Raw genomic sequence first — 55,003 nt, forward strand, 5'->3', positions numbered from 1 at the left:
AGGTGCAGGCCGTGGCCGGACGTTATGACGTCGTGCAGTTCCAGAACCGTGATCTGCGCCTGCTGCTGGCCAAGAACCCGGCCGGCTGGCTGGAGACGTTCTCCCTGATCGACCCGCCGCCCGCCCCGGTGATCCTGTCCGTGAACGCCCGCGGAGCCGACGGCACCGACACCTCCTGGCTGTGGGACGTCGACTACACCCGGCTGACCGGCCACCCGATCTTCGTCATCGGTGACCGGAAGCTGGACCTCGCTGTCCGCCTGGAGGTCGCGAACCAGCACTTCCAGGTCTGCGAGGACCTCGACCAGGCCGTGCAGATGTGCCCGCCGGGCCGTATCGAGGTCATCGCGAACTACACCGCGTTCCAGGACCTGCGCCGCCGCGTCGGCAACTGATCTTCGAAAGGCGATCACTCATGAGCGACAACCAACTGCGGCTGGTGTGGATCTACCCGGACCTGCTGAGCACCTACGGCGACCAGGGCAACGCCCTCGTCGTGGAGCGCCGGGCGCGGCAGCGCGGCCTGGACGTGGCCCGGCTCGACGTGCGCAGCGACCAGCCGGTCCCGACCTCCGGCGACATCTATCTGATCGGCGGCGGCGAGGACCGTCCGCAGCGGCTCGCGGCCGAGCGGCTGCGCCGTGACGGGCATCTGCAGCGGGCGGTGCAGAACGGCGCGATCGTCTTCTCCGTCTGCGCCGGCTACCAGATCCTCGGCCACGAGTTCGTCAACGACCTCGGCCAGCGCGAGCCCGGCCTCGGCCTGCTCGACGTGGTCTCGGTGCGCGGCGAGGGCGAGCGGTGCGTCGGTGACGTGCTCGCCGACATCGACCCGCAGCTCGGGCTGCCGCAGCTGACCGGCTTCGAGAACCACCAGGGCGTGACCCACGTCGGCCCGAGCGCCCGGCCCTTCGCCCACGTGAAGGTCGGCAACGGCAACGGCACCGGGGACGGCACGGAGGGCGCGTACAACGGGACCGTCTTCGGTACGTACATGCACGGCCCGGTCCTCGCCCGCAACCCGCAGATCGCCGATCTGCTGCTGAAGCTGGCGCTCGACGTCAACGCGCTGCCGCCGGTCGACGACCGCTGGTACGAGGCGCTCCGCAACGAGCGCATCGCGGCTGCGCAGCAGCCCGCGTGAACACTGCTGCGCAGCAGCCCGCGTAAGCGCCGCTCCAGCGGGAGTTCAGCGGGTCCCGGCAGGCTCGTGGCGGGCCCGCCTGACAGGCCGTCCGCTCACATGTGCGGGCGCGTCCAGCAGGCGGACGCCCGCTACGGCGCCACCCCCTCACGCCGGTAGGGTGGCCGGGAATCCGCCGGACAACGTGGTCCGGTTACCCGGCCCACGTTGAGAAGGTATTCGGGCTATGCGCATTGGTGTCCTCACGTCCGGCGGCGACTGCCCCGGCCTGAACGCCGTCATCCGGTCCGTCGTGCACCGTGCCGTCGCCGACCACGGCGACGAGGTCATCGGTTTCCGGGACGGCTGGAAAGGCCTCCTGGAGTGCGACTATCTCAAGCTCGACCTCGACGCCGTGGGCGGCATCCTGGCGCGCGGCGGCACCATCCTCGGCTCCTCCCGGGTGCAGCCCTCGCATCTGCGGGACGGCGTGGAGCGGGCGAAGGGCCATGTCGAGGAGCTCGGCCTGGACGCGATCATCCCGATCGGCGGCGAGGGCACGCTGAAGGCGGCCCGGCTGATGTACGACAGCGGGCTGCCGATCGTCGGCGTGCCGAAGACCATCGACAACGACATCGCTGTCACGGACGTCACCTTCGGCTTCGACACGGCCGTGGGGGTGGCGACGGAGGCGCTGGACCGGCTGAAGACGACCGCCGAGTCCCACCAGCGCGTGCTGGTCGTGGAGGTCATGGGCCGGCACACCGGCTGGATCGCGCTGCACTCCGGCATGGCGGCCGGCGCCCACGCCATCGTCGTCCCGGAACGGCCCTTCGACATCGAGGAGCTGGCGGCCAAGGTCGGCGAGCGGTTCGACGCGGGCAAGCGGTTCGCGATCGTCGTCGCGGCGGAGGGGGCCAAGCCGAAGGCCGGCACGATGGACTTCGACGAGGGTGGCAAGGACATCTACGGCCACGAGCGCTTCGCCGGGATCGCCCGGCAGCTGTCGGTCGAGCTGGAGCACCGGCTCGGCAAGGAGGCGCGGCCGGTGATCCTCGGACATGTGCAGCGGGGTGGCACGCCGACCGCCTATGACCGGGTGCTGGCGACCCGTTTCGGCTGGCACGCGGTGGAGGCCGTGCACCGCGGTGAGTTCGGCCGGATGACCGCCCTGCGCGGGACCGACATCGTCATGGTGCCGCTGGCGGAGGCCGTGGAGACGCTGAAGACGGTACCCTCCGGGCGCTACGACGAGGCGGAGTGCGTTCTCTGAGGTTCCGCTGATCTGCCGGGTGCGGGTCGTGCGTGGCTTGTCGCGCAGTTCCCCGCGCCCCTGCGGTTGTTGCAGCCGACCCCGGTCACGGACGTGGCCGGGGTCAGCCGTACCCTGAGTGCGGACAGAAACCGCACAACCCCCACGAATCAGGAGCCGCCGGATGGATCACAGCGGGCACGGCATGATGATGGATCTGCCGCCGTTCACGCTGGGGCGGGGGCTCCAATGGTCGGCGGACCCCTTCTTCCTCGTGGCCTGCCTGCTCGGGCTGGGGCTGTACGGCTGGGGTGTCGTACGGCTGCGGCGGCGCGGCGACGCGTGGCCCGTCGGCCGGACGGTGGCGTACGTCGTCGGTGTGCTCACCATCGCCCTGGTCATGTGCACCAGGCTGAACGACTACGGCATGGTGATGTTCAGCGTGCACATGGTGCAGCACATGATCATCAGCATGCTGTCGCCGATCCTGATCCTGCTCGGCGCGCCGGTCACGCTGGCCCTGCGTGCGCTGCCTACCGCCGGCCGGGGCCGCAAGGGCCCGCGCGAGCTGCTGCTGGCACTGCTGCACAGCCGCTACATGCGGATCATCACCCACCCGGCGTTCACCATCCCGCTGTTCATCGCCAGCCTCTACGCGCTCTACTTCACCCCGATGTTCGACTCCCTGATGGGCTCCAGGGCCGGGCACATCGCGATGATGGTGCACTTCCTCGCGGTCGGGGTCGTCTTCTTCTGGCCGATCATCGGTGTGGACCCCGGTCCGCACCGGCCGGGGCATCTGATGCGGATGCTGGAGCTGTTCGCCGGCATGCCGTTCCACGCGTTCTTCGGTATCGCCCTGATGATGGCGTCGACGCCGATGGTGGAGACGTTCAGGAACCCGCCGGCCTCGCTCGGCATCGACGCGCTCTCGGACCAGAACGCGGCCGGTGGTATCGCCTGGGCGTTCAGCGAGATCCCGTCCGTGCTGGTGCTGATCGCGCTGCTGTTCCAGTGGTACCGCTCCGAGCAGCGGCAGGCCAAGCGCAAGGACCGGGCCGCCGACCGGGACGGCGACAAGGAGCTGGAGGCGTACAACGCGTATCTGGCCTCGCTGAACTCCCGCGAGGGCTAGGGGGTGTTGTTTGGATCGGGCCGGCCGTGACGAGCGGTGCCGGCCGGCGGACCCGAGCGGGGTCTGGTGCGTGCAGCTGCAAGGCGGAGGAGGGAGTCGACGCGGAGCGTCGGCGAGTGACGACAACGCGGCAGATGCGCGTGCCAGGGCCCGCGACGCCGGGGTGATCCAAACGACACCCCCTAGGGGGTGTCCCCTCCGGGCGGGATCGGGGGCACCATGGTCAGGGACGGACCACGAGGAGGGTGTCGCGATGCCCGGTTCCACGAACGGTTCCACCAAGGTGATGGGGGCTCTCACGGTCGGCGGGCTCGTCGTCGTGACCGCCTACACGGTCGCCCTCGGCAGCAACGGCTGGCTGTGGTTCGGCTGGGTGGTGCTGGGTCTGCTGACGCTCGCCATGGTCGTCACCCAGTCGTGAGGTCTCCCGCCCTGCTGGTCTGACCTACAGTGCCCGCATGAACAGCAGGACACCCTCGTTCGACGACCTCGACCGCAAGATCATCACGGCGTTGATGGCGAACGCCCGGACCAGCTTCGCCGAGATCGGCGCGGACATCGGGCTGTCCGCGACGGCGGTCAAGCGGCGCGTGGACCGGCTGCGGGAGACCGGGGTGATCACCGGGTTCACGGCGACGGTGAAACCCTCGGCGCTCGGCTGGCGCACCGAGGCGTACGTCGAGGTCTACTGCGAGGGCGCGGCACCGCCCCGGCGGCTGGCGGAGGTCGTGCGCAACCATCCGGAGATCGCGGCGGCGATGACGGTCACGGGTGGCGCCGACGCGCTGCTGCATGTGCGGGCGCGGGACGTGGAGCACTTCGAGGAGGTGCTGGAGCGCATCCGCGTCGAACCGTTCATCCGGAAGACGATCAGCGTGATGGTGCTGTCCCACCTCCTCCCGGAAAGCCCGGAAGCGGGCGCCACCCATGCGGCGCCCGAATGACCGGAAGTATGCGCAGGACTGGTGCGTGAAGCAGCCGAAGAACGCAGCGATGCTGCACGTATGCGCAGGTATTTTTCCTTGTCGACCGTCTGCCTCCCTTTCTACCGTGGATCACATCCCCAAGTGACACACAGCAAAGCGGAGGAAACCCTCTGTGTCCGAAAGCCGTGTACAGCGCCCTCGGCGCTTTCTCGTCTGTGAACCCAGACATTTCGCCGTGCAGTACGCGATCAATCCGTGGATGCATCCCGACAAGCCCGTCGACGTGGACCTCGCCCAGGAGCAGTGGCAGACACTGATCCGCGCCTACCGCGCCCACGGGCACACCGTCGACTCGGTCGAGCCGGTCCCCGGACTGCCCGACATGGTCTTCGCCGCCAACGCGGCGTGCGTCGTCGGCGGCCGGGTCTTCGGATCGCTGTTCCACGCGCCGGAGCGGCGTCCGGAGTCGGTGCACTACGACACCTGGTTCAAGGCGGCGGGCTACGACGTGTACCGCCCTGAGTCGGTGACCGAGGGCGAGGGCGACCTGGTGTGGACGGGCCGGTACGTGCTCGCCGGCACCGGATTCCGCACCACACGCGAGGCGCACCGGGAGGCGCAGGAGTTCCTCGGCCACCCGGTGATCGGCCTGACCCTGGTGGACCCGTACTTCTACCACCTGGACACGGCGCTGTTCGTCCTCGACGACGACAACATCTGCTACTACCCGGAGGCGTTCTCGGCGGGCAGCCGTGAGGTGCTGCGCCGGCTGTACCCGGAGGCGGTGCTCGCCACCCGGGAGGACGCGATGGCGTTCGGTCTGAACTCCGTGTCCGACGGCCGCAACGTCTTCATCGCGCCCCGCGCCGAGGCGCTCGCCGACCGTCTGGCCGGCCACGGTTACGTCCCCGTCCCCGTCGACCTGTCGGAGTTCCACAAGGCCGGCGGTGGCATCAAGTGCTGCACCCAGGAGATCCGCTGATGAGCGCACCCGCGCGTTCGCGTACGTCCGCCGACCTGATCCGCGCGGAGGAGCCCGTCCTCGCGCACAACTACCACCCGCTGCCCGTGGTGGTGGCCCGGGCCGAGGGCACATGGGTGGAGGACGTCGAGGGCACCCGCTATCTCGACATGCTCGCCGGATACTCGGCGCTCAACTTCGGCCACCGGCACCCGGCCCTGACCGAGGCCGCGCACCGCCAGCTCGACCAGCTGACCCTCACGTCCCGCGCCTTCCACAACGACCGGCTCGCGGAGTTCGCCGAGCGGCTCGCGCAACTGACCGGCCTGGACATGGTGCTGCCGATGAACACCGGCGCCGAGGCGGTGGAGAGCGGCATCAAGGTGGCCCGCAAGTGGGCCTACGACGTCAAGGGCGTCCCGGCCGGCCGGGCGACGATCGTGGTCGCGGCGGACAACTTCCACGGCCGTACGACCACCATCGTCAGCTTCTCCACGGACGAGACGGCCCGCACGGGCTTCGGGCCGTTCACGCCCGGCTTCCGGATCGTGCCGTACAACGACCTGGCCGCGCTGGAGGAGGCCGTCGACGAGACGACGGCAGCGGTGCTCATCGAGCCGATCCAGGGCGAGGCCGGCGTCATCATCCCGGACGCCGGCTATCTGGCAGGGGTACGGGAGCTGACCCGGCGCAAGGGCTGCCTGTTCATCGCGGACGAGATCCAGTCCGGCCTGGGCCGTACGGGCCGTACCCTCGCCGTCGAACACGAGGACGTCGTCCCGGACGTGCTGCTGCTCGGCAAGGCGCTCGGCGGCGGGATCGTACCGGTGTCGGCGGTGGTGGCCCGGCGCGAGGTGCTGGGGGTGCTGCACCCGGGTGAGCACGGCTCGACCTTCGGCGGCAACCCGCTCGCCGCCGCGGTCGGCACCGCGGTGGTCGGGCTGCTGGAGACCGGCGAGTTCCAGCGGCGGGCCGCCGAGCTGGGCGTGATCCTGCGGGACGGGCTGACCGAGCTGGTCGGCAAGGGCGTCCTCGGCTTCCGGGCACGCGGCCTGTGGGCGGGCGTCGACGTCGACCCGGCGATCGGCACCGGCCGGGAGGTCAGCGAGCGGCTGATGCGGGAAGGGGTCCTGGTGAAGGACACCCATGGCTCCACGATCCGGCTGGCGCCTCCGCTGACCATCACGGCGGAGGAACTGCGCTCCGCGCTGGCGGCGCTGGAGAAGGTGCTGGGTTCCTGAGCCCGGCGGGGGGCGGCCGTACACCGCCCCCCGCCCCCCGTCCTCCACCCGATGGCCGAAGCGTGAGGATGGAGACATGGCGTGGTAGACCACTCTCAGCGACAGAGAGGTCGGCCGTGGGCACTCACGAGGAGCGGGACGTCGCCCGGCACCGGTTCGACGTGGCGGATGCCGCGCCCCTGCTGCTCGACGCGCGGGGCGTGGTGACCGGCTGGACGCCGGACGCCCAGCGACTGCTGGCCTACCGGGCCGCCGAGGTGGTGGGCACCGGGGTGGCCGGCCTGCTGTCCGCCGAGGACGCCGCGCGAGTGCCCGAACTGGCCGAGCGGTGCCGCAAGGACGGCGGCTGGGCGGGGCTCCTGACCGCGCGGCGCAAGGACGGGTGGCCGGTCCGGGTGATGGTGCGGGTCACTCCGGCGGTGGAGCCCGGCGGCGCCCCGCACTGGCTGGTGCTGCTCTCGGAGATGTCCGGGGCTCGTGGCTGGGACATGAGCCGTGCGGTGCTGGAGCAGATGGTGACCGACTCCCCCGTCGGCATCGCGATCGTGGACACCGATCTGCGGTGCGTGTGGTCGAACGCGGCCCTGGAGCGGTACGGCGGCGGCTCGGCGCGGGAGCGGCTGGGGCGCCGGCTGGCGGAGATCCAGCCGGGCATCGACTCCGCGGGCATCGAGGCGCAGATGCGGCGCGTGCTGGAGACCGGGCGGCCGGTGGTCGGGTACGAACATGTGGGCCAGGTGCGGTCCGCGCCGCACCGGGAGACGGCACACATGATGTCGTTCACCCGCCTCGACGACGACCGGGGCCACCCGATGGGCGTGTACTACACCGTCGTCGACATCACTGAGCGGTACCGCGCCCGGCAGCGGCTGGCCCTGCTCGACCGGGCCGGCGAGCAGATCGGCCGCAGCCTGGACATCGTGCGCACCGCGCAGGAACTGGCCGACGTGGCCGTGCAGGACTTCGCCGACTTCGTCAGCGTGGACCTGCTGGAATCCGTGCTGCGGGGCGCGGAGCCCGAGCCGGTGCCGCTCGGCGACACGGATCAGGTGCCGCTGCGACGGGCCGGGCACCAGTCGGTGAACCCCGGGGTGCCCGAGGCCCTCGCCCGGATCGGCGAGGTGGCCACCTACCTCGCCGGATCACCCCCGATCCGCTGTCTGACCACGGGCCGGTCCTGGCGCGAGGAGCGGCTCGACCCGCTGGCCAGGGAGTGGGCCACCGACCTTCTGGGCGGCCGAAGGGCGACCTTCCTGGAGCTGGGCCTGCACAGCGTGATGATCGTGCCGATCCGCGCGCGGGGCGTCACGATGGGCGTCACCACCTTCTTCCGGCGCCACCGTCAGGAGCCGTTCGACGAGGACGACCTGAGTCTCGCCGAGGACCTGGTCTCCCGTGCGGCGGTCTGCGTGGACAACGCCCGCCGCTACACCCGCGAGCGGGACGCGGCCCTGGTCCTGCAGCGCAGCCTGCTGCCGCACCTGCTGCCCGAGCAGGACGCGGTGGAGGTGGCCGCCTGCTACCGGCCGGCCGACGAGCTGACCGGCCTGGGCGGCGACTGGTACGACCTCATTCCGCTGTCCGGGGCGCGCGTGGCCCTGGTCGTGGGCGAGGTGCCGGGGCACGGGATCGACGCCGCCGCGGGCATGGGCGGCCTGCGGACCGCCGTACGCACCCTCGCGGCGCTCGACCTGCCGCCCGAGGAGGTCCTCGCGCACCTCGACGACCTGGTGGCCCGCACGGCCCGTGAGGAAGGCGTGCCGCCCTCGGCGGATGCCGGCATGCGGGCGGCGGGTCCCGAGTGCGTGTACGTCGTCTACGACCCCGTCGACGGGCGGTGCACGATGGCCTCCGCCGGCCATCCCGCGCCCGCGGTCGTCCTGCCCGACGGCACCGTCGGCTTCGTCGACCTCCCGCGGGGATCGCCGCTCGGGGTGGACGGTCCGCCCTTCGAGGCGGTCGAGCTGACCCTGGCCGAGGGCAGCACACTGGTTCTGCACACCGACGGGCTGCTGGTCCGCGGGGGCGACGACAGGGCCGTCGCGGCGGACCGCGACCGGCTGCGCCGTGCCCTGGAACGACCCGCCTCCTCGCTCGAACTGCACTGCCGGGCCGTGGTGGACGCCCTCCTCCCTGACCGGCCGTACGACGACGTGGCCCTGTTGATGGCCCGCACCAGGCTGCTGGGCGCCGACCGGGTCGCCGACTGGGACCTGCCCGCCGACCCGGCCGTGGTCGCAGACGCCCGCAAGGAGGCCGACCGGCAGCTGGCCGAGTGGGGTCTGGAGGAACTGGCGTTCACCACCGAACTGGTCGTGAGCGAGCTGGTCACCAACGCGATCCGGCACGCCGAGGGCCCCATCCGGCTCCGGTTGATCAGGGACCGGGCCCTGATCTGCGAGGTCTCCGACAGCGGCGCCACCGCACCCCATCTGCGGCACCCGCGCACCACGGACGAGGGCGGCCGCGGACTGCTGCTGGTCTCCCAGTTCACCCAGAGGTGGGGTACCCGCTTCGTGCCCGGCGGGAAGGTCATCTGGGCCGAGCAGTCCCTGACGGATCCGCCATGAACGATGCGGCCTCGGCACGGGCGGAGGCGTGTGCCGTCGGCACGGGCGGGGGCGCGGGCCCCCGCCCGTCGTTCGTCGGCTCCCGCTGTCCGTCAGCGCTTGCCGAGGAGCTTCTTCATCTCCTTGATCTCGGCGTTCTGCGCGGTGACGATGGCGTCCGCCATGGTCTTGGCAGGCCCGTAGGCGCCCTTGTTCTGCTCGGTGCCGGCCATCTCCACGGCGCCCTGGTGGTGCTCGACCATCAGGGACAGGAACTTCGTGTCGAAGTCCGTACCCTTCGCCTTCTTCAGCTCGCTCATGTCACCGTCGCTCATCATCCCGGGCATCCCGGCCATGCCGGACATCCCGGAGTGCCCCGAGTGGTGCATGCCGGCCATGGGTACCTGCTCACCCCAGGACTTGAGCCAGCCGGTCATGGTGCGGATCTCGGGGTCCTGTGCCTTCTCGATACGGGTGGCGAGGTCCTTCACCTGCGCCGAGGAGGCCCGGCCGGCGGCGAGCCGCGCCATCTCCAGGGCCTGCTGGTGGTGCGGGATCATGCCCTGCGCGAACGTGACGTCCTGGGCGTTGTGCGCGGTGCCGGCCGACGTGCTCGGGGAGGCCGACGGCCCGTGGGCGGCGCGGCCGTCGACGTCACCGCTGCCACCGCAGGCGGTGAGGACGAGGGCGGCGGTCACGGCCACCGCGGCCAGGGCGGCACGGCGCGTCGAAGTACGGCTGGTCATGCTGGAACTCCTGTGTTTCTCAAGGGATTCGGGAAGGCGGGAGCACGACCGCGAGCGCTCCGCCGGCAGGCGGGCGGCTGCGGCCGGCAGGGCCTTCTAGATCCGCAGGAGTTGGAGTTCGGCCAGAGAGGGCGGGGCGCGGGCGCCGTCCGGTGCGCTGCCCGCGCGGGAACGCGGGCAGCGGACCGGTGCGGGAGCCGTCACCGGGTCGGGGACGAGTGCGGGCAGCTGGGGGCCGCCGTTCACCGCGCCCGAGGCACAGGTGGGGTCCGCGTGGTGCAGATGGCTGCCGCCGCAGTGCCCGTCGCCGCCCGGACAGTCGTCCTGCGCGGAGACGACGACAGTGCCGGTGAGATGTGCGCTGCGGCCGTGCTCCGCCCGTCCCGTACCTCCGCCGGGCGCCAGGGCGTGCATGCCCAGCAGCCCGGCCAGCACCGCGAGCACGAGCAGCGCACGCCACCGCCGCTGCGGCGGGTGCGGGGCGTACGGTGCGGTGCTGGGCATCGGCCCCATCGTACGGGGACCGATCCTGGCGTCCGCGCGGGGCTCGCCACACGTCCGGCGCCGGAGGCTCGCCCGACGAGCGGGCCCGCGCGGCGGGGCCGGGGCCATCGACCCGTGTGCGCTGGTCGAGGACGGCATGAGCACGGCCTGTTGCGGTTACAGATGACCACAGGCGCACGCGGGGTGGCCTGGAGGAGTGAGGGGCGAGCCGTGTTCTATTACCTGCTCAAGTATGTGCTGCTGGGGCCCCTGCTGAGACTCGTCTTCCGGCCCCGGATCGAGGGCCTGGAGAATGTGCCGGCGTCCGGCCCCGCGATCGTCGCCGGGAACCACCTGTCGTTCTCCGACCACTTCCTGATGCCGGCGATGCTGAAGCGACGCATCACCTTCCTCGCCAAGGCGGAGTACTTCACCGGCCCGGGGCTCAGGGGCCGGCTCACCGCGTTCTTCTTCCGCAGTGCCGGGCAGATCCCGGTGGACCGCTCGGGCAAGGAGGCGGGTCAGGCCGCGATCCGCGAGGGCCTCGGCGTGCTGGGCAGGGGCGAGTTGCTCGGGATCTATCCGGAGGGCACCCGTTCGCACGACGGCAGGCTCTACAAGGGCAAGGTCGGCGTCGCCGTGATGGCGCTGAAGGCCGGGGTGCCGGTGGTGCCGTGCGCGATGATCGGCACGTTCGAGGCCCAGCCGCCCGGGAAGGTCATCCCGAACATCCACCCCGTCACCATCCGCTTCGGCAAGCCCCTGGACTTCTCCCGCTACGCCGACATGGAGCGGGAGAAGGCCGTTCTGCGGGCCGTCACCGACGAGATCATGTACGCGATCCTGACGCTGTCCCAGCAGGAGTACGTCGACGAGTACGCGGCGGTCGTCAAGGCGGCACAGGCGGCGCAGGCGGCCGAGAAGAAGGAACGCAGGTTCCCGCGGGCACCGCTGAGCTGACCTCTGCCGTCGGCAGAAGGAAGGTGCCCGGGGCTGCCCGGCTGCCTAGGCTCGCCGTATGAAGAGGGCTGTGGTGACAGGGGCGAGCGGGCAGATCGGCCGCCCGACGGTGGCCGCGCTGGCGCGGGACGGATGGGACGTGACGGCCGCCTCGCGCGGCGGCGGGCGGGACACGGCGTGGGACGCCGGGGTACGGACGGTGCGGCTGGACCGGGCCGACGACACGGCCCTGGCCGCGGTGGTCGGCGACGGCTGCGACCTGCTGGTCGACATGGTCGCCTATGACGCCTCGCACGCCCGGCAGTTGACGTCCCTTGCGGGCCGGATCGGCTCGGCGGTCGTGATCTCGAGCGTGTCGGTGTACGACGACGGCTCCGGCCGGAACTTCGACACACTGCACAAGCCGGGCGGCTTTCCCGCCTACCCGGTACCGGTCCCCGAGACACAGCCGACGGTGGCACCGGGCGAGGCGTCGTACAGCACCCGGAAAGTCGCGCTGGAGCGTGAACTCCTCGCTGCCGGTGGCGAGTTTCCGGTCACGGTGCTGCGGCCGGCCGCGGTGCACGGGCCGTACAGCCCGCTCCCCCGCGAGCTGTACTTCGTGAAGCGCAACCTGGACGGCCGGCGCAGCCGGGTGCTCTCCTACCGGGGCGAGAGCCGGTTCCATCCGTCGAGCGCGCGGAACATCGCCGAGCTGGTGCGACTGGCGGCGGCCCGGCCCGGCACCCGGGTGCTCAACGCCTGTGACGGCGAGACGCCGACGGTCGCCGGGATCGGCGCGGCGGTCGACGCGGTGATGGGCGTGGAGACGCGGACGACACTGCTCGACGGGCCTCCCAGGGGCTCGGTCGGCGGGACACCGTGGTCCGTGCCGCACCCGGTCGTCTTCGACATGTCCCTCGCCGAGCGGGAGTTGGGCTACCGGCCGGTGGTGTCGTACGCCGACAGCCTGCCGGAGACGGTCGAGTGGCTGACCGGTGTGCTGGCCGGGCGCGACTGGCGGGAGTGCTTCCCGCTGCTCGCCCGGACGTATCCGGACCTGTTCGACTACGCGGCGGAGGACGCCCGGCTCGCGGCATGAGCTTCGCGGCACGAGCTCGGTGGCATGAGCTTCGCGGCATGCGCGAGGGGCGGCCGGTGGATCCGGCCGCCCCTCGTCACCGTGGGACTGTTACGGCTTGGGCGTGGCGTGCGGGGTGCAGGTCACGTCCGCGGTGTCCAGCTTGCCGTCGATCAGGTAGGCGTCGACGCGCTGGTTGATGCAGGGGTTGACCAGGCCGGTCACACCGTGGGAGCCCGCGTCCTTCTCGGTGATCAGGCGGGAACCGGCGAAGCGCTTGTGCAGTTCGACGGCGCCCTCGTAGGGAGTGGCGGCGTCCCGGGTGGACTGCACGATCAGCACCTGCGGCAGGCCCTTGTGGGTCTTCACCTGGACCGGGGTCTGCTGCTTGGCCTGCCAGGTGGCGCACGGCAGGTTCATCCAGGCGTTGGCCCAGGTCATGAACGGGTAGTCCTTGTTGAGCCGGGTGTTGTCCCGGTCCCACTTCTTCCAGCTGGTGGGCCACTTGGCGTCGGTGCACTCGACGGCCGTGTAGACCGCGTTGCTGTTCTCGGCGGTGATGTTGCCGGCCGTGTTCGACAGGTCGGGGGCGGCGGCGTCGACCAGCGCCTTGGTGTCACCGGCGACGTACTTGCTGAACACCGTGGCGACCGGCACCCACGAGGAGTCGTAGTACGGCGCGCTCTGGAAGAAGGAGATCAGCTCGGCCGGGCCGACGACCCCGCCGATGGGGTTCTTCTTGGCGGTGGCGCGCAGCTGGAGCCACTTGGCCTGGACGGCGGCGCGGGTGGTGCCGAGGTGGAAGGCGGCGTCGTTCGCGGCGACCCAGTCCTCCCAGTCCTTCCAGCGGCCCTCGAAGGCGATGTCCTGGCCCAGGTTGGCCTGGTACCAGATGTTCTCCCGGGAGGGGTTGACCACGCTGTCGACGATCATGCGGCGCAGGTGGCCCGGGAAGAGCGTGCCGTACACGGCGCCGAGGTAGGTGCCGTAGGAGACGCCGAGGTAGTTGAGCTTCTTCTCGCCCAGCGCGGCGCGGATGACGTCCAGGTCGCGGGCGGTGTTCGGCGTGGTCATGTGCGGCAGCATCGCGCCGCTGCGCTCGGCGCAGCCATCGGCGTACTCGCGCGCCAGCTTGCGCTGCGCGGTCTTGTCCGCCTCGGTGTCGGGCACCGGGTCCATCTTCGGCGCCTTGACGAACTCCTGCGGGTCGATGCAGGAGATGGGGGCGGAGTGCCCGACGCCGCGCGGGTCGAAGCCGACGAAGTCGTAGGCCTTGGCGACGTTCGCCCAGACGGGGTTCTTGTTCGTGACCCGGGTCGGGAAGCGCAGCCCGGAACCGCCGGGACCGCCCGGGTTGTAGACGAGCGAGCCCTGGCGCTCGCTCTTGGTGCCCGTGTTGCCGATGCGGTCGACGGCGAGCTTGATCTGCTTGCCGTACGGGTGGGCGTAGTCGACGGGCACGGTGACCCAGCCGCACTGGATGGGCTTGGCGAACCCCCAGTCGGCCGGGCAGTCCTGCCAGTCGATGCCGGCCTTGGCGGCGCGGGCGGCGGCTATCGCGGCGCCCTTGGCCTCACGGTCCGGGCTCGGCCGTCCGGCGGCGCCGGCCGCGGGTGCCGAGACGACGCCGGCGATCAGCGTGGCGGTGACGAGTGCTCCGGCCGAACCGAGCGCCAGCAGGCGGCTCTGCGGTCTGTTCTCCCTCAAGTGGGGCCCCTCCCCCTACATCTGCATCTCTGCGAATGGTCAGGCGGGGATCCTTTCGGCTGTGAGCTGCCTGAGACCAGGGGTGGCCCCGTATCTTTACCAATCCGATAACCGGACGATCATGTTCGGGCCGCGCTGTGCGGAGCGCGCCTCAGCCGAGGTCGCCCAGTGCCTCGTCCAGGACTCGTCGTAGCCGCAACGCGTCGGGCGCGACGGCGCTGACCAGGGCTGCCGGTCCCGTCAGCGGTATCAGGGCGGCGCACTCGCCCAGCATCCGGCCCTCGACCGGCCGATCCGCGAAGTCGGGCCGTACGACGACCAGTTGGCCCACCGCGCGGTGTCCCGCCAGGACGGCCGGGCCGTCCCAGCCGCCCGGGGCGCCGGGGCCGTAGGACAGTTCCTGGTCCAGTACCGTCCGGCCCGCGACCCGGACGGTCAGCCGGCTGGTGAGGCGCCCGGGTTCCTCTCCCGTCCGGCCGAGCACCTGCTCCTCGCGCAGGACGAGCCGGGCGCCGGCGGCGAGTTCGGCCCGCGTGGTGACATACAGGTCGCTGCCGCGGGCCGAGATCAACTGTTCGGGCAGCCAGTGCAGTTCGGCGCCGTCGGCCACGTCGAGCCGTACGTCGTAGCGGGCTTCGCCCTTGGCCTGACCCGGCAGGGCGAGGGTGGCGGCGGCCGAGCCGACGTGCAGCCGGGCGCCCTCCTCCAGCCGGGCGGTGAGCGTGAAGCGGTCCCCGCCGAGCGGTCCGCTCATCGCACCAACCACCATGACCCTCGCCCCGGTGCCGCCGGCCCGGGTGCGGCGCAGGGCCAGCGGGCCCTCGCCGTCCAGCACGGGCAGCGCGGTGCCGCCGCGGCCGTCGGCCCGGGCGACGATCCGCGCGTCCGCCCGGACTCCGGTGCCGGTCATGCCGTCCACGCGGCGAGCCGCTCCCGTACCCACGCGGCCACATCGGCCACACCGGCCGTGCCGCGCAGCGACTGGAAGACCACCGGGAGTCCGGCGCGCTGGGCCTTGGCGTCGGCAGCCATCCGGGTGAGGTCGGAGCCGACGTGCGGGGCGAGGTCGGTCTTGTTGACGACGAGCAGGTCGGCCGTGGTGACGCCGGGGCCGCCCTTGCGCGGGATGTCGTCGCCGCCGGCCACGTCGATCACGAAGATCTGCGCGTCCACCAGGCCTTTGGAGAAGGTCGCGGTGAGGTTGTCACCGCCGGACTCGACGAGGATCAGGTCGAGCGGGCCGACCGCGTCCTCCAGGTCCTCCACGGCTTCAAGGTTGGCGGAGATGTCGTCGCGGATCGCGGTGTGCGGACAGGCGCCCGTCTCCACGGCCGTGATCCGCTCGGGCGGCAGCACGGCCTCCCGGAGCAGGAACTCGGCGTCCTCACGGGTGTAGATGTCGTTGGTGACGACGGCGAGCGACAGCTCGTCGCGCAGGGCCCGGCAGAGCGCGGCGACGGTCGCGGTCTTCCCGGAGCCGACGGGCCCGCCGAGCCCGATGCGCAGGGCGCGCCGGGCTCCGTCGGGGCGGTGGGCGTCCGCACTGACGGCGGCGGGGCCGGAGTGGGTGTGGTCGAGGTGCATGACAACGGCTCCATTTTCAGCCAGGTCCGGCATCAATCAGCCCGTCCGGGGTCCCCTCTGGGGGAGTCCGAGGACGAGGCCGTTCAGGCCGATCGGGGGTCCAGGGGGCGAAGCCCCCTGGCGGGGTCGAAGGGGCAGAGCCCCTGGGGTGGGACGGGCAGGGGCGGCGGGGGCGGCCTCTACGACGCGAACAGTCGTACCGGCCAGGCCGCGTGCCACTCCGCACCGACCTCCAGCAAGGGCCCCGACGCGGCCGGCAGCGCGTCGACACCCTCGTCGAGCACCCTCCGCGCCGCCTCCACCGCGGCGTCCGCGACGCGGTCCAGCTCCGGCGCCAGCCGGGCCAGCACACCGGTGGCGTCGAACGGATCGAGGCTCAGCAGTCGTACGGTCGCCGTCGTCGGCCCGCTGACGCTCTCGTACACCGCGCAGTACGCCGCGTCGTCCGGTCCCAGCCCGGCCGCCCGGGCGGCCAGGCCGAGGACCACCGGCTGGTGCGCCCCTTTGGGGAACTGCCGGGCCAGGGCGTCGAGTTCGGCGCAGGGCCAGGTGGCTCTGGCCGCGCGCAGCAACTGCCGCCCGAGCCGGCGCGCAGCGGTCCGCAGCGCGGGAGACGGCGTACGGGCGTCCGCCGCCGCGTCCAGGTCCCGCGGGTCCACTCCGCGTACGGCGGCCGCCGCGAGCGCGCCCGCGACCAGCCCGGCGGTGTGCAGCCGGCCCCGGCAGAAGTCCTCCAGGGTCGCGGCGGAGGTGATCCGGCCCGCTTTGACGGCGGCCTCGGCACCGCCGGAGTGCGCGTGCCCTCCGGCGGGGAAGCGGCCGTCGGCCAGGACGAGAAGTGCTGCGCGTGACATCGCGAAACCCCGTCAGAACAGGAAGTAACGCTGGGCCATGGGCAGTTCGGCGGCCGCGGTCGCCTCGACCAGCTCGCCGTCGATGTGCACGGCGAAGCTGTCGGGGTCGATCCGGACGTCGGGCCGGGCGTCGTTCTCGCGCATGTCGGCCTTGGTGACCGCACGCGTGGACTCGATGGCCACGAACCGTTTGCCGAGCCCCAGCCGCTGCGGCAGCCCGTCCTCGATCGCCAACTCGGCCACGAAGTTGACCGAGTTGGCGGCGGGGGCGCGGCCGATCGCGCCGTACATCGGGCGGGGCAGGATGGGCTGCGGGGTGGGGATGGAGGCGTTGGCGTCGCCCATCTGCGCGTAGGCGATCTGCCCGCCCTTGATCACGAGCAGCGGCTTGACCCCGAAGAACGCGGGCTCCCACAGCACCAGGTCGGCGAGCTTGCCGCTCTCGACGGAGCCGATCTCGGCGGCGAGCCCCTGGGCGAGCGCCGGGTTGATCGTGTACTTGGCGACATAGCGCCGTACCCGGTGGTTGTCCGCCCGGCCGTCACCCGGCAGCGCACCGCGCCTGCGCTTCATCACATGCGCCGTCTGCCAGGTGCGCAGGACCACCTCGCCGACGCGGCCCATGGCCTGGGAGTCGGAGGAGATGATGGAGATCGCGCCGAGGTCGTGGAGGACGTCCTCCGCGCCGATGGTGGAGGGCCGGATCCGGGACTCGGCGAAGGCGAGGTCCTCGGGGACCGCCGGGTTGAGGTGGTGGCACACCATCAGCATGTCGAGGTGTTCCTCGGCGGTGTTGACGGTGTACGGCCGGGTCGGGTTGGTGGAGCTGGGCAGCACGTTGGGCTGCGAGACCACGGTCATGATGTCCGGCGCGTGCCCGCCGCCGGCGCCCTCGGTGTGGTACGAGTGGATGCCGCGGCCCGCGATCGCGGCGAGGGTGTCGCCGACGAAGCCCGCCTCGTTGAGCGTGTCCGTGTGGATGGCGACCTGGATGCCGGTGCGGTCGGCGACGGTGAGCGCGGCGTCGATGACGGCCGGGGTCGAGCCCCAGTCCTCGTGCAGCTTCAGGCCGACGGCGCCGCCGCGGATCTGGGAGAGCATCGCCTCGTGCGAGACGGTGTTGCCCTTGCCGAGGAAGCCGATGTTGACCGGGTAGGCCTCCATCGCCTCCAGCATCCGGGCCAGGTGCCAGGGACCGGGCGTGACGGTGGTGGCCTTGGAGCCCTCGGCGGGGCCGGTGCCGCCGCCGACCAGGGTGGTGATGCCCGAGGCCAGCGCCTCGTCGGCGACCTGGGGACAGATGAAGTGGACATGCGCGTCGATGGCGCCGGCGGTGAGGATCCGCCCGTTGCCCGCGATGATCTCGGTTTCGGGACCGATGACCAGGTCGGGGTGGACCCCGTCCATGGTGTCGGGGTTGCCGGCCTTGCCGATCGCGGTGATCCGGCCGTCGCGGATGCCGACGTCGGCCTTGACGATGCCCCAGTGGTCGACGATGACGACGCCGGTGATCACGGTGTCGGGGGTGCCCTCGGCGCGGGTGGCGCGGGACTGGCCCATGGACTCGCGGATGACCTTGCCGCCACCGAAGACGGCCTCGTCGCCGGACGCGCCGGGCCCTCCGGAGCGGTCCTCCTCGATCTCGATCAGCAGGTCGGTGTCGGCGAGCCGGATGCGGTCACCGGTGGTGGGGCCGAACAGGTCGGCATAGGCGCCGCGGGAGATCTCAGGCATCGAGGGCACCTCCGGTCTCCCCGCGCAGCCCCGGCACGATCCGGGCGCCGGCCAGGGGCACGAGTTCGACGTCGACGGGGATGCCGGGCTCGAAGCGCACGGCGGTGCCGGCCGCGACGTTCAGCCGCTTGCCGCGGGCCGCGGCACGGTCGAACTCCAGGCCGGGGTTGGCCTCGGCGAAGTGGTAGTGGGAGCCGACCTGGACCGGCCGGTCGGCGGCGTTGAGGACGGTGAGGCGGGTGACCTCACGGCCCGCGTTGACGAGGACGGGGGCGTCCGCGAACAGAATCTCTCCGGGAATCATCGCGGCCCTCTTCAGATGATCGGCTCGTGGACGGTGACGAGCTTGGTGCCGTCCGGGAAGGTCGCCTCGACCTGGACGTCGTGGATCATCTCGGGGACCCCGTCCATGACGTCGTCCCTGCTGAGGAGCTTGCGGCCGGAGGACATGAGTTCGGCGACGGTACGGCCGTCACGCGCGCCCTCAAGGATGTGCGACGTGATGAGGGCGACCGCTTCCGGGTGGTTGAGCCGTAGTCCGCGGGCCCGGCGCTTCTCGGCCACGTCGGCCGCCACGTGGATGAGCAGCCTCTCTTGCTCGTGCGGGGTCAGTTGCACGTCCCACCTCACAGTCCTTGCTCCGGCCCGTGCGGGGTCCGGTTGCCGCAGCCATCACGACGGGATAGGTGTAACACACAGACAAATCCCCGGATCGTCGTCAATCCGGGCAGAAAAACCCCTGATGGCGTGGATCGGCAGGCTAGAACGCCGGAGTTTCAGCGACGTTAACCAGACCTTGATCCGTCGATGACCGCGCGATGGGACCCCTGATACCCGCGCCGTTCACGACACGCCAGGACCGCGATGCTCGGCGGCGATCCCGAAGCGCTGCTGTTCGCGCGGGACGGAACCGGCCTCGCGGACACCCGAGACCGAGCTGATGACCTGCTCCTCGGCCGGCTCGTCGAGCGCGTCCAGCCGCTCCAGGTCGGCGGCCGAGACCAGCGCGACCAGCGGCTTGCCGTGCCGTGTCACCACGACGCGCTCTCCGCCGTACACCACGCGGTTGATCAGGTCGGCGAGCTCAGCCCTGGCTTGCGTCACCGGAATCTCGTAGGCCATACCGTCATCGTACGTCAGGTACGTCCTGTACATTTTTTACAGAAGCCGAGCCCACCGGAGGCCGTGCGATGAGGAGGGGTATGCCCATGTCCCGAGCGTTCGCCCGCTATGTCCTGCCCGAGTTCACTGAGCGCACCAGCAGCGGCGTGCGCACGCTCGACCCCTACGGCAAGCTCTTCGAGGACCGGATGGTCTTCCTCGGCACCCCGCTCGACGAGGCCGCCACGAACGACGTCATCGCCCAGCTGATGTACCTCGAACACGCGTCCCCCGACCGGGACATCACGCTGTACGTCAACTCACCGGGCGGCTCGTTCAGTGCACTGACGGCCGTCTACGACACGATGCGCTACGTCAGTTGCGACGTGGCCACCTACTGCCTGGGCCAGGCCGCGTCCCATGCAGCGCTGCTCGTCGCGGCCGGCGCACCCGGCAAGCGGTTCGCGCTGCCCGGCGCACGCATGGTGATCGAGCAGCCCCGGCTTCCCGAGCCGATGCAGGGCCAGCCCAGTGACCTGCTCATCCGGGCCGAGGAATTGGCAAGGATGCGCGCACTGACGGAGGAGATGCTCGTACGGCACACCGGGCGCACGGCACAGGAGGTACACCACGACCTGGAACGGGACGTGATCCTGGACGCCCCCGGGGCGCTGGCCTACGGTCTGGTGGACGGCATCGTGCCCGGCCGGCGGAGCACGCCCGGCGCACCGGACGCGAGGTGAGCCGCCGATGCTGCCGGAACTGCCGCCCCTGCCCGCACTGACCCGCGCCGAGGGAGATCTGATCGACCGTTACCTGGAGGCGGTCGACCTGCTGGGCAGGATCAATCCGGGGCGGGACGGAGACACCTATCACGGGCTGCGCGCGGCCCAGGCCCTGGTGCGCAAGGCCGCAGAGCTGCGCGACGCCCTCGCGTTGATGCACCAGCGGGGTGAGACGGAGCTGCACGGGAACACGCTGGCACGGGCCCTGCGGGTGCTGGACGGTGCACGCCGCACCGCTCGCGTCACGCTCCCGACCGACGGCGTCGGCTGATCCGGACGCCCGCCCGGCAGGACGGACCCGGATGTCGACACGCGCCGTCCGGGGCGGGCTCGAAACGCCCCGAACGGCGTACCCCCGACCGACGTATATCCAGATCGTTCTACGGACCTCCCGACTTGCGCACCGCGCGGGTCGGCAGCGTGGAGGACGAGGCTCCGTCCCAGGTCGGCGGCTACGGCCGGGATGTGACGGTGCCTCGAACGCAGCCCTGTCCACTCGAACGGGTGAGTGGTGAGTAACGCCACAAATCCCCGGATCCATTGGGATTTTCAGACAGCTGTGAGTGAAGATCCCTGTCTGACGACAAGCCCCCGCCACAACGGCGGGGCGGTCCGGGCGGACGCCGAGTCCTGCCGCCGCACGGATGACCGGTCGACGGAGTGGATCGGCAGGAGTGGAGGACCCGAGCAAGACGGGTCGCCGGAACGGAAGTTCGTCTGTGCGTCACAGACGGCCGGACGTTCCGAGCAGCCCTTGGGGTGAAGCCGCGACGCGGCCGGGCAACTTCGCCAGCCCGAATCCGACAGGTCATCCTTCACAGGCGGCTGACGAAGGGTTGCGCATGACTGCGCTGAATCGTGTCCCGTCGCTCATGGCCCGGGCCGGCACGGCCTCGGCTCTCACCCTCGCCGCCGTCGGCGGCTCGATCGCGGTCCCTGGTCTCGCCACCGACGCCTCGGCCGCCACCCTCGCGACCAAAGCACTGCAGGTCGCGGCCTCCAAAAAGGGTTCCCCATACCAATGGGGGGCCACCGGTCCGCACAGGTTCGACTGCTCGGGGCTGACGCTCTACTCGTTCAAGAAGGCGGGCAAGAGCCTGCCGCGCACCGCAGCCCAGCAGTACAACAAGACGCACCACATCTCGGCCCTCAGCCGTAAGGCCGGTGACCTGGTGTTCTTCCACTCGGGTTCCAACGTGTACCACGTCGGCATCTACGCCGGACACGGGAAGATCTGGCACGCGCCCAGGACCGGGGACGTGGTGAGGCTCCAGAAGATCTGGACCAGGAGCGTCTGGTACGGCCGGGTGAACTGACCCGCCGTCAGGGCAGGAGCGGCTCCAGCAACAGGGCCGCTCCCGCACCGTCAGCGCCACCCCGGTGCCCGCCTGGAGCCCACGGGCGGCCCGGGGCCGACGCAGCCACCCCCGGGGTGCCTCCCACGCCTTCGAGGCAGGGGAGGGTGCTCGACGAGCTTCAGCAGGCCCGGCACGAGCCGGCGCAGCCGACCGGACTGACCGGACGTGCCGCTGTCGGCCGCCGGCCAGGGCCACAGCGGTGGCGCCCGACGAGGCCGACCCGGCGCTGCCCCACACCTACCACCCGGCCGAGACCGTTCCCGTGCCGTCGCCGGGCCGTTGGCACCCGGCCCGTCGCGGTTCCCGGCCCCGCCCGGAGAACACCGCAGGGACTGTCCGGCCGGTCACGACGCCCGCCGGCTCGACGCCGACCAGCCGGTAGCCACCGAGACCACCGCCCCGGGCCCGCCCCACCCTGCCCGTCACCCAACCAGCTCAGCGCCCCGACTCCCCGCCCCCCACACGACCAACCCGACCGTCCGAAGCCGCCGCCACCCTGTCCGTCATCCACCAGCCCCGCTCCGCCCAGCCCGCCTTCTCCCCGCCCAACGCCGTCGCACCCGTCCTCCCAAGCCCTCACCAGCCGCCCCTCGTCCCCGCGCCCGTCCCCGAGCCCGTCGCCCCGGACTCGCCGCCCGTCCCCTCGTCCCCGAGCCCGCCGTCCCTGGGACCGTCGCCGGCCGGACTCGCCGCCCGGGCGTCGCCGCCCGGCCCCATCGCCAAAGGCCTGTCGTCCGGCGGAGCCGCCTCAAAGGCCCCGGGTGAAACAGCCCAGCACCTCCGCCCAAAGGGCTACGGTTCCTGTGGGCCCCCTGCCGGAACCGCCTCGGCCGGGATGGTCCAGGGGAGTTCGATGGAGACTGTCTTGCCGCCCTCGCGGGTGGGGCGGACGCGGAGTTTGCCGCCGCACTCGGCGGTGAGCCAGCGGATGATCACCATGCCGCGGCCGTTGTCCTGCTGGACCGCCGCGGGCAGTCTCTTCGGGAAGCGGGGGTGACTGTCCGTGACGCCGATGCGCAAGTGTTCGTCACGGTCCAGCGCGATGTCGACCGTGAAGGTGGGTGACTGGCCCAAGGTGTGCTGTACGGCGTTCGTGGCGAGTTCGGAGACGATGAGCCGCACGCTGTCGGCCACGTCGGTGTCCGACGGCAGGCCCCACTCCTCAAGCGTGTCCACGACGTAGGAGCGGGCGGCGGACACCGAGGCGGGATCGCTCGGCAGAGTGACGGATGCTTCCAGATGGTCTGCCATGGCGACGTCGTCCCTTTCCCACGGGACCGCAGTCCGACATGGAGCGGATGGTTCGAGTACGGTCCCGGACTGGTGCTTGCTCGCCAGACTGCCATCACCGGGCCGGTCACGGGGAGCGATCCACCAAGATATGCATATATCTGTCGCCCAAAGCGGTGAACTCTACGACGCGAGACCGTATTTGGACGGCTCGGAAGGAGTAAGGAGGAGCCCATGCAGAACGGGCCGGCAGTGCGCCGCCGCAAATTGGGCGCCGAACTGCGCACGCTGCGTACCGGCGCTGGGCTCACGAGCGGTGAGGCAGCCCGGCTGGTCGGCTGGCACCAGTCGAAGGTGAGCCGTATCGAGACGGGTGCCAGCGGCGTGAAACCAGCCGATGTCCGGTTACTCCTGGACGCCTACGGAGTGGAAGACGGGCAGCTGCGCGAGTTGCTGCTGATGCTGGCGGGTTCCGAGGGCACGGGCGACCGGCACGGCTGGTGGCACGCCTACCGCGGGGTGCTGCCGCCCACCTACCGGGATTTCATCAGCCTGGAGTCGCAGGCGAGAGCGATGCGCACCCTGGAGACCACGGTCGTGCCCGGACTGCTGCAGACGCCCGAGTACGCCCGCGCGGTGACCCGGGCCGCCGTGAAGGGCCTGGACGACGAACGCCTGGACGCGCTGGTGGAGGTGCGGCTGGCCAGGCAGGACGTGCTCCGCGCCGACCCGCCGCTCAAGCTGTGCGCGGTGCTGGACGAGGCGGTGCTCCGACGCCAGGTCGGCGGCCCGGAGGTGATGAACCGGCAGCTGGCGCGGCTGATGGAGGCCGCCCGCCTGCCCCAAGTACGGCTTCAGGTGCTGCCGTTCGGGGCGGGAGCGCATGTCGGCCTCACCGGGCCTTTCGTTATTTTCTCATTTCCGAGCACTTCTGATCTGGACGTGGTTGTTCTCGACCAGTTGACGAGTAGCCTCTACCTGGAGCGGAAAGAAGACCTCATGGCCTACTCGGAGGCCTTCGACACCCTTCGGATGCACGCCCTTTCACCCGAGGACACGTTGGAATACATCGCCGGAATAGGTGACGGCGCGTAAGGAGGCACCATGTCAGCACTGCCTCGGAACGTCCCTGCCAGTACCGACCTGCACGACGTGCGCTGGCTGCGCAGCAGCTACAGCACGGGAGCCAACAACTGCGTGGAGACGGCCCGGCCGTGCTCCGGTCCCTGGGCCGGACTGCTCGCCGTGCGCGACTCCAAGAGCCCGGCCGGACCCGCGCTGCTCTTCTCCGCCGGGAGCTGGACCGGTTTCCTCACCGCCCTCTGACCGAGGACGGCCACCGACCCACAACACGACCACGCGCGAAGCACGGCCGTGTCACGCCGACTCATGGTCGCGTTTCGCCGATCACACGTACAGCGCGTTCGATCTCGGCCCCGGACAGGTCCGCGCGGGCGGTCAGCCGCAGCCGTGAGATGCCGTCGGGCACGGAAGGAGGACGGAAGCAGCCCACGGCCAGCCCCGCCGTACGGCAGTCGGCCGCCCAGCGCACGGCCTGGTCCGGGGACGGCGCCCGCACGGAGACCACCGCGGCGTCCGGACGCACCGCCTCCAGACCTGCGGCGGTCAGCCGTGCGTGCAGTTCGGCGGCCACCTCGCGGGCGCGCGCCGCGCGCTGCGGTTCGCGGACGAGCAGCCGCAGCGCCGCGAGCGCGGCCCCTGCCGCCGCCGGAGCCAGGCCCGTGTCGAAGATGAAGGTCCGGGCCGCGTTGACCAGGTGGTCGATCACCGGCGCCGGGCCGAGCACCACGCCGCCCTGACTGCCGAGCGACTTGGACAGGGTGGCCGTGACCACCACGTCCGGGGCGCCGGCCAGCCCGGCCGCGTACGGCGCGCCCCGGCCGCCGTCGCCCAGCACCCCGAGCCCGTGCGCGTCGTCCAGGACCAGCCCCGCGCCGTACTCCCGGCACGCCTCCGCGAGCTCGGCCAGCGGCGCCCGGTCGCCGTCGACCGAGAAGACCGTGTCGGAGACGACGATCGCCGCTCCCTGGTGGCCGGCCAGGGCCTTGCGCACCGCCTCGGGGTCGGCGTGCCCGACGACCTGCCTGCCGCCCCGGGCGAGCCGGCAGCCGTCGATGAGGGAGGCGTGGTTGCCGGCGTCGGAGACGATCAGCGAGCCGTGCGGGCCGAGCGCGGTGACCGCGGCCAGGTTGGCGGCGTAGCCGGAGGAGAACACCAGCGCCGCCTCGAAGCCGCAGAACGCGGCAAGCTCGCGCTCCAGCTCGGTGTGCAGCTCGGTGGTGCCGGTGACCAGCCGGGAGCCGGTCGAGCCGCCGCCCCAGACCCGGGCCGCCCGCGCGGCCCCTTCGGTGACCTCGGGGTGGTGGGCGAGGCCCAGGTAGTCGTTGCTCGCCAGATCCAGCAGCGGCGACTCGGCCGGGCGCGGGCGCAGGGTCCGTACGAGTCCGGCGCGACGACGCGCCTCCGCCTGCTCCGCGATCCAGCCGAACGCCATGGCTCCTCCGATGTTTTGTAGGTAGCGGACAGACACTAGCGGCAGGACCAGCCCCCCAGGGTGTGGCAATACCCACACGGTGAACCGTCTCCGTTGTGCAAACTCTCCTTGGCCCGGGGCGGTCCCGTAGGACAAGATCGGGCCTCATGGACCTGCTGAACACGCTGGTGGACAAGGGGCTTCGGCGCGAGCTGCCGACCCGCGAGGAAGCACTCGCCGTACTGGCCACCTCCGACGACGATGTGCTCGATGTGGTGGCCGCGGCCGGCAAGGTGCGCCGGCACTGGTTCGGCCGCCGCGTGAAACTGAATTACCTGGTCAACCTCAAGTCCGGCTTGTGCCCGGAGGACTGCTCCTACTGCTCCCAGCGCCTCGGCTCCAAGGCCGACATCCTGAAGTACACCTGGCTCAAGCCCGACGAGGCCTCCCAGGCGGCCGCCGCGGGCCTGGCCGGAGGCGCCAAGCGGGTGTGTCTGGTGGCCAGCGGACGCGGCCCGACGGACCGGGACGTGGAGCGCGTCTCGGAGACCATCAAGGCGATCAAGGAGCAGAACGAGGCCGTCGAGGTCTGCGCCTGCCTCGGTCTGCTCTCCGACGGCCAGGCCGAGCGGCTGCGCGACGCGGGCGCGGACGCCTACAACCACAACCTCAACACCTCGGAGTCCACCTACGGGGACATCACCACCACCCACACCTACGCCGACCGGGTGGACACGGTGAACAAGGCGCACGCGGCCGGCCTGTCCGCCTGCTCCGGTCTGATCGCGGGCATGGGCGAGAGCGACGAGGACCTGGTGGACGTGGTCTTCTCGCTGCGTGAACTGGACCCGGACTCCGTTCCGGTGAACTTCCTCATCCCGTTCGAGGGCACCCCGCTGGCCAAGGAGTGGAACCTCACCCCGCAGCGCTGCCTGCGGATCCTCGCGATGGTCCGGTTCGTCTGCCCGGACGTGGAGGTCCGTATCGCGGGCGGCCGTGAGGTCCATCTGCGCACGATGCAGCCGCTCGCGCTGCACCTGGCCAACTCGATCTTCCTCGGCGACTACCTGACCAGCGAGGGCCAGGCCGGCAAGGCCGACCTGGAGATGATCGCGGACGCCGGTTTCGAGGTGGAGGGCGCCGGCGAGGTGACGCTGCCGGAGCACCGGGTGGAGGCCGCGGGCGGCTGCGGCTCGCACGGGAGCGCCGGCTGCGGCTCCGTCTGCGGCTCGCACGAGGGCGCGGAGGCGTGCGGGAGCGGGGGCGCGGAGGCGTGCGGTACGGCGACCGCGCCGGCCTCCCAGGAGGCGCGCACCGACCTCGTGGCCGTCCGCCGCCGGGGCGCCGGAACGGACCTCGCGCCCAATGCCTGACCTGGCCGCCCTGAGCGTGCCCGAGCTGCTGGAGCTCGACCGACGGCATGTGTGGCACCCGTACGGCCCGATGCCCGGACGTGCCGAACCGCTGGTGGTGGAGTCGGCGAGCGGGGTCCGTCTGAGACTGCGGCTCGCCGACGGGGCCCAGGACGACCTCGTGGACGGCATGTCCTCCTGGTGGTCGGCGATCCACGGCTACAACCACCCGGTCCTCAACGAGGCGGCGCACGAGCAGCTCGGGCGGATGAGCCACGTGATGTTCGGCGGGCTCACGCACGAGCCCGCCGTACGGCTCGCGAAGCACCTTGTCGACATGTCGCCACAAGGCCTGGAGCATGTCTTCCTGGCCGACTCCGGCTCGGTGTCGGTCGAGGTCGCGGTGAAGATGTGCCTGCAGTACTGGCGCTCGGTCGGCAGGCCCGGCAAGCAGCGGCTGCTGACCTGGCGGGGCGGCTACCACGGAGACACCTGGAACCCGATGTCCGTGTGCGACCCCGAGGGCGGGATGCACGCGCTGTGGTCGGGCGTGCTGCCGCGCCAGCTGTTCGCCGACGCCCCGCCGGCTGAGTACGAGGAGTCGTACGCCGACCACCTGCGCGAACTGGTCGCCCGGCACGCGGACGAGCTGGCCGCGGTGATCGTGGAGCCGGTCGTGCAGGGGGCGGGCGGGATGCGCTTCCACTCCCCCGCGTATCTGCGGGTGCTGCGCGAGGCGTGCGACGCGCACGGCGTACTGCTGGTGTTCGACGAGATCGCCACCGGCTTCGGCCGCACCGGTGCGCTGTTCGCGGCGGAGCACGCGGGCGTCACCCCGGATGTGATGTGCGTGGGCAAGGCGCTGACCGGCGGTTATCTGACGCTGGCGGCGACGCTGTGCACCGCACGGGTCGCGGACGGGATCTCCAGGGGCGAGGTGCCGGTGCTCGCGCACGGGCCGACCTTCATGGGCAACCCGCTGGCGGCGGCCGTGGCCTGCGCCTCCATCGAACTGCTCCTGGGCCAGGACTGGCGGGCGGAGGTCAAGCGGATCGAGGCGGGTCTGTGGGAGGGCCTGGCGCCGGCCCGTGAGCTGCCCGGCGTCCGGGACGTCCGCGTCCTCGGCGCGATCGGCGTCGTCCAGCTCGACCACGAGGTGGACATGGCCGCGGCCACCGCGGCCGCCGTACGGGAGGGCGTGTGGCTGCGCCCGTTCCGCGACCTGATCTACACGATGCCGCCGTACATCACCTCGGACGAGGACGTGACAAGGATCGCGCGCGCGGTGTGCGCCGCGGCGCGGGAGGGATGACATGCCGGTACTGGTGATCACGGGGACGGGTACGGAGATCGGCAAGACCGTCACCACCGCCGCCGTCGCCGCGGCGGCGCTCGCGGCCGGACGCTCGGTGGCCGTGCTGAAGGCCGCCCAGACGGGGGTGGGGCCGGACGAGCGCGGGGACGCCGACGAGGTCGCGTGGCTCGCGGGTCCGGTGACGGCCGCGGAACTGGCCCGCTATCCGGAGCCGCTGGCGCCCGGTACGGCGGCCCGGCGGGCGGGCATGGCGCCCGTACACCCGCACGAGGTGGCCGACCGGGCGGGGAAGCTGGCCGCCGACCACGATCTGGTGCTGGTCGAGGGGGCGGGCGGGCTGCTCGTCCGGTTCGACGCGGCCGGCGGCACCCTGGCCGACGCGGCGCGGCTGCTGGACGCCCCGGTGCTGGTCGTCACCCAGGCCGGTCTGGGCACGCTCAACACGACGGAACTGACGGCGCTCGAACTACGGCGCCGGGGGCTGGAGTTGGCGGGCATCGTGATCGGCAGCTGGCCCGGCTCGCCCGACCTCGCCACCCGCTGCAACGTCACCGAGCTGCCGGAGGTCGCAGCGGCCCCCCTCCTCGGCGCGATCCCCTCCGGGGCGGGGGCGCTGGCACCTGCCGACTTCCGCACAGCGGCACCGACCTGGCTGGCCCCCCGCCTGGGCGGAACCTGGGACGCGGAAGCATTCCAGGTCCGCGAGGCACCGTAACGGCAGCGCCGCCCCGAGCACGGCCCTCCGGGCCGGAGCCACCCAGCAGGCCCACCCTCCAGCCGCCCGAGCCGCGTAGTGGGCCCGTCCTCCAGCCGACCGAGTCGGATGGTGGGCGGGCGAGGCGGAGTCCGGGGCGGGTGGCGGGGATGTGGAGGCGTTGTGCGGGGGACACTCCCCCTAGGCCCTGTCGTCCTAGGCCCTGTCGTCCGTCGGGGAGGTTCGCCATGCGGCTGCTGTCCGGTTCCGGCAAGGTCGCGCGCAGTCCCGTGCACCATCCGCTGTCCGCCCGCTGCTACGCCCGGTACAGCGTGAGCGCCGAGACCCGGCTGGGCATGGCCGGGGTGCGCGAGCGGCTGCTCGCCGGGCTGTCCGGACGGGTGATCGAGATAGGCGCCGGCAACGGGCTGAACTTCTCGCACTATCCGGGCACCGTCGCGGAGGTCGTGGCGATCGAACCGGAGCCGCTGCTCAGGAAGTTGGCGCTGGAGTCGGCCCTGCGCGCCCAGGTCCCGGTCGACGTGGTGCCGGGCGCCGCAGAGGCGCTGCCGGTCAAGAGCGAGGCCTTCGACGCGGTGGTGCTGTCCCTGGTGCTGTGCAGCGTGCGGGACGTACCGCGGGCGCTGGGCGAGGTGCGGCGGGTGCTCAGGCCGGGCGGCCAGGTGCGGTTCTTCGAACACGGCCGGGGCGGTGGCCCGCTGATGACACTGACCCAGCGCACGCTGGACCGGACCGTGTGGCCCCTGCTGACCGGCGGATGTCACGTGGCCCGCCGGCCGGTGGCCGCGCTGCGCGAGGCCGGGTTCGCCCTCGGCCCCCACCGGTGCGTGATGATGCCGCAGAGGGGTCCGGCGCTGCCGGCGTCGTACTGCACGCTCGGCGTCGCCTGGCGCCCGGACGAGCCGTTCACGCGCTGATCACAGGCTCCAGCGCCGCAGCTCCCGCGCGATGTCGTCCACGTCGGCCGCGCCCTCCTTCACCAGCCGGGCGAGGTCGCGCACCTGCTCGGGCGTGGTGACCACCTTCACGCCGCTGGCGACCAGGTAGGCGTAGGCGACCGCCGAGGCGAACAGCGCGTTGGAGCGCTCCAGCGCCGGCAGATGGACCAGCAGCTGGAGCAGGGAGGCGGCGCGGGCGTGCGGGTTGTCGTAGACCGGCACGCCGAATATCTCGGCGCGGTGCCGGGCGACGGCGGCGACCAGTGCGCCCCAGTCGGTGACCTGCGGGTCCCCGGGCGTCTTCTGCTCGGCGAGCATGAGGAGCCAGGCGAGGTCGATGCTGAGCTCGTTCAAGGGATCAGCGGCCGTCCCCGGTGCCGGCACCGCGGGGGGTCTCGGTGAACTCCTCGGCGAACACGGACTCGTACTGCTTCATGAAGTCGGCGGCGGCCTCGACGAACGTACGGCCGGCCTCACCGGTGTCCTGTCTGACCAGCTCCTCGATATAGCGGTTGACGCTGATGCCACGGGCCAGGGCGCGTTCGCGGGCCGCGCGGGCGGTGCCCTCGTCCACGCGCACGTTCAGCTGGGTCTTCGCCATGCTTCGACGCTAGCGCCGAGGTGCTAGCAAGACAAGGGCGCGCGTACGCGCTGCGCCGGGTCGGCCTGTCCCTTACGCTCGCCCGGGAACGGGCGGTTCGAACGACCGGGAGGCTGTCTTGTCCACACCAGCTGCGCAGCACGCCCCGGGCCGCACGCCGAACGGCGGAATCGCGGCCCGCGCCCGCGGACTGACCAAGGCCTACGGCTCCGGCGAGACGGCCGTGATCGCCCTGGACTCGGTGGACGTGGACATCGCGCGCGGCCGCTTCACCGCCGTGATGGGCCCCTCGGGGTCGGGGAAGTCCACGCTCATGCACTGTCTGGCGGGCCTCGACACGGTGTCGGCCGGTCAGGTGTGGCTGGGCGACACCGAGATCACCGGTTTGAAGGAACGGGAGCTGACCCGGCTCAGGCGGGACCGGGTCGGGTTCATGTTCCAGTCGTTCAACCTGATCCCGACCCTGACGGCCGCCGAGAACATCACCCTGCCGATGGACATCGCGGGCCGGAAGCCCGACGAGCAGTGGCTGGACCAGGTCATCGACACGCTGGGGCTGCGCGCGCGGCTGACGCACCGGCCCGCCCAGCTCTCCGGCGGTCAGCAGCAGCGGGTCGCCTGCGCGCGGGCGCTGGCCTCCCGGCCGGAGCTGATCTTCGCGGACGAGCCGACCGGGAACCTCGACTCGCGGGCCGGTCTGGAGGTGCTGGGCTTCCTGCGCGACGCGGTGGACGATCTCGGGCAGACGGTCGTCATGGTCACGCACGACCCGGGCGCCGCCGCCCACTCCGACCTCGTCCTCTTCCTGGCCGACGGGCGGATCGTGGACGAGATGGCACAGCCGACGGCGGACGCCGTACTGGAACGGATGAAGCAGTTCGACGTGGTCCGGGGCCGGCTCGGCGACGGTACCGTCCAGGAGGGCTGACCCGGTGCTGAAAGCGACCCTGAGGAGCTTCCTCGCGCACAAGGGGCGGCTCGCCCTGTCCGCACTGGCCGTGATCCTGTCCGTGGCGTTCGTCGCGGGCAGTCTGATCTTCTCCGACACCGTGACGCGTACCTTCGACCGGCTGTTCGCCTCCACCGCCGCCGATGTGACGGTCCAGCCGAAGCAGGATCTGCGGTCGGCCCGGCTGAGCGGTGCGGTGCAGACCCTGCCCGCCGCGCTGCGGGACCGCGTGGCGAAGGTCGACGGCGTCGCGGCGGCCCGCGCCGAGGTGTCGGTGGAGAACGCCGTGGTGGTCGACGCCCGCAACAAGCCCGTCGGCCCGACCACGGGCGCACCGACGCTCACGATGGCCTGGTACGTCACGCATCGCAGCCCGGTGCAGCTCACCTCCGGCCATGCGCCGCGGGGTGCGGGTGAGGCGCTGCTGGACGCCGACACGGCCGGCAAGCGGCACGTACGGATCGGCGACACGCTGACCGTGCAGGCACAGCCGGGCACGTTCCGGGTGCGGGTGGTCGGCATCGCCACGTTCACCACCACCAACCCCGGCGCCGCCCTGGTCTTCCTGGACCCGGCGGTCGCGGGCCGGGAACTCCTCGGGTCGGCCGCACAGGCGACCAGCATCACGGCGGACGCGGCGCCGGGAGTGACCGACGCGCAGCTCAAGCAGCGTGTCGGCCAGGCGATCGGCACCGGCACCTACGACCTGAAAACCGCCGGCGAACAGGCCAAGTCGGCGGCGGCCGGCCTCGGCACCTTCCTCGACGTGATCAAGTACGTGATGCTGGGCTTCGCCGGTGTCGCGCTGCTCGTGGGCGTGTTCCTCATCGTCAACACCTTCTCCATGCTGATCGCGCAGCGCACGCGCGAGCTGGGACTGCTGCGGGCGCTGGGCGCGGACCGCAGGCAGGTGCGGCGCTCGGTGCTGACGGAGGCGCTGCTGCTCGGGCTGGTCGGTTCGACACTCGGCCTGCTGGCCGGTATCGGGCTCGCGCTGGGGCTGATCCGGCTGATGAGCGCGTTCGGGATGAACCTGAAGGCCACGGAGATGGTCATCGGCTGGGGCACGCCCGTCGCGGCGTACGTCGTCGGTCTCGGCGTCACCTTCGTGGCCGCCTATCTGCCCGCGCGGCGCGCGGCGGCCGTCTCGCCGATGGCGGCGCTCGCCGACGCCGAGGTCGCCGGTGTGGGCAAGCCGTTGACGGTGCGGGCGGTCGTCGGGGCGGTGGTCGGGGCGGCCGGGGTGGCGGCGCTGGCCGGGTGTGCGGCGGCCACGAAGATCGCGCAGGCGGCCTCGCTGCTGGGTCTCGGCGTGGTCCTGACGCTGATCGCGACCGTGGTCGCCGGCCCGCTGCTGGTGCGGCCGGTGATCCGGGTCCTGGGCGGTGCGTTTCCCGCGCTGTTCGGCCCGGTCGGCCGGATGAGCCAGCGCAACGCCCTGCGCAATCCGCGTCGTACGGGTGCCACGGCCGCCGCCCTCATGGTGGGCCTGGCCCTGGTCGGCGGGATGTCGGTGGCGAGCGCCTCGATGTCGGCGTCGTTCGACCAGCAGATCGACAGGAACCTCGGCGCCGACTTCATCGTCCAGAACACCAACTTCGCTCCGTTCACCAAGGAGGTGCGGGACGGCGTGGCGCGCACGCGTGGCGTCGGGCTCGTCGTTCCGCAGCGGCTCACCCCGGTCGCCGTACGGCTGCCGAAGGGAGACCCGGTCCGGACGACCGCCGCCGCCTACGGACCCGGGCTCGACGACGTCCTGCACATGACCTACGCGCAGGGCGGTTCGCGGGCCGCGCTCGCGGCCGGGCACCTCGCCATGGACGCGGACTTCGCCCGGGACCACGGTGTGCGCGTCGGCAGCGTCGTGCCGGTCGAGTTCCCGGGCGGACGGCACACCGAGCTGACCGTCTCGGCACTCACCGACCAGGCCACGACGGAGGGCTTCGGCACCGAGGGCGGCATCTACTTCGGCCTGGCGACCCTCGCGAAGTTCGCGCCCGGCGCCCAGGACTCCGCGCTCTACGTCAACGCGGCCACCGGAACGAAACCGCAGGACCTGCGGCCCCGCCTGGAAGGGGCGCTCACGCCGTTCCCGCAGGTGCAGGTGCGCGATCAGACCGACTACAAGGACCTGGTCCACAACCAGATCGCCGTCCTGCTGTACCTGGTGTACGCGCTGCTCGGCCTGGCGATCGTCATCGCCGTGCTCGGTGTGGTCAACACCCTCGCCCTGTCGGTGGTGGAGCGCACCCGCGAGATCGGGCTGCTGCGCGCCATCGGGCTGGGGCGGCGGCAGCTGCGCCGGATGATCCGGCTGGAATCGGTGGTGATCGCGGTGTTCGGTGCGGTGCTCGGGCTGGCGCTGGGGCTCGTGTGGGGCGTGTGCATGCAGCAGGTGCTGGCCCTGCGCGGGTTGACGGCGCTGGCGTTCCCCTGGACGACGATCGTCGCCGTCGTCATCGGTGCGGCGGTGGTGGGCGTGGTGGCGGCTCTGCTGCCGGCGCTGCGGGCGTCACGGATGAACGTGCTGGCGGCGATCGCCCACGAGTGAGGCGCCCTGCTGAGCGTGCGGCGGACGTGATGGAATCCCAGGGCCAGGATCAAGTCACCTGCCCACGAGGAGAGTTCATGCCGCGTCCGTTCCGCTTCGGGGTCAATCTGCTCACGCCCGCGCCCGCCGCCGAGTGGCGCGCGAAGTGCCGGCGCGCCGAGGAGCTGGGGTACGACGTGATCCTCGTCCCGGATCACCTCGGCATGGTCGCCCCGTTCCCGGCGCTGGTCGCGGCGGCCGAGGCGACCGAGCGCCCCCGGCTGGGCACGTTCGTGCTCAACGCGGGATTCTGGAACCCGGCGCTGCTGGCCCGCGAGGTGGCGACCACGGACGCGCTGACCGGCGGGCGCCTCGAACTCGGCCTCGGCACCGGGTACGTTCCGGCCGAGCACGAGGCGGCCGGGCTGCCGTACGGCTCGCCGGGCGAGCGGGTGGACCACCTCCGCCGTACGGTGGCGGAGCTCGACCGGCTGCTCGCTTCCCCGGATCACGAGCCTGGCTGCGCCCAGTCCCGGGTGCCGCTGCTGATCGGCGCCAACGGCGACCGGATGCTGCGGCTGACCGCCGAGCACGCGGACATCGCGGCCTTCACCGGAGCCCGGCCGGGGAGGACACCGGGCGGGCTGGAGCCGCTCACCGCCGAGGAGCTGGACGAGCGGGTGGCGCGCTACCGGAGCCTCGCGGCGGGCCGGGCGGAAGAGGCGGAACTGAACCTGCTCGTCCAGCTCGTGGCGGTCACGGACGACCCCGGACCGGTGCTGAAGCCGCTCCTGGAGCGGCAGTCGCAGCTGACCCTGGACGACGCACTGGCTCTGCCCATCGTGCTGGCCGGCCCGCTGGACGACGTCGTCGCGCGGGTGCGGGCGCAGCGCGAGCGGTTCGGCTTCTCGTACCTGACCGTCCTGGAGCCGTACATGGAGGCCTTCGCGCCGGTGATGGGGCGGCTGCGCGAGGAGTCCGCATGATGGAAATCCACACCCGGGCCACCCCCTCCGTGATCCGATGATCACATGACTGACCTGTGTATACGCCCGGCGGCGCAGGCCGACCTCGACACCGTCCTCGCCTTCTGGAAGACGGCCGCCGAGGGCACCAGCATCAGCGACGACCGGGACGGGGTGGAGCGGCTGGTCGCCCGCGACCCGGAGGCCCTGATCCTCGCCGAGCAGGACGGCGAGCTGGTGGGCACGGTGATCGCGGGCTTCGACGGCTGGCGCTGCCATCTGTACCGGCTCGCGGTACATCCGCGGCGGCGCCGGCAGGGCATCGGCTCGGCGCTGCTGGCCGCCGCCGAGGAGCGGTTCGTACGGCTCGGCGGGCGGCGTGCGGACGCGATGGTGCTGGTCCGCAACGAGCGGGCGCAGCACGCTTGGAGCGCCGCCGGTTACGGCCCGGAGGAGCACTGGCGGCGCTGGGTGAAGCCGCTCACCGACTGAGCCGCCGACCTTCTTTTGCTCATCCTTTACCATTGAGGGAGCACTCGGCCCTCCATGAAAGGTTGTGAGCGTCCGCCCATGGGCGACCCTCCCAGTACGCGCCACCGCGCGTCCCGTCCTGCCCTGTCCGAGCATGGGACGGGGGTGACCCGATGACCGAAGTGCTCCTGCTTCTGGTGGCGATCCTGCTGGCGCTCGCCTGTGGCGCCTTCGTCGCCGCGGAGTTCTCGCTGACCACGGTGGAGCGCGGTGAGCTGGAGCGAGCCGCCCAGCGTGGCGAACGCGGCGCCCCCGGCGCCCTGAAGGCCGTACGGAACCTGACCTTCCAGCTCTCCGGCGCGCAGCTCGGCATCACCGTGACCAATCTGGTGGTCGGCATGCTCGCCGAGCCGTCCATCGCCAAGCTGCTCGCCGGCCCGTTCCGGGCGATGGGTCTGTCGGGCGGCACGGCGAGTTCGGCCGCCCTCGTGCTCGGTACGGCCCTGTCGACGGTCTTCCTGATGGTCGTCGGCGAGCTGGTGCCGAAGAACTGGGCGATCTCCTCACCGCTGGCCGTGGCCAGGCGGGTGGGCAATCCGCAGCGCTGGTTCAGCGCCGCCTTCCGGCCCTTCATCACGCATCTGAACAACACGGCCAACCGTTTCGTGCGCCGGCTCGGCATCGAGCCCGCCGAAGAGCTGGCCTCCGCGCGCGGACCGCAGGAGCTGGCGGCACTCGCCCGGCACTCCGCCAGGGAGGGCGCACTGGAGCCGGACACCGCCGAACTGTTCGTGCGCACGCTGAACCTGGCCGACCTGACGGCGGAGAATGTGATGACCCCCCGCGTCCAGGTCGTCGCCCTCGACACCCAGGCCACCTGCGAGGACGTGGCGAACGCGACCCGGGCCACCGGGCTGAGCCGGTTCCCGGTCTACCGGGGCACCCTGGACTCGGTCGTCGGGACCGCCCACATCAAGGACGTGCTGGCCGTCCCCGCCGACCAGCGGCGCCACCGCACGGTCGCCCAGGTGATGCGCGAGCCGCTGCTCGTGCCCGAGTCCCTGACCGTCGACCGGCTGCTGGACCGGCTGGGCGGCAGGCGCACCATGGCCGTCGTCATCGACGAGTACGGCGGCACGGCCGGCGTGGCGACGCTGGAGGACATCGTCGAGGAAGTCGTCGGCGAGGTGCGCGACGAGCACGACCCGCACGAGACGCCGGACCTCGCCCCCGCCGGGGCGGACGAGGACGGGCGGGCCCTGTACTCGGCCGACGGCGCCGCCCGCACCGACCAGCTCGCGCGCGTGGGCCTGCGGGTGCCCGAGGGTCCTTACGAGACCCTGGCCGGGCTGGTCGCGACCCTGCTGGGCCGGATACCGCGGACCGGTGACACGGTCGAGGTCGCGGGCTGGCGGCTGGACGTGGTGGACGCCTCGGGCCGCCGTGCGGCGCGCGTGCTGCTGCACGCGCCGCTGGACGACGAACAGGCCCACGAGACCCCGGAGGAGGCACGATGACCGCCGTTCAGCTGCTGATCGGGCTGACGACCCTGGTCGTCAACGCCTTCTTCGTCGGCGCCGAGTTCGCGCTGATCTCCGTACGCCGCTCACAGGTCGAGCCGCTGGCCCAGGAGGGCGACCGGCGCGCGAGGGCAGTGCTGTGGGGCCTGGAGCACGTGTCGGCGCTGCTGGCCGCCGCCCAGCTCGGCATCACGCTGTGCACGCTGGTCCTGGGTGTGGTCGCCGAACCGGCGATCGCGCATCTGCTGGAGCCGGTGTTCCACGCCGTCGGTGTCCCCGTGAGCGCCGGCCACGCCGTGTCCTTCGTGATCGCGCTGACCCTCGCGACCTATCTGCACATGCTGCTGGGCGAGATGGTGCCCAAGAACATCGCGCTCGCGGAACCGGTGCGCAGCGCGCTGCTGCTGGGCCCGCCGCTCGTCGCCCTGTCCCAGGCCCTGCGCCCGGTGATCTTTGCGGTCAACGCCTTCGCGAACGGACTGCTGAAGCTGCTCAGGGTGGAAGCCAAGGGCGAGGTCGCGGCGACCTTCACGGACACCGAACTCGCCGAGATCGTCAAGGACGCCAGCGAGGCGGGCCTGATCGACAACCGGGCGCAGGAGCGGCTGCACGACGCCCTGGAGCTGGGCAGCCGGCCCGTGCGGGACGTCGTGGTGCCGCTGGAACGGGTGGTGTACGCGCGCGTGGGCGTCACCCCCGAGCAGCTGGAGCGGCTGTCGGCCGAGTCGGGCTTCTCCCGGTTCCCCGTGGTCGACGCGAGCCGGCGGATCGTCGGCTATCTGCACGTCAAGGACGCGCTGGACGCCGCGCCGCGGGACGTGGCGTTCCGGCTGCGGGACATGCGGCCCATCGCGCGAGTGCGCGAGGGCACCCCGCTGGACGACGTGCTCACCGCGATGCGCGGCAGCCGTACGCATCTGGCGGCGGTGCTCGGCGACGACGGCCGGCTGGCCGGCCTGGTGACCATGGAGGACGTGCTGCGGCAGCTGTTCGGGCAGCCCGCTCCGGGATGACGCAGGGTCCTGCCGGGCGTTCCGGGGCCGACCGACCGGCGGGTATGGAGCCGGGGATACCATCGCTCACGCCATGCAGACGAATCCCACACCTCCCCCTTACGGCAGCCTGGTCGCGGTCGGCGACTCCTTCACCGAGGGCATGTCGGACCTGCTGCCCGACGGCTCCTACCGGGGCTGGGCCGACCTGCTCGCCGCACGGATGGCCGCCCGGACACCGGGCTTCCGGTACGCCAACCTGGCCGTGCGCGGCAAGCTGATCGGGCAGATCGTCGACGAGCAGGTGGACACGGCGGCGGCCATGAACGCCGACGTGGTCACCCTGGTCGGCGGGCTCAACGACACCCTGCGGCCGAAATGCGACATGGGCCGCGTGAAGGGTCTGCTGACCGAGGCGGTGGAGCGGCTGGCGCCGTCCTGCAAGCAGCTGGTGCTGATGCGCAGCCCCGGCCGCCGGGGCCCCGTGCTGGAGCGGTTCCGGCCGCGCATGGAGGAGCTGTTCGCGTGCGTGGACGAGCTGGCCGCCAAGCACGGCGCGGTCGTCGTCGACCTGTACGGAGCGCGCTCGCTCGCCGACCCCCGACTGTGGGACGTGGACCGGTTGCACCTGACGGCGGAGGGACACCGCAGGGTCGCCGAGGCGGTGTGGCAGGCGCTCGGGTACGAGCCGGAGGACACCGAGTGGCATGTGCCGATGCCGGCCACGCTCCCGCCGGGCTGGGTGTCGCGCCGGGCGGCGGACGCGCGCTTCGCGCGGCAGCACCTGCTGCCGTGGATAGGCCGGCGCCTGACCGGCCGCTCCTCCGGGGACGGCCGCCCGCCGAAGCGTCCGGAACTGCTGCCGTACGAGGCCCAGGCATAGCCTCACCCGTGGGGCCGTCGTGCGGGCAGGTGTCCGTGACGGACGTCTCGTAGCTTCCGCCGAACCGAGGTGTGGCGCTGGCCTGCACAAACCGCCAGTAGAATCTGGACACGTGACTTCTGCGCCCGCCAAGCCCCGCATCCCGAACGTCCTCGCCGGACGTTACGCCTCCGCCGAGCTCGCCACGCTCTGGTCCCCCGAGCAGAAGGTGAAGCTGGAGCGGCAGCTCTGGCTCGCCGTGCTGCGCGCCCAGAAGGACCTGGGCATCGAGGTGCCGGACGAGGCGATCGCCGACTACGAGCGTGTCCTCGACACCGTCGACCTGGCCTCGATCGCCGAGCGCGAGAAGGTCACCCGGCACGATGTGAAGGCGCGGATCGAGGAGTTCAACGACCTCGCCGGGCACGAGCACGTGCACAAGGGCATGACCTCCCGTGACCTCACGGAGAACGTCGAGCAGCTGCAGATCCGGCTCTCGCTGGAGCTGATGCGCGACCGTACGGTCGCCGTGCTGGCGCGCCTCGGCAAGCTGGCCGGCGAGTACGCCGAGCTGGTCATGGCCGGCCGCTCGCACAACGTGGCCGCGCAGGCCACCACCCTCGGCAAGCGCTTCGCGACCGCCGCCGACGAGCTGCTCGTCGCCTACGGCCGGGTCGAGGAGCTGCTGGGCCGCTACCCGCTGCGCGGCATCAAGGGCCCGGTCGGCACCGCGCAGGACATGCTGGACCTGCTGGGCGGGGACGCCGCCAAGCTCGCCGAGCTGGAGAACCGGATCGCCCGGCACCTGGGCTTCTCGCAGGCGTTCACCTCGGTCGGCCAGGTCTACCCGCGCTCCCTGGACTACGAGGTCGTCACCGCGCTGGTGCAGCTGGCGGCCGCGCCGTCCTCGCTGGCCAGGACGATCCGGCTGATGGCCGGGCACGAACTGGTCACCGAGGGCTTCAAGCCGGGCCAGGTCGGCTCGTCCGCGATGCCGCACAAGATGAACACCCGCTCGTGCGAGCGGGTCAACGGCCTCATGGTCATCCTGCGCGGTTACGCCTCGATGACCGGCGAGCTGGCCGGCGACCAGTGGAACGAGGGCGACGTGTCCTGCTCGGTGGTGCGCCGCGTCGCACTCCCGGACGCCTTCTTCGCGCTGGACGGCCTGCTGGAGACCTTCCTGACCGTCCTCGACGAGTTCGGCGCCTTCCCGGCCGTCGTCGCCCGCGAGCTCGACCGCTACCTGCCGTTCCTCGCCACCACCAAGGTGCTCATGGGCGCGGTGCGGGCCGGGGTCGGCCGCGAGGTCGCGCACGAGGCGATCAAGGAGAACGCCGTGGCCACCGCGCTCGCGATGCGCGAGCAGGGCGCCGAGCGCAACGACCTGCTCGACAAGCTCGCCGCCGACGAGCGGCTCCCCCTCGAACGCGAGCAGCTCGCCGCGCTGATGGCCGACAAGCTGTCCTTCACCGGCGCCGCCGCCGACCAGGTCGGTGTGGTCGCCGGCCGGATCGAGGAGATCGTCAAGCAGCACCCGGAGGCCGCCGGTTACACCCCCGGAGCGATCCTCTGACCCGCCTGACGAAGGCGGATCTGGAGGCCGCCCGCGACCGTCTGGTACCGGACGTCGTCGCGGACGGCCTCCGTGTGCTGTTCTGCGGGATCAACCCGGGACTGATGACGGCCGCGACCGGTCACCACTTCGCCCGTCCCGGCAACCGCTTCTGGCCGGTGCTGCACCTGTCGGGCTTCACGCCGAGGCTGCTGAAGCCGGCCGAGCAGCGGGAACTGCTGTCGTACGGGCTGGGGATCACGAACGTCGTGGCACGGGCGACCGCGCGGGCCGACGAGCTGACCGCCGAGGAGTACGCCGAGGGCGGGCTGGTGCTGACCGAGAAGGTGACCCGGCTGCGCCCAGGGTGGCTGGCCGTGGTCGGGGTGACCGCCTACCGGGCCGCCTTCGGCGACCGTACCGCGCAGGTCGGACCACAGGAGCGGACCATCGGGGACAGCCGGATCTGGGTGCTGCCCAACCCCAGCGGGCTGAACGCGCACTGGACGACGGCGACCATGGCGGAGGAGTTCGCCCGGCTGCGGGACGCGGCGCCGGCCTAGGGGGTGTCGTTTGGATCATCCCGGCGTCGCGGGCCTGGCGGTCACGGCGGGTCGATGGACGTGACCACCGCCAGCAGCTGGAACGGCAGCTCGTCGTCCCACTGGGACACGCCCAGGGCGACCCAGCGGCCCGTCGGCGCCTTCCACAGGTGCACATCGGGTACGTGCGAGGCGAGCGTGGCCCATGGCTCGTCGACGTCCTCCCCTTCCATGGCCCGCTCGAAGGTGCTGGACAGGCTGAACGCGTCGACCGGTCCCCATCGCTCGGCGAGCCGCTCCCCGAGGGCGTCCCGGTCCGCCTCGTACTGCTCCTGCGTCTCCTCCCGCTCGGTGCCGTCGTCCTCGTGGAAGTCACCGCTCGTCTCTAACTCGGCTATCAGGTACCCGGGCCCGCCCGTGCCGACGTCCGTCCTGCCGTGCTCCGCCGGAAACTCCCGGCCGCACAGCTGGTCGATCACAGCAAGGTGGTTCGCGATGTCCATGCGATCCAGTAAAGCGGGCACCACTGACAATTGGCGTGCCGTCAGGCGTCCCTGCGGTGCAGGGACCACGCGCCGGCCAGCAGGGCGGCCGCCGACCACAGCGCGGTCACCGCGAGCCCGCTCCACGGGCCGAGGGCGCCGTCCCAGGTGCTGTGCAGGGCGACTTGGCCGGCCCGGTCGGGGAGGAAGTCGGCGACGCTTCCGGACAGGTCGCCGATGACGAAGGACACGATCAGCAGGAACGGGATCAGCATGGACAGGGTCGCGACACCGCTGCGCAGCACCGCCGCGAGCCCGGCCGCGAACAGCGCCATCAGGGTCAGGTGCAGTGCGCAGCCGACCGCGCCGCGCAGCCCCTCACCCCAGACCGGCCCCGAGGTACCGAGGACGGCCTTCCCGACCAGCAGGGTGACCAGCCCGGTGAGGAGACCGACGGCCAGCACCGGCAGGGCGATCGCGGTGGCCTTGGCGGCGAACCACCGCAGGCGGTCGGGCACCGCCGACAGCGTCAGCCGTAGTGCGCCGCCCCGGAACTCGGCCGAGACGGCTGTCGTACCGAAGGCGATCGCGGCGATCTGACCGAGGCCGACGCCGAAGAACACCGAGTACAGCGGATCCGAGCCGGCGGCGCCGGCGGCGGCGAGCGCCGAGAACCCGGTGGTGACGAGGAGGACGGCGGCCAGGCTGCCGACGAGCGGGCGCAGCGTACGGATCTTGATCCACTCGGCGTGCAGAACGGGTGCGAACTCCATGCTCAGGCCTCCTGGGGCAGTGCGGTGAACTCGGCCTCGGCAGCGGTCAGATCGAGATAGGCCTCCTCCAAGGTGGCCTCGTGTGCGGCGAGTTCCAGGACGGGCAGACCCGCCTCGGACATCAGCCGGCCGATGTCGTCCACGCTCGCGTGCCGCACGGTCCTGGACCCGTCCGGGTCCGGGGTGGCGTCGAGGCCGTGGCGGGCGAGCAGGTCGTCCAGGGCGGCGGGCTCGCTGGTGCGGATGCGGACGTGCGGCCGTACGCGTGCGTGGATGAACTCCCGGACCGGCGTGTCGGCCAGCAGCCGCCCTCGTCCGAGGATCACGAGGTGGTCCGCGAAGGCGGCGGTCTCGCTCATCAGATGGCTGGAGACCAGGACCGTACGGCCCTCACCGGCGAGCCGGCGCAACAGCGTGCGGATCCAGACGATGCCCTCGGGGTCGAGGCCGTTGGCGGGTTCGTCGAGCAGGACGACCTCGGGGTCCCCGAGAAGGGCGGCGGCGATGCCGAGCCGCTGGCGCATGCCGAGGGAGTAGGTGCGAACCCGGCGCCGGGCCACCTGGGCGAGTCCGGTCTCCTCCAGCACCGTGTCGACCCGGCGGTCCGGGATGCGGTTGCTCGCAGCGAGGGCGCGCAGATGATCACGGGCGCTGCGGGAACCGTGCGCGGCCCGCGCGTCGAGCAACGCGCCCACCCGGCGCAGCGGTTCGCGCAGGGCCGCGTAGGCGTGGCCGCCGATGGTGGCGGTGCCCGAGGTGGGCCGGTCGAGGCCGAGGACGAGGCGCATGGTGGTGGACTTGCCGGCGCCGTTGGGGCCGAGGAAGCCGGTGACGCGGCCGGGGCGCACGCTGAAGGTGAGCTGGTCCACGGCCCGCCGTCCGCCGTACTCCTTGCTGAGGTCGCGTACGTCGATGCTGGTCATGGCAACAGCCTTGCCGTTCACGGGTGTCGGGGCCTCCCCCGCCGGTGGGGAGCGTCTCCCCCGTGCGGGGGAGGCCCGTTGTCGGTGCCGCCTGCGACGATGGCGTCATGGCCCGCATGCTCCGCTTCCTGCGCCCGCTGCTGCGCGGGACGACGTACACGCGCCTGCTGCATCTGTGGGTGCCGATGCTGGCGGTCAGCATCTGGCTCTTCATCGACATGTCGACGCCCTGGATACCCGCGCTGATGCTCGTCCCGCTCGGTCTCGTGCCGGCGGTGCGCAGGGGCGAGGGCGTGCAGGCACGGCTGCTGCTCACGCCCGGTGAGGCGGATCCGGGAATCTCCGAGGCACCGTCGGCAACCTGGCGGGACCGGGGGCGCACGGTGCTCTGGCTGGAGCTGCGGATGCTCCTCGGCGCGGCGGCGATGTTCAGCATGGTGTGGCTGCTCGCCACCGGTTTCGAACTGGCGCGGTGCGCCTGGGGGCGGGCACCGTCCCGGGTGCCGCTGCTGGCGGGGCTGCCGCCGCACCGCGCCTGGGCCCTGCTGACGCCGCTTCCGCTGCTCGCCCTGTACGGCGTGGTGGTCGGGCTCGGCGAGCTGGTCACCGTCTGCGCGCGCCGGCTTCTGGGCCCTTCCGCGGCCGAGCGGCTGGCCGCGCTGGAGGAGCGCACCGAGCAACTGCTGGAGCGCACCCGCATCGCGCGCGAGCTGCACGACTCGATCGGGCACGCCCTGACGGTGGCGGTGGTGCAGGCCGGCGCGGCGCGGGCGGCGGGCGATCCGGAGTTCACCGACCGCGCGCTGGACGCGATCGAGGAGACCGGGCGGGCGGCCCTGGAGGACCTGGAGCGGGTGCTGGGTGTGCTGCGGGAGGCCGAGCGGCCGGTGAGCGCCCGGCCCACGCTGGCCGACGCCGACCGGCTCCTGGAGTCGGCGCGGGCCTCCGGCGCGAAGGTCGACGCCGAGGTGACGGGCCCGGTGGCGGCCGTACCCGGGCCGGTGTCCCGTGAGGGCTACCGGATCCTGCAGGAGGCGCTCACCAATGTGCTGCGGCACGCGGGCGCCGTGCCCGTGCGGGTCCGCGTCGCGGTCACCGGCGGCCGGCTCTCGCTGGAGGTGCGCAATCCACTGCCGGGCGCCGTACCCGGCCCCGGGCGGGGCAGCGGCCTGCGCGGCATACGGGAGCGGGCCGCCCTGCTCGGAGGCAGCGCACGGACCGGCCCGGACGAGGGCGACTGGCAGGTGCGCGCGGAGCTGCCGATCAGCTGATCTAGTCTGGCCGGATGCCGGTCACCGTACTGCTTGTCGACGACGAACCCCTGGTCCGTGCGGGTCTGCGGGCCGTCCTGGAGGCGCAGCCCGACATCGAGGTGGTGGGCGAGGCCGCCGACGGGGCCGCGGTCGTCCCGCTGGTGCGGCGCCTGCGCCCGGACGTCGTCGCCATGGACGTCCGCATGCCGTTGCTGGACGGCATCGAGGCCACGCGCGTGGTGCTGCGCACGGTGGCCGAGCCGCCGAAGATCCTCGTGGTGACGACCTTCGAGGACGACGAGTACGTGTACGAGGCCCTGCGCGCGGGCGCCGACGGGTTTCTGCTGAAGCGGGCCCGCCCGGCCGAGATCGTGCACGCGGTGCGGCTGGTCGCGGAGGGTGAGTCGCTGCTGTTCCCGGCCTCCGTACGACGTCTCGCCGCTCGGTACGGCGACGGCGACCGGCCGGCGCGTGCCGTGCTGGAGCGGGCCCGGCTGACCGAGCGGGAGGCGGAGGTGCTGCGGCTGATGGCGCGGGGGCTGTCGAACGCGGAGATCGCCGCGCGGCTGGTCGTGGGCACGGAGACGGTGAAGTCGCATGTGAGCGCCGTGCTCGCCAAGCTCGGCGCGCGCGACCGCACCCAGGCGGTGATCGTGGCGTACGAGTCGGGGTTCGTCGAGCCGAGGTGAGCCGCTGCTGCTGCGGAACCCGGCACTCGCCGGGGTGCGCCGGGCCGAGTACGATCCGGCCAACACGCCCGCGAGCTGGAAGGACGGACGGTGGCGCAGCTGACCGGCGGCGATCCCTCGCTGCTGCGAAGGATCAATTCCGCGGTGGTGCTGCACGCGCTGCGTGCCGCGGACTGCGCGACGCTCACCGAGATCACCCGGGTCACCGGGCTGTCCCGGCCGACGGTGGAGGGGGTCGTCGAAGGGCTCATCGAGGGCGGGCTGGTCGTGGAGACGGCCGCCGACGAGAGCACGGCGCGCCGTCAGGGGCGGCCCGCGCGCCGGTTCCGGTTCCGGGCCGAGGCGGGGCATCTGCTGGGCCTGGAGATCGGGCCGCACCGGGTCGCCGCGCTGCTGTCCGACCTGGACGGCCGGGTACTGGGCTCGCAGGCCAAGGAGGTCGACGAGACGGCCACGGCGGACGAGCGGCTGGAGAGACTGCGCGGCGCGGTCGCCGAGCTGCTGCGGCGGGCCGGGGTCGCACGCGGCTCGCTGCGGGCCGTGGGTGTGGGCACGCCGGGCATCGTGGAGGCCGACGGCACGGTACGGCTGGGCACGGCGCTGCCGCAGTGGACGGGGCTGAGGCTGGGTGAGCGGCTCAGCCGTTCCTTCAAGTGCCCGGTGCTGGTGGAGAACGACGCCAACGCGGCGGCCGTCGCCGAGCACTGGAAGGGCGCGGCGGCCGGGTCGGACGACGTGGTGTTCGTGCTGGCCGGGCTGAGCCCGGGGGCGGGTGCGCTGATCGGCGGCCGGCTGCACCGCGGCTACGGCGGGGCGGCCGGGGAGATCGGCGCACTGCATCTGCTGGGCCGGGAGGCGACTCCCGAGACGCTGCTGTCCACCACCGACGAGCCGCTGCACCCGCTGGACGAGCAGGCGGTCGCCGAGGTGTTCACGCTGGCCCGTCAGGGCGACCAGCGGGCGCGGGCGGCCGTGGAGCGGTTCATCCAGCGGCTCGTGCACGACGTGGCCGCGCTGGTGCTGGCGCTCGATCCGGAGCTGGTCGTGATCGGCGGCTGGGCGGCCGGGCTCGACGGCGTCCTGGAGCCGTTGCGCCGCGAACTGGCCCGCTATTGCCTGCGGCCGCCTCGGGTGGGGTTGTCCCTGTTGGGTGAGGCGGCCGTGGCCACGGGGGCGCTGCGCCTGGCTTTGGACCATGTGGAGGAGCAGCTCTTCGCCGTTGACGGCACGGTGACGCGGCGCTGAGCGTGACGCGGCGCTGAGCGTGACGCGGCGCTGAGCGTGACGCGGCGATCTGCCGGGTGCGGTGGTCGTGCCGCTGCGGCGCCGTCGGGGCGGGGCGCGCAGTTCCCCGCGCCCCTCGGCTTGGTGTCGCACCCGGCGTTACGGGGCTACCGGGGGGATCAGGAAGCCTGGCGTTCCGGGCCGTGGTGTATTTCCACGTCCGGTGAGTCGCCGAAGGTCAGCCGGCAGGTGTCGGCGCGGTACGTCGCCACGGACAGGGCGGCGGTGCGACCCGCGGCGAAGAAGCGGGTGGTGACGACCAGGACGGGCGAGCCGGGGAGACGGTCGAGCTCCTTGGCGTCGTCCGCGCGGGCGGAGCCCAGCTCGACGGCGCGGTCCTGGCCCTCCAGCGTCAGGTGCTGCAGTTCGCGCAGCACCGCACGCGCGCGTGCCGGGGTGGACGGGGCGTCGATCGCGGTGAGGTCGGGCACCGAGGCCGCCGGGATGTAGAGCAGTTCGGTGGCGACCGGCTGGCCGTGGGACATCCGGGAGCGGCGCACGATGTGGACGGGCTCGTCCGCGCCGGTCTGCAGGGCCGTGGCGACGGCCGGGGGCGGCACCGCCCGGTCGCAGTCGAGGGGCTGCCAGGCGTCCGAGGCGGCACCCGGCCAGGCGTGCTGCTCGGTGCCGACGGCCACGCCCACGCGCGGGGGTGCGACGGTCGTACCGACGCCGCGGCGGCGCTGCAGCCTGCCTTCCAGCTCCAGCTGTTCGAGGGCCTGGCGGAGCGTGGCGCGGGCCACGCCGAAGCGGGCGGCGAGGTCGCGCTCGTTGGGCAGGATCTCGCCGACCGAGAACTCCGAGTCCAGTGCCTCGGTGAGCACGGTCTTGAGATGCCAGTACTTCGGTTCCGGCACCGATTCCAGCTGCGTGGTCCCCACCCTGTCCTCCGCAAGAGCCGTGGTCCGGCGGTTTTTAGCGCCCTTGTTTATTAAAGGTTGTTGCACTTCTCTGCGACCATAGGGCGGCCTTCACCCTTGGTCAAGACCAATCCTCGATCCCTTGGGCGGCGTTCGGGCGGCCTGCCGCGGAGCGTTCATGAGGCGTTCGTACGCGGCGGTGTGTGTGACATCGCGGCGAAGCCCCCGTCGCGGGACGGGGGCTCCGGGGCGCGTGGGGTTCAGCGGTCGGCGAGGTGCCGCAGCTTGTCCGGGTTGCGGACCACGTACACGGTCGTGACGCGGCCGTCGGCGACGTCCACCTGGACCAGGCTGTCGGGCTTGCCGTCGGACAGGGTCAGCAGCGCCGGCCCGCCGTTGGTTTCCAGGAAGCGGTACGACGGCTCCGCCTGGAGCTGCTGCCGTGCGACGGCGATGAGGAAGCGGCCGACCTTGTCGGCGCTGTGCAGGATGCGCACCGGCGCCTTGGCCTTGCCGCCGCTGTCGCCGACCAGGCGGACGTCCGGGGCGAGCAGGGACATGAGCCCGTCCAGGTCACCGCCGCCCGCGGCGGCGAGGAAGCGTTCGGTCAGCTCACGCCGCTGGGCCGGATCGACCTCGTAGCGCGGCCGCCGTTCCTCCACGTGTCGGCGCGCCCGCCCGGCGAGTTGCCGTACCGCCGTCTCGGCGCGGTCGAGCAGGGCGGCGATCTCGGCGTACGGGTAGCCGAACGCCTCCCTGAGCACGAAGACGGCCCGCTCCAGCGGCGACAGCGACTCCATGACGACCAGGACGGCGAGGGAGACGCTGTCGGTGAGCAGGGCATGGTCCGCCGCGTCCGGGGCGGCGTCGCCGAACTCCGTGAGGTACGGCTCCGGCAGCCACGGCCCGACGTACGCCTCACCGCGCGCCTGCACCTGGCGCAGCCGGTCGATGGCCAGGCGGGTGGTGATGCGCACCAGGTAGGCGCGTGGTTCGCGGACCTCCGCACGGTCGGCGCGGGACCAGCGCAGCCAGGCGTCCTGGACCACGTCCTCGGCGTCGGCCACCCGGCCGAGCATGCGGTAGGCGACCCCCATGAGCAGGGGGCGGTGCGTTTCGAAGAGGTCGGTCGCGGCGTCGGCGGTCACCGGTCCATCCCATCCGACACGCGCCGGGTGTGTCCACCCGGAATCGGACCGTCCGGCGCCGGTCCGGATCACAATGACCGCGGACCGCCGGGGGTCGGCGGCCGGTGACCTGGAGGTGGCCGATGCGATACGCGGTGCTGGGCACGGGCGAGGTGGGCCGCACGCTGGGCGGCAGGCTGGTGGAGCTGGGGCACGAGGTGACCCTCGGGTCCCGCGTCAAGGACAACCCGGTGGCGCTGGAGTGGGCCACGGCAGCGGCGGAGCGCGCCCGCGCGGGCACGTTCGCGGAGGCGGCCGCCGCGGGCGAGGTGGTCGTCAATGCGGTGGGCGGCCGGGTGGCGCTCGACGCGCTGCGGGCGGCCGGTGCGGAGCACCTCGACGGCAAGGTCGTGGTGGACGTCTCCAATCCCCTTGCCTTCGAGGACGGCCAGCCGCGTCTGGACCCGGTGGAGTCGGACAGCGTCGGCGAGCAGATCCAGCGGGCCTTTCCGCACGCGCGCGTGGTGAAGGCGCTGAACACGGTCAACTGTCAGGTGATGGTGGATCCGGGGCGGGTACCGGGGGCGCACCACCTGTTCGTGTGCGGCGACGATGCCAGGGCCAAACAGCAGGTGACGGACCTGCTCGGGGAGTTCGGATGGCCGGCGGACCGGGTGCTGGACCTGGGCGGGATCCGCGCGGCGCGGGCGGTGGAGATGTATCTGCCGCTGTGGCTCACCATGATGCGGCAGTTCGGGACCGCGGACTTCAACATCGAGGTGCGCCGGGCGGGTTGACGGACCCGGCGGCCAGACGTACGCCGATCAGGGCCTACCGGTCGGTAGCAATTGCTGACAAGCTGTCTACGGCGTCCGTCAGCACCCAGACGAGGAGCACCCCATGTCCGCCACCGTCTCCTTCAAGGTCCCCACTCCCCATGGCCCGAAGGACGTGGCCGTGTCCTACGCGCGCGTGGGACACGGTGAACCGCTGGTCCTGCTGCACGGGATCGGCCATCACCGGCAGGCCTGGGACCCGGTCGTGGACATCCTCGCCACCGAGCGCGACGTGATCGCCGTCGACCTGCCGGGCTTCGGCGCGTCCCCGGGGCTGCCGGACGGCCTCGCCTACGACCTGCCGACCACCAACTCCGTCCTCGGCGCCCTGTTCGAGGCGCTGGAGCTGGACCGCCCGCACATCGCGGGCAACTCACTGGGCGGCCTGCTCGCCCTGGAGCTGGGCCGGGAGAAGCTCGTGCGCTCCGTCACGGCGCTCTCCCCCGCCGGGTTCTGGACACAGGCCGAGCGCCGGTACGCCTTCGCGGTGCTGCTCGCGATGCGGGGCATCGCCCAGCGGCTTCCGCTGCCACTCGTGGAGCGCCTGTCGCGCACCGCGGCCGGCCGTACCGCGCTGACCAGCACCATCTACGCCCGTCCCGCGCGCCGCGACCCTCAGGCCGTGGTCGCCGAGACACTCGCGCTGGTGGACGCCACCGGATTCGAGGCGACGCTGCGGGCGGGCGCCTCGGTGCAGTTCACCGACGCTCTGCCGGGCCTGCCGGTCACGGTGGCCTGGGGCAGCCGGGACCGGCTCCTCGTCCGCCGTCAGGGCGTACGGGCCAAGCAGCTGATCCCGCACGCGCGACTGGTGCGGCTGCCCGGCTGCGGACACTGCCCGATGAACGACGACCCGGCGCTGGTCGCCCGGGTCATCCTGGACGGCAGCCGCTGAACACGGTGTGCCGGTCACAGCGCCGCCGGAGTGCGGGTCCACGGTCGTCTGCGGGTCCGTCGTGGCCGGTCGCGCAGTTCCCCGCGCCCCCGGGGAGTCGCACCACCGTCGGTGGCAGAGCTGCCGCGGTCCGGCCGGACAGGGCATGACCCCCGCTCGCCCCGCACCGCTCCGCGCCAAGTCCCGTTGTTCACCCCGTGTTTCCTCGCGCGCCGCAACGCCCCCGTAGGTGTGGCTCCGCACACTGGCCGGATCCCGTCTCTGGAGGCGCAGCCATGTCAGACCGTCCGTCCCCCGGCCGCCGCAGTGTTCTGCGCGGCTCCCTGGCCGCGTCGGCGGCACTCACCCTGCCCGTCGGCCTCGGCGCGGCCCCGGCGTTCGCCCGCTCCGGGCGCCCCCGGGCGGGCTGGGGCGTGCAGGCGGGCGATGTGACCACCGACTCCGGCCTGGTGTGGGTGCGTTCGGACCGGCCGGCCCGGATGATCGTGGAGACCTCGGCCACCGAGTCGTTCCGCAAGGTGCGCCGATGGCACGGCCCGCTGCTGGGCTCCGGCACGGACTTCACCGGCACCACCCGGCTGCACGGCCTGCCGTCGGGCGAGCAGATCCATTACCGGGTGCTGCTCGCCGACCCGGACGACCCGCGCGCCACCGGCGAGCCGGTGACCGGGACCTTCCGTACCGCGCCCGCCAAGCGGCGTCAGGGAGTGCGGTTCGTGTGGTCCGGTGATCTGGCCGGGCAGGGCTGGGGCATCAACGAGTCGATCGGCGGTTACCGCATCTTCGACGCCATGGCGAAGGCCGACCCGGACTTCTTCCTGTGCAGCGGCGACAACATCTACGCCGACGGTCCGATCGCGCAGGCCGCGACCCTGCCCGACGGCAGCGTGTACCGGAACGTCACCACCGAGGAGAAGTCGCACGTCGCGACCACTCTGGACGACTACCGGGGCAACTTCCGCTACAACCTGCTGGACGCGGCGCTGCGCCGGTTCAACTCCCAGGTGCCGAACATCATCCAGTGGGACGACCACGAGGTCCGCAACAACTGGTACCCGGGCGAGGTCATCGGCACCGGCACCCCGTACCCGGCCGGCACCAGGCTCGACGACCTGGCGCTGCGCTCCCGGCAGGCGTTCTCCGAGTACTTCCCGGTCTCGACCCTCGGCGAGCGCCCGGACGGCCGGATCTACCGGGTCGTCCACCACGGTCCGCTGCTCGACGTGTTCGTGCTCGACATGCGCACCTACCGCAACGCGAACTCCCCCGACGACCAGACCGCGGACCCGGTGGGCATCCTCGGGCGTGAGCAGCTGGAGTGGCTCAAGCGGGAGCTCGCGAAGTCCCGTGCGGTGTGGAAGGTGATCGCCAACGACATGCCGCTCGGTCTCGTCGTGCCCGACCCGGTGGAGGGCAAGCCGGACTTCGAGGCCGTCGCGCAGGGCGACCCGGGCGCTCCGCTCGGCCGCGAGCTGCAGATCGCCGAGCTGCTGCGCTTCATCAAGCACCGGCGGATCACCGGCACGGTGTGGCTGACGGCCGACGTGCACCACACCTCCGCCCAGCACTACGACCCGTCGCGGGCCGCGTTCAAGGACTTCGAGCCGTTCTGGGAGTTCGTCTCGGGACCGCTCAACGCGGGTGCCTTCCCGGCCAACGCGCTGGACGGCACGTTCGGCCCGGACCGGGTGTTCGTCAAGGCGCCCACCGCCTCCAACGTGTCTCCGGCCGAGGGTTACCAGTTCTTCGGACAGGTCGACATCGACGGCGACAGCGGCGAGCTGACGGTCCGGCTGCGGGAGTACGACGGCACCGTGCTGTTCACGCAGACGCTCCAGCCGGGCCGGGTCGGCCAGTAGCGCGCCGGGCGGATCCGGGGCGGCCCGGCCGTAGAAAATCCAACAAAAGGGACGGAGCATGCTTTACTCATCGGTCACAAGCCGTTCGTGATCACGCAACACGCTTCCTTCACAGTGGCTGCATGACTGCAGAGATGTCGAATGTGACCCGAGTGAAGCACGGACGCCCCGTGCACCACTGGCGGCGGGACCTCGTGGAGCTCGCCGCCCTGTTCACGGCCGTCGCGGTCGCCGACGGCGTGGCGAACCTGATCGGGCACGGCCCCGACGGTCCCGCGCTGCTGGTGGTCTCGGCGCTCGCGCTGGCCGCGACGGCCGGCTTCCACACCTGGTGGGCACGGCACCACGGACACGCACCTCCGGCCGGTGATACCGGTGCCCGGCCGGCCGCCGAGACGCGGTCGGCCGGGCCCTCGGCGCAGCCGGACGACACCGCGGACGACGTGGCCGGCACCAGCGCGCTGTGGCGGATGCGGACGACGGTGAAGGACGAGCCGGGCTCACTGGCGGCCCTGTGCACGGCGCTGGCCGAGCGGCGCGTCGACATCCTGAGCCTCCAGACGCACCCCCTGGCCGACGGCACCGTGGACGAGTTCCTGCTCCGGGCGCCCGGCGCGCTGACGGCGGCCGAGATCTCCCGGGCGGTCGCGCTGGCCGGCGGCGCGTCCACCTGGATCGAGCGGGCCGACGCCCATGACCTGGTCGACGCCCCCACCCGGGTGCTCGGTCTGGCCGCGCGCACCGCGCTGGACGCCGCCGAACTGCCGCTCGCGCTGCGCCAGTTGCTGGGCCGGTGCACGATCCGCTCACTGCCCGGGGCACCGGTCGGCGGTGGCCGCGGGCCGGAGCCGGTGCCGGGCGAGGGCGTGCTGGAGGACACCGTGATGCGGCTGCCGGCACCGGAGGGCGGTGTACTCACGGTGGAGCGGCCGTATCTGCCGTTCACGCCCACCGAGTTCGCGCGGGCCCGGGCGCTGGTGGAGCTGGACAACCGGCTCGGTCCGCGGATCCCGCGCGGCAAGGACGTGCTGACGCTGCCGGAGGGCAACGACATCACCCTCCGCCGGGTCGACACCGGAGATCTGGCCGCCGCCAAGGCGATGCACGAGCGGTGCTCGCCGCGCACCCTCGGGCTGCGCTACCACGGCCCGGTCGGCGACGCGGACCGTTATCTGAACCACCTGCTCAGCCCCCGTTTCGGCCGGACGCTGGCCGCGCAGACCACCTCCGGACGCATCGTCGGCCTCGGGCATCTGCTCTGGGACGGCGACGAGACCGAGGTCGCGCTGCTGATCGAGGACGACTGGCAGCAGCGCGGCATCGGCGGTGAGCTGCTCGACCGGCTGGTCGCGATGGCCGTGGAGGCCGGCTGCGAGAGCGTGTACGCCGTGACGCAGGCGTCCAACACCGGCATGGTCGCCGCGATGCGTGGCCTCGGGCTGCCCCTGGACTACCAGATCGAGGAGGGCACGCTGGTCATCACGGCCCGCCTGAACGCCACACCGGCCGCGCAGCACCTGCCGTACGAGACCGGCCTGCGCCACGCCGGCGACCCGGCCCGCCGCGACTGACCCGGCCGCCGCGGCCGCCCCGGGCCGGGCCGGCAGCCCCGGGGCGGGGCCGTTGGTCCCCGGGTGCTCCACCAGGGCGGCCGCACCATGAATCCACCGCAACGGCGCTCAGCCACGACGGCGGTGTCCGGCGGTGCCGAACTCCGCGCAGCCCATGCTCGGCCGGTACCGCTCAGCGCACCGCTTCCCGCAGCGGTACCGGCGTCCGGGCGGGCTCCCCCAGCGCCTGGTCGAGGTCCGCCCACAGGTCGTCCACGTCCTCCAGCCCCACCGACAGCCGCAGCAACCGATCGCTCACCCCGGCGCCCCTGCGATCCTCCGCGTCGACGATGCGGTGGCTGATGGAGGCGGGGTGCTGGATGAGCGTGTCGACGCTGCCGAGGCTCACCGCCGGGGTGACGAGCCGGACCCGGGAGATGACCTCGTGCGGGTCCCCGTGCACCTCGAAGGCGATCATCGCGCCGCCGATGCGCGGATAGTGGACGCGGGCCACGCGCGGGTCGGCGGCGAGCCGGCGGACCAGTTCGGCGGCGTTCGCGGAAGCGGCCCGCACCCGGACCGGGAGCGTGGACAGTCCCCTCAGCAGCAGATAGCCGGCCAGCGGATGCAGGACGCCACCGGTGGCGAACCGTATCTGCCGCAGCCTGCCCGCGAACTCCTCGTCGCAGGCGACGACTCCGGCCAGCACATCGCCGTGCCCGCCGAGGTACTTCGTGGCACTGTGCAGCACCATGCGGGCGCCGTGCTCGGCCGGGCGCTGCAGCACCGGCGTGGCGAAGGTGTTGTCGGCGAGCAACGGCACCGAACCGCAGGCGTGCGCGACGGCCCGCAGGTCGAGTTCGGCGAGGGTCGGGTTGGCCGGGGACTCGACCATCACGAGCCCCGTGTCCGGGCGCAGCGCGTCGGTGATGCCGGCCGGGTCGGTCCAGGTGACCTCGGTGCCGAGCAGCCCTGCGGTGAGCAGGTGGTCGCTGCAGCCGTACAGGGGCCGTACCGCGACCACATGGCGCAGTCCCAGGGCGGACCGGGCGAGCAGGACCGCGCTGAGCGCCGCCATGCCGCTGGCGAAGGCGACCGCGGACTCGGTGCCCTCCAGCCGGGCCAGTGCGGTCTCGAAGCGGGCGACGGTCGGGTTGCCGAGCCGGCCGTAGATCGGCGGACCGGCCGGGTCGGCGCCGTCGGTGGCGAAGGAATCGATGCGGGCGGCCTCACCACGGCTGTCATGGGAGGGGTAGGTGGTGGACAGGTCGATCGGCGGGGCGTGCAGGCCCTGGCGGGCGAGATCGTCGCGGCCGGCGTGCACGGCTTCTGTGGCCAGGGCTCTCGATGCGGTGCGTACGTCGTCGTAGGCACCGATGCTCGCTGTGTCCATGGGCGGAAGGGTGAACATCGAACGGTTCACTGAATTCGAACACCGTGCTACGTTCGGCCAATGGCCGAATCTGTCGTACTGGATCCGGTGGATCTCCATCTGCTGCGGCTGCTGCAGAACGACGCCCGGACCACCTACCGCGATCTCGCCGTGCAGGTGGGCGTGGCGCCGTCGACCTGCCTGGACCGGGTGACGCGGCTGCGCCGCTCGGGCGTGATCCTCGGCCATCAGCTGCGGCTCGATCCGGCCAAACTCGGGCGCGGGCTCCAGGCGCTGCTGTCGGTACAGGTGCGGCCGCACCGGCGGGAGCTCGTGGGGCCGTTCGTGGAGCGGATCCGGGCCCTGCCGGAGGCACGGTCGGTGTTCCATCTGACCGGCCCGGACGACTATCTGGTGCATGTGGCCGTCGCGGACATGGCGGATCTGCAGCGACTGGTGCTCGACGAGTTCACGGCACGGCGCGAGGTGGCCCGGGTGGAGACCCGGTTG

Annotated in this window: 57 protein-coding genes and 1 riboswitch (2 of these 58 cut by a window edge); of the genes, 37 read left to right on the plus strand and 20 right to left on the minus strand. The window is 72.3% G+C overall.

Translation table 11 applies throughout. The features are described 5' to 3' along the window. From ACIGXP_RS02800 to ACIGXP_RS02840, 9 genes are all read left to right on the plus strand, one after another. Nucleotides 1-395: the end of a MurT ligase domain-containing protein gene (locus ACIGXP_RS02800; protein ID WP_363218991.1), read on the plus strand. It extends 844 nt beyond the left edge of the window; the window shows 395 of its 1,239 coding nt (coding positions 845-1,239); the start codon falls outside the window, past its left edge; it ends in the stop codon at nt 393-395. A gap of 20 nt (nt 396-415) precedes the next feature. Next, a complete protein-coding gene (locus ACIGXP_RS02805; protein ID WP_363218990.1) occupies nt 416-1,144 on the plus strand; it encodes a glutamine amidotransferase in 729 nt (242 codons plus the stop codon). A 226-nt stretch (nt 1,145-1,370) separates the two neighbouring features. Beyond that, the gene (locus tag ACIGXP_RS02810) at nt 1,371-2,396 is read left to right on the plus strand and encodes a 6-phosphofructokinase (RefSeq protein ID WP_363218989.1); all 1,026 of its coding nucleotides are present in this window, start codon (nt 1,371-1,373) and stop codon (nt 2,394-2,396) included. A 163-nt stretch (nt 2,397-2,559) separates the two neighbouring features. Further along, on the plus strand, nt 2,560-3,510 hold the full coding sequence (locus ACIGXP_RS02815; RefSeq protein WP_399763183.1) for a cytochrome c oxidase assembly protein: 951 nt from the start codon (nt 2,560-2,562) through the stop codon (nt 3,508-3,510). Between the two features lie 253 nt (nt 3,511-3,763). Continuing rightward, on the plus strand, nt 3,764-3,931 hold the full coding sequence (locus ACIGXP_RS02820; RefSeq protein WP_399763186.1) for a hypothetical protein: 168 nt from the start codon (nt 3,764-3,766) through the stop codon (nt 3,929-3,931). Between the two features lie 37 nt (nt 3,932-3,968). Next, nucleotides 3,969-4,454 (plus strand): Lrp/AsnC family transcriptional regulator, encoded by a 486-nt coding sequence (locus ACIGXP_RS02825; RefSeq protein ID WP_363220966.1) that lies wholly within the window; start codon nt 3,969-3,971, stop codon nt 4,452-4,454. Between the two features lie 154 nt (nt 4,455-4,608). Next, the gene (gene ddaH / locus ACIGXP_RS02830) at nt 4,609-5,418 is read left to right on the plus strand and encodes a dimethylargininase (protein ID WP_363220967.1); all 810 of its coding nucleotides are present in this window, start codon (nt 4,609-4,611) and stop codon (nt 5,416-5,418) included. Then, nucleotides 5,418-6,638, plus strand: a complete 1,221-nt coding sequence (gene rocD / locus ACIGXP_RS02835) for an ornithine--oxo-acid transaminase (RefSeq protein ID WP_363220968.1) — start codon at nt 5,418-5,420, stop codon at nt 6,636-6,638. The genes ddaH and rocD overlap by 1 nt, the downstream gene beginning before the upstream one ends. Before the next feature lie 116 nt (nt 6,639-6,754). Then, a complete protein-coding gene (locus tag ACIGXP_RS02840; RefSeq protein ID WP_399763191.1) occupies nt 6,755-9,208 on the plus strand; it encodes a SpoIIE family protein phosphatase in 2,454 nt (817 codons plus the stop codon). A 92-nt stretch (nt 9,209-9,300) separates the two neighbouring features. Here ACIGXP_RS02840 and ACIGXP_RS02845 read toward each other — a convergent pair whose 3' ends face one another. Beyond that, the gene (locus tag ACIGXP_RS02845; RefSeq protein WP_399763193.1) at nt 9,301-9,933 is read right to left on the minus strand and encodes a DUF305 domain-containing protein; all 633 of its coding nucleotides are present in this window, start codon (nt 9,931-9,933) and stop codon (nt 9,301-9,303) included. A gap of 96 nt (nt 9,934-10,029) precedes the next feature. Further along, nucleotides 10,030-10,437: a DUF6153 family protein gene (locus tag ACIGXP_RS02850; protein ID WP_363220061.1), complete on the minus strand. Its 408-nt coding sequence runs from the start codon at nt 10,435-10,437 to the stop codon at nt 10,030-10,032. Nucleotides 10,438-10,647: 210 nt separating this feature from the next. Between ACIGXP_RS02850 and ACIGXP_RS02855 the strand changes: the two genes are divergently transcribed. Further along, nucleotides 10,648-11,376 carry a lysophospholipid acyltransferase family protein gene (locus tag ACIGXP_RS02855; RefSeq protein WP_399763195.1) on the plus strand — a complete coding sequence of 243 codons (729 nt, stop codon included), beginning with the start codon at nt 10,648-10,650 and terminating at the stop codon, nt 11,374-11,376. A gap of 58 nt (nt 11,377-11,434) precedes the next feature. Further along, a complete protein-coding gene (locus ACIGXP_RS02860; RefSeq protein ID WP_399763198.1) occupies nt 11,435-12,457 on the plus strand; it encodes an NAD-dependent epimerase/dehydratase family protein in 1,023 nt (340 codons plus the stop codon). A gap of 90 nt (nt 12,458-12,547) precedes the next feature. Here ACIGXP_RS02860 and ACIGXP_RS02865 read toward each other — a convergent pair whose 3' ends face one another. The 8 genes from ACIGXP_RS02865 to ACIGXP_RS02900 form a co-directional block, all read right to left on the minus strand. Further along, nucleotides 12,548-14,143, minus strand: coding sequence for an alpha/beta hydrolase (locus ACIGXP_RS02865; protein WP_363220058.1), 1,596 nt, complete (start codon nt 14,141-14,143; stop codon nt 12,548-12,550). A 151-nt stretch (nt 14,144-14,294) separates the two neighbouring features. Next, nucleotides 14,295-15,053 (minus strand): urease accessory protein UreD, encoded by a 759-nt coding sequence (locus tag ACIGXP_RS02870; protein WP_399763560.1) that lies wholly within the window; start codon nt 15,051-15,053, stop codon nt 14,295-14,297. Next, on the minus strand, nt 15,050-15,727 hold the full coding sequence (ureG, locus tag ACIGXP_RS02875) for an urease accessory protein UreG (RefSeq protein ID WP_399763201.1): 678 nt from the start codon (nt 15,725-15,727) through the stop codon (nt 15,050-15,052). The genes ACIGXP_RS02870 and ureG overlap by 4 nt, the downstream gene beginning before the upstream one ends. 179 nt (nt 15,728-15,906) lie before the next feature. Then, on the minus strand, nt 15,907-16,581 hold the full coding sequence (locus ACIGXP_RS02880; RefSeq protein ID WP_399763204.1) for an urease accessory protein UreF: 675 nt from the start codon (nt 16,579-16,581) through the stop codon (nt 15,907-15,909). A 12-nt stretch (nt 16,582-16,593) separates the two neighbouring features. Next, complete coding sequence (locus ACIGXP_RS02885) at nt 16,594-18,315, minus strand: urease subunit alpha (RefSeq protein WP_399763206.1); 1,722 nt, start codon at nt 18,313-18,315, stop codon at nt 16,594-16,596. Then, on the minus strand, nt 18,308-18,619 hold the full coding sequence (locus tag ACIGXP_RS02890) for an urease subunit beta (protein WP_363220380.1): 312 nt from the start codon (nt 18,617-18,619) through the stop codon (nt 18,308-18,310). Before ACIGXP_RS02890 ends, ACIGXP_RS02885 begins: the two co-directional genes overlap by 8 nt. 11 nt (nt 18,620-18,630) lie before the next feature. Next, nucleotides 18,631-18,933: an urease subunit gamma gene (locus ACIGXP_RS02895; RefSeq protein WP_031160134.1), complete on the minus strand. Its 303-nt coding sequence runs from the start codon at nt 18,931-18,933 to the stop codon at nt 18,631-18,633. 225 nt (nt 18,934-19,158) lie between these two features. After that, nucleotides 19,159-19,437: a type II toxin-antitoxin system Phd/YefM family antitoxin gene (locus ACIGXP_RS02900; protein WP_363220381.1), complete on the minus strand. Its 279-nt coding sequence runs from the start codon at nt 19,435-19,437 to the stop codon at nt 19,159-19,161. 86 nt (nt 19,438-19,523) lie between these two features. On the opposite strand from ACIGXP_RS02900, the gene ACIGXP_RS02905 reads away from it, so the two are divergent. The 3 genes from ACIGXP_RS02905 to ACIGXP_RS02915 all read left to right on the plus strand — a co-directional run bounded on the left by ACIGXP_RS02905 (nt 19,524) and on the right by ACIGXP_RS02915 (nt 21,517). Next, on the plus strand, nt 19,524-20,159 hold the full coding sequence (locus ACIGXP_RS02905; RefSeq protein ID WP_399763212.1) for an ATP-dependent Clp protease proteolytic subunit: 636 nt from the start codon (nt 19,524-19,526) through the stop codon (nt 20,157-20,159). A gap of 7 nt (nt 20,160-20,166) precedes the next feature. Next, nucleotides 20,167-20,472, plus strand: coding sequence for a hypothetical protein (locus tag ACIGXP_RS02910; RefSeq protein ID WP_363220383.1), 306 nt, complete (start codon nt 20,167-20,169; stop codon nt 20,470-20,472). Nucleotides 20,473-20,812: 340 nt separating this feature from the next. Then, nucleotides 20,813-21,040: riboswitch (cyclic di-AMP (ydaO/yuaA leader) on the plus strand. Nucleotides 21,041-21,043: 3 nt separating this feature from the next. Beyond that, complete coding sequence (locus tag ACIGXP_RS02915; protein WP_399763214.1) at nt 21,044-21,517, plus strand: C40 family peptidase; 474 nt, start codon at nt 21,044-21,046, stop codon at nt 21,515-21,517. An 834-nt stretch (nt 21,518-22,351) separates the two neighbouring features. On the opposite strand, the gene ACIGXP_RS02920 is transcribed toward ACIGXP_RS02915, so the two are convergent. Further along, nucleotides 22,352-22,810, minus strand: a complete 459-nt coding sequence (locus tag ACIGXP_RS02920; RefSeq protein WP_363220385.1) for an ATP-binding protein — start codon at nt 22,808-22,810, stop codon at nt 22,352-22,354. Nucleotides 22,811-23,023: 213 nt separating this feature from the next. On the opposite strand from ACIGXP_RS02920, the gene ACIGXP_RS02925 reads away from it, so the two are divergent. Both ACIGXP_RS02925 and ACIGXP_RS02930 read left to right on the plus strand, forming a co-directional pair. Continuing rightward, nucleotides 23,024-23,884, plus strand: a complete 861-nt coding sequence (locus tag ACIGXP_RS02925; protein ID WP_399763218.1) for a helix-turn-helix domain-containing protein — start codon at nt 23,024-23,026, stop codon at nt 23,882-23,884. A gap of 9 nt (nt 23,885-23,893) precedes the next feature. Further along, complete coding sequence (locus ACIGXP_RS02930) at nt 23,894-24,115, plus strand: DUF397 domain-containing protein (protein WP_399763221.1); 222 nt, start codon at nt 23,894-23,896, stop codon at nt 24,113-24,115. 61 nt (nt 24,116-24,176) lie between these two features. Here the strand turns inward: ACIGXP_RS02930 and ACIGXP_RS02935 are convergent, their stop codons facing one another. After that, nucleotides 24,177-25,304, minus strand: a complete 1,128-nt coding sequence (locus ACIGXP_RS02935) for an 8-amino-7-oxononanoate synthase (protein ID WP_399763222.1) — start codon at nt 25,302-25,304, stop codon at nt 24,177-24,179. Between the two features lie 146 nt (nt 25,305-25,450). On the opposite strand from ACIGXP_RS02935, the gene bioB reads away from it, so the two are divergent. From bioB to ACIGXP_RS02955, 4 genes are all read left to right on the plus strand, one after another. Next, nucleotides 25,451-26,656: a biotin synthase BioB gene (gene bioB, locus ACIGXP_RS02940; protein WP_399763224.1), complete on the plus strand. Its 1,206-nt coding sequence runs from the start codon at nt 25,451-25,453 to the stop codon at nt 26,654-26,656. Further along, nucleotides 26,649-27,947: an adenosylmethionine--8-amino-7-oxononanoate transaminase gene (locus ACIGXP_RS02945; protein ID WP_399763227.1), complete on the plus strand. Its 1,299-nt coding sequence runs from the start codon at nt 26,649-26,651 to the stop codon at nt 27,945-27,947. Before bioB ends, ACIGXP_RS02945 begins: the two co-directional genes overlap by 8 nt. A gap of 1 nt (nt 27,948) precedes the next feature. Further along, complete coding sequence (gene bioD / locus ACIGXP_RS02950; protein WP_363218370.1) at nt 27,949-28,665, plus strand: dethiobiotin synthase; 717 nt, start codon at nt 27,949-27,951, stop codon at nt 28,663-28,665. 227 nt (nt 28,666-28,892) lie between these two features. After that, the gene (locus ACIGXP_RS02955; RefSeq protein WP_399763231.1) at nt 28,893-29,582 is read left to right on the plus strand and encodes a class I SAM-dependent methyltransferase; all 690 of its coding nucleotides are present in this window, start codon (nt 28,893-28,895) and stop codon (nt 29,580-29,582) included. Here ACIGXP_RS02955 and ACIGXP_RS02960 read toward each other — a convergent pair whose 3' ends face one another. Both ACIGXP_RS02960 and ACIGXP_RS02965 read right to left on the minus strand, forming a co-directional pair. Further along, nucleotides 29,583-29,957 (minus strand): fic family toxin-antitoxin system, toxin component, encoded by a 375-nt coding sequence (locus tag ACIGXP_RS02960; RefSeq protein ID WP_363218372.1) that lies wholly within the window; start codon nt 29,955-29,957, stop codon nt 29,583-29,585. Between the two features lie 4 nt (nt 29,958-29,961). Beyond that, complete coding sequence (locus tag ACIGXP_RS02965) at nt 29,962-30,204, minus strand: toxin-antitoxin system HicB family antitoxin (RefSeq protein ID WP_363218373.1); 243 nt, start codon at nt 30,202-30,204, stop codon at nt 29,962-29,964. 118 nt (nt 30,205-30,322) lie between these two features. On the opposite strand from ACIGXP_RS02965, the gene ACIGXP_RS02970 reads away from it, so the two are divergent. From ACIGXP_RS02970 to mug, 9 genes are all read left to right on the plus strand, one after another. Further along, the gene (locus tag ACIGXP_RS02970) at nt 30,323-31,132 is read left to right on the plus strand and encodes an ABC transporter ATP-binding protein (protein WP_399763234.1); all 810 of its coding nucleotides are present in this window, start codon (nt 30,323-30,325) and stop codon (nt 31,130-31,132) included. 4 nt (nt 31,133-31,136) lie between these two features. After that, a complete protein-coding gene (locus ACIGXP_RS02975) occupies nt 31,137-33,704 on the plus strand; it encodes an ABC transporter permease (protein ID WP_399763236.1) in 2,568 nt (855 codons plus the stop codon). A 77-nt stretch (nt 33,705-33,781) separates the two neighbouring features. Then, on the plus strand, nt 33,782-34,669 hold the full coding sequence (locus tag ACIGXP_RS02980) for an LLM class F420-dependent oxidoreductase (protein ID WP_399763239.1): 888 nt from the start codon (nt 33,782-33,784) through the stop codon (nt 34,667-34,669). Between the two features lie 45 nt (nt 34,670-34,714). Beyond that, nucleotides 34,715-35,140: a GNAT family N-acetyltransferase gene (locus tag ACIGXP_RS02985; RefSeq protein ID WP_363218377.1), complete on the plus strand. Its 426-nt coding sequence runs from the start codon at nt 34,715-34,717 to the stop codon at nt 35,138-35,140. A 152-nt stretch (nt 35,141-35,292) separates the two neighbouring features. After that, on the plus strand, nt 35,293-36,636 hold the full coding sequence (locus tag ACIGXP_RS02990; RefSeq protein WP_363218378.1) for a hemolysin family protein: 1,344 nt from the start codon (nt 35,293-35,295) through the stop codon (nt 36,634-36,636). After that, entirely contained in the window at nt 36,633-37,652 is a 1,020-nt protein-coding gene (locus ACIGXP_RS02995; protein WP_399763243.1) for a hemolysin family protein, read from the plus strand. Before ACIGXP_RS02990 ends, ACIGXP_RS02995 begins: the two co-directional genes overlap by 4 nt. Before the next feature lie 73 nt (nt 37,653-37,725). Beyond that, entirely contained in the window at nt 37,726-38,514 is a 789-nt protein-coding gene (locus ACIGXP_RS03000; RefSeq protein WP_399763245.1) for an SGNH/GDSL hydrolase family protein, read from the plus strand. A gap of 112 nt (nt 38,515-38,626) precedes the next feature. Then, nucleotides 38,627-40,069: an adenylosuccinate lyase gene (gene purB, locus ACIGXP_RS03005; RefSeq protein ID WP_363217773.1), complete on the plus strand. Its 1,443-nt coding sequence runs from the start codon at nt 38,627-38,629 to the stop codon at nt 40,067-40,069. Next, entirely contained in the window at nt 40,066-40,611 is a 546-nt protein-coding gene (gene mug / locus ACIGXP_RS03010) for a G/U mismatch-specific DNA glycosylase (RefSeq protein WP_399763563.1), read from the plus strand. Before purB ends, mug begins: the two co-directional genes overlap by 4 nt. A 41-nt stretch (nt 40,612-40,652) precedes the next feature. Here mug and ACIGXP_RS03015 read toward each other — a convergent pair whose 3' ends face one another. From ACIGXP_RS03015 to ACIGXP_RS03025, 3 genes are read right to left on the minus strand one after another with little or no spacing between them, the layout of a single operon-like run. Continuing rightward, nucleotides 40,653-41,093: a hypothetical protein gene (locus ACIGXP_RS03015; RefSeq protein WP_363217772.1), complete on the minus strand. Its 441-nt coding sequence runs from the start codon at nt 41,091-41,093 to the stop codon at nt 40,653-40,655. A gap of 41 nt (nt 41,094-41,134) precedes the next feature. Continuing rightward, nucleotides 41,135-41,845, minus strand: a complete 711-nt coding sequence (locus tag ACIGXP_RS03020; RefSeq protein ID WP_399763250.1) for an ABC transporter permease — start codon at nt 41,843-41,845, stop codon at nt 41,135-41,137. 2 nt (nt 41,846-41,847) lie between these two features. Next, nucleotides 41,848-42,768, minus strand: coding sequence for an ABC transporter ATP-binding protein (locus ACIGXP_RS03025; protein ID WP_363217770.1), 921 nt, complete (start codon nt 42,766-42,768; stop codon nt 41,848-41,850). A 116-nt stretch (nt 42,769-42,884) separates the two neighbouring features. Here ACIGXP_RS03025 and ACIGXP_RS03030 point away from each other — a divergent pair, with 116 nt between their 5' ends. The 3 genes from ACIGXP_RS03030 to ACIGXP_RS03040 all read left to right on the plus strand — a co-directional run bounded on the left by ACIGXP_RS03030 (nt 42,885) and on the right by ACIGXP_RS03040 (nt 45,955). Then, on the plus strand, nt 42,885-44,039 hold the full coding sequence (locus tag ACIGXP_RS03030) for a sensor histidine kinase (protein ID WP_399763566.1): 1,155 nt from the start codon (nt 42,885-42,887) through the stop codon (nt 44,037-44,039). Between the two features lie 14 nt (nt 44,040-44,053). After that, nucleotides 44,054-44,710: a response regulator transcription factor gene (locus tag ACIGXP_RS03035; RefSeq protein WP_363217769.1), complete on the plus strand. Its 657-nt coding sequence runs from the start codon at nt 44,054-44,056 to the stop codon at nt 44,708-44,710. Between the two features lie 90 nt (nt 44,711-44,800). After that, nucleotides 44,801-45,955, plus strand: coding sequence for an ROK family transcriptional regulator (locus ACIGXP_RS03040; protein WP_399763254.1), 1,155 nt, complete (start codon nt 44,801-44,803; stop codon nt 45,953-45,955). A gap of 158 nt (nt 45,956-46,113) precedes the next feature. Here the strand turns inward: ACIGXP_RS03040 and ACIGXP_RS03045 are convergent, their stop codons facing one another. Both ACIGXP_RS03045 and ACIGXP_RS03050 read right to left on the minus strand, forming a co-directional pair. After that, nucleotides 46,114-46,875 carry a GntR family transcriptional regulator gene (locus ACIGXP_RS03045; protein ID WP_399763257.1) on the minus strand — a complete coding sequence of 254 codons (762 nt, stop codon included), beginning with the start codon at nt 46,873-46,875 and terminating at the stop codon, nt 46,114-46,116. A gap of 239 nt (nt 46,876-47,114) precedes the next feature. Next, nucleotides 47,115-48,002, minus strand: coding sequence for an RNA polymerase sigma-70 factor (locus ACIGXP_RS03050; protein WP_399763261.1), 888 nt, complete (start codon nt 48,000-48,002; stop codon nt 47,115-47,117). 122 nt (nt 48,003-48,124) lie between these two features. Between ACIGXP_RS03050 and ACIGXP_RS03055 the strand changes: the two genes are divergently transcribed. The 4 genes from ACIGXP_RS03055 (at nt 48,125) to ACIGXP_RS03070 (ending at nt 53,142) form a co-directional block, all read left to right on the plus strand. After that, nucleotides 48,125-48,778, plus strand: a complete 654-nt coding sequence (locus ACIGXP_RS03055) for an NADPH-dependent F420 reductase (RefSeq protein ID WP_399763264.1) — start codon at nt 48,125-48,127, stop codon at nt 48,776-48,778. A gap of 103 nt (nt 48,779-48,881) precedes the next feature. After that, nucleotides 48,882-49,712, plus strand: a complete 831-nt coding sequence (locus tag ACIGXP_RS03060) for an alpha/beta fold hydrolase (RefSeq protein ID WP_363217764.1) — start codon at nt 48,882-48,884, stop codon at nt 49,710-49,712. A gap of 275 nt (nt 49,713-49,987) precedes the next feature. Next, nucleotides 49,988-51,571 carry an alkaline phosphatase D family protein gene (locus ACIGXP_RS03065; protein WP_399763266.1) on the plus strand — a complete coding sequence of 528 codons (1,584 nt, stop codon included), beginning with the start codon at nt 49,988-49,990 and terminating at the stop codon, nt 51,569-51,571. Nucleotides 51,572-51,693: 122 nt separating this feature from the next. Next, nucleotides 51,694-53,142, plus strand: a complete 1,449-nt coding sequence (locus ACIGXP_RS03070) for a GNAT family N-acetyltransferase (protein WP_399763269.1) — start codon at nt 51,694-51,696, stop codon at nt 53,140-53,142. Between the two features lie 172 nt (nt 53,143-53,314). On the opposite strand, the gene ACIGXP_RS03075 is transcribed toward ACIGXP_RS03070, so the two are convergent. After that, the gene (locus tag ACIGXP_RS03075; protein WP_399763272.1) at nt 53,315-54,514 is read right to left on the minus strand and encodes a trans-sulfuration enzyme family protein; all 1,200 of its coding nucleotides are present in this window, start codon (nt 54,512-54,514) and stop codon (nt 53,315-53,317) included. A 60-nt stretch (nt 54,515-54,574) separates the two neighbouring features. Between ACIGXP_RS03075 and ACIGXP_RS03080 the strand changes: the two genes are divergently transcribed. Then, a protein-coding gene (locus tag ACIGXP_RS03080) for an Lrp/AsnC family transcriptional regulator (protein ID WP_360085500.1) crosses the window boundary here: on the plus strand, nt 54,575-55,003 show its 5' portion. 57 nt of this gene lie beyond the right edge of the window; the window shows 429 of its 486 coding nt (coding positions 1-429); its start codon is at nt 54,575-54,577; its stop codon lies off the right edge, out of view.

This window comes from Streptomyces sp. NPDC053069 (genome assembly GCF_044546895.1).
Classification (GTDB): Bacteria; Actinomycetota; Actinomycetes; order Streptomycetales; family Streptomycetaceae; genus Streptomyces.

Coding starts and splice junctions, on each gene's coding strand:
- ACIGXP_RS03060 (WP_363217764.1), top strand. CDS start 48,882: ATGTCCGCCACCGTCTCCTTCAAGGTCCCCACTCCCCATGGCCCGAAG.
- ACIGXP_RS03070 (WP_399763269.1), top strand. CDS start 51,694: ATGACTGCAGAGATGTCGAATGTGACCCGAGTGAAGCACGGACGCCCC.
- ACIGXP_RS02860 (WP_399763198.1), top strand. CDS start 11,435: ATGAAGAGGGCTGTGGTGACAGGGGCGAGCGGGCAGATCGGCCGCCCG.
- ureG (WP_399763201.1), bottom strand. CDS start 15,727: ATGCACCTCGACCACACCCACTCCGGCCCCGCCGCCGTCAGTGCGGAC.
- ACIGXP_RS03055 (WP_399763264.1), top strand. CDS start 48,125: ATGCGATACGCGGTGCTGGGCACGGGCGAGGTGGGCCGCACGCTGGGC.
- ACIGXP_RS02820 (WP_399763186.1), top strand. CDS start 3,764: ATGCCCGGTTCCACGAACGGTTCCACCAAGGTGATGGGGGCTCTCACG.
- ACIGXP_RS02920 (WP_363220385.1), bottom strand. CDS start 22,810: ATGGCAGACCATCTGGAAGCATCCGTCACTCTGCCGAGCGATCCCGCC.
- ACIGXP_RS02945 (WP_399763227.1), top strand. CDS start 26,649: ATGCCTGACCTGGCCGCCCTGAGCGTGCCCGAGCTGCTGGAGCTCGAC.
- ACIGXP_RS02995 (WP_399763243.1), top strand. CDS start 36,633: ATGACCGCCGTTCAGCTGCTGATCGGGCTGACGACCCTGGTCGTCAAC.
- ACIGXP_RS03025 (WP_363217770.1), bottom strand. CDS start 42,768: ATGACCAGCATCGACGTACGCGACCTCAGCAAGGAGTACGGCGGACGG.
- ACIGXP_RS02810 (WP_363218989.1), top strand. CDS start 1,371: ATGCGCATTGGTGTCCTCACGTCCGGCGGCGACTGCCCCGGCCTGAAC.
- bioB (WP_399763224.1), top strand. CDS start 25,451: ATGGACCTGCTGAACACGCTGGTGGACAAGGGGCTTCGGCGCGAGCTG.
- ACIGXP_RS02925 (WP_399763218.1), top strand. CDS start 23,024: ATGCAGAACGGGCCGGCAGTGCGCCGCCGCAAATTGGGCGCCGAACTG.
- ACIGXP_RS02930 (WP_399763221.1), top strand. CDS start 23,894: ATGTCAGCACTGCCTCGGAACGTCCCTGCCAGTACCGACCTGCACGAC.
- ACIGXP_RS03020 (WP_399763250.1), bottom strand. CDS start 41,845: ATGGAGTTCGCACCCGTTCTGCACGCCGAGTGGATCAAGATCCGTACG.
- ACIGXP_RS02900 (WP_363220381.1), bottom strand. CDS start 19,437: ATGGCCTACGAGATTCCGGTGACGCAAGCCAGGGCTGAGCTCGCCGAC.
- ACIGXP_RS02870 (WP_399763560.1), bottom strand. CDS start 15,053: ATGACCGGCACCGGAGTCCGGGCGGACGCGCGGATCGTCGCCCGGGCC.
- ACIGXP_RS02825 (WP_363220966.1), top strand. CDS start 3,969: ATGAACAGCAGGACACCCTCGTTCGACGACCTCGACCGCAAGATCATC.
- ACIGXP_RS02880 (WP_399763204.1), bottom strand. CDS start 16,581: ATGTCACGCGCAGCACTTCTCGTCCTGGCCGACGGCCGCTTCCCCGCC.
- ACIGXP_RS02910 (WP_363220383.1), top strand. CDS start 20,167: ATGCTGCCGGAACTGCCGCCCCTGCCCGCACTGACCCGCGCCGAGGGA.
- ACIGXP_RS02815 (WP_399763183.1), top strand. CDS start 2,560: ATGGATCACAGCGGGCACGGCATGATGATGGATCTGCCGCCGTTCACG.
- ACIGXP_RS02955 (WP_399763231.1), top strand. CDS start 28,893: ATGCGGCTGCTGTCCGGTTCCGGCAAGGTCGCGCGCAGTCCCGTGCAC.
- ACIGXP_RS03015 (WP_363217772.1), bottom strand. CDS start 41,093: ATGGACATCGCGAACCACCTTGCTGTGATCGACCAGCTGTGCGGCCGG.
- ACIGXP_RS02905 (WP_399763212.1), top strand. CDS start 19,524: ATGTCCCGAGCGTTCGCCCGCTATGTCCTGCCCGAGTTCACTGAGCGC.
- ACIGXP_RS02915 (WP_399763214.1), top strand. CDS start 21,044: ATGACTGCGCTGAATCGTGTCCCGTCGCTCATGGCCCGGGCCGGCACG.
- bioD (WP_363218370.1), top strand. CDS start 27,949: ATGCCGGTACTGGTGATCACGGGGACGGGTACGGAGATCGGCAAGACC.
- ACIGXP_RS02885 (WP_399763206.1), bottom strand. CDS start 18,315: ATGCCTGAGATCTCCCGCGGCGCCTATGCCGACCTGTTCGGCCCCACC.
- ACIGXP_RS03065 (WP_399763266.1), top strand. CDS start 49,988: ATGTCAGACCGTCCGTCCCCCGGCCGCCGCAGTGTTCTGCGCGGCTCC.
- ACIGXP_RS02965 (WP_363218373.1), bottom strand. CDS start 30,204: ATGGCGAAGACCCAGCTGAACGTGCGCGTGGACGAGGGCACCGCCCGC.
- rocD (WP_363220968.1), top strand. CDS start 5,418: ATGAGCGCACCCGCGCGTTCGCGTACGTCCGCCGACCTGATCCGCGCG.
- ACIGXP_RS02990 (WP_363218378.1), top strand. CDS start 35,293: ATGACCGAAGTGCTCCTGCTTCTGGTGGCGATCCTGCTGGCGCTCGCC.
- ACIGXP_RS03030 (WP_399763566.1), top strand. CDS start 42,885: ATGCTCCGCTTCCTGCGCCCGCTGCTGCGCGGGACGACGTACACGCGC.
- ACIGXP_RS02935 (WP_399763222.1), bottom strand. CDS start 25,304: ATGGCGTTCGGCTGGATCGCGGAGCAGGCGGAGGCGCGTCGTCGCGCC.
- ACIGXP_RS03000 (WP_399763245.1), top strand. CDS start 37,726: ATGCAGACGAATCCCACACCTCCCCCTTACGGCAGCCTGGTCGCGGTC.
- ACIGXP_RS02805 (WP_363218990.1), top strand. CDS start 416: ATGAGCGACAACCAACTGCGGCTGGTGTGGATCTACCCGGACCTGCTG.
- ACIGXP_RS02985 (WP_363218377.1), top strand. CDS start 34,715: ATGACTGACCTGTGTATACGCCCGGCGGCGCAGGCCGACCTCGACACC.
- ACIGXP_RS02980 (WP_399763239.1), top strand. CDS start 33,782: ATGCCGCGTCCGTTCCGCTTCGGGGTCAATCTGCTCACGCCCGCGCCC.
- ACIGXP_RS02845 (WP_399763193.1), bottom strand. CDS start 9,933: ATGACCAGCCGTACTTCGACGCGCCGTGCCGCCCTGGCCGCGGTGGCC.
- ACIGXP_RS02850 (WP_363220061.1), bottom strand. CDS start 10,437: ATGCCCAGCACCGCACCGTACGCCCCGCACCCGCCGCAGCGGCGGTGG.
- ACIGXP_RS03075 (WP_399763272.1), bottom strand. CDS start 54,514: ATGGACACAGCGAGCATCGGTGCCTACGACGACGTACGCACCGCATCG.
- ACIGXP_RS02890 (WP_363220380.1), bottom strand. CDS start 18,619: ATGATTCCCGGAGAGATTCTGTTCGCGGACGCCCCCGTCCTCGTCAAC.
- ACIGXP_RS03035 (WP_363217769.1), top strand. CDS start 44,054: ATGCCGGTCACCGTACTGCTTGTCGACGACGAACCCCTGGTCCGTGCG.